At 60.5% G+C, this 51,848-nt stretch carries 42 protein-coding genes; 15 read left to right on the top strand and 27 right to left on the bottom strand.

Annotation, left to right across the window (positions count from 1 at the left end; translation table 11 throughout):
• The first annotated feature begins 402 nt into the window (after positions 1 to 402).
• From HMPREF2928_RS06540 to HMPREF2928_RS06520, 5 genes are all read left to right on the top strand, one after another.
• The gene (locus tag HMPREF2928_RS06540) at positions 403 to 678 is read left to right on the top strand and encodes a hypothetical protein (RefSeq protein ID WP_005509088.1); all 276 of its coding nucleotides are present in this window, start codon (positions 403 to 405) and stop codon (positions 676 to 678) included.
• A 168-nt stretch (positions 679 to 846) separates the two neighbouring features.
• Positions 847 to 1,698 (top strand): DNA repair protein RecO, encoded by an 852-nt coding sequence (recO, locus tag HMPREF2928_RS06535; protein ID WP_070687820.1) that lies wholly within the window; start codon positions 847 to 849, stop codon positions 1,696 to 1,698.
• Between the two features lie 175 nt (positions 1,699 to 1,873).
• A complete protein-coding gene (locus HMPREF2928_RS06530; RefSeq protein WP_049341241.1) occupies positions 1,874 to 2,665 on the top strand; it encodes an isoprenyl transferase in 792 nt (263 codons plus the stop codon).
• Between the two features lie 69 nt (positions 2,666 to 2,734).
• Positions 2,735 to 3,823, top strand: a complete 1,089-nt coding sequence (locus HMPREF2928_RS06525; RefSeq protein ID WP_049341239.1) for a quinone-dependent dihydroorotate dehydrogenase — start codon at positions 2,735 to 2,737, stop codon at positions 3,821 to 3,823.
• 275 nt (positions 3,824 to 4,098) lie between these two features.
• Entirely contained in the window at positions 4,099 to 4,755 is a 657-nt protein-coding gene (locus HMPREF2928_RS06520; RefSeq protein ID WP_070687817.1) for a DUF6318 family protein, read from the top strand.
• Between the two features lie 110 nt (positions 4,756 to 4,865).
• Here the strand turns inward: HMPREF2928_RS06520 and HMPREF2928_RS06515 are convergent, their stop codons facing one another.
• On the bottom strand, positions 4,866 to 5,495 hold the full coding sequence (locus tag HMPREF2928_RS06515; RefSeq protein WP_070687815.1) for a DUF3043 domain-containing protein: 630 nt from the start codon (positions 5,493 to 5,495) through the stop codon (positions 4,866 to 4,868).
• Positions 5,496 to 5,610: 115 nt separating this feature from the next.
• Here HMPREF2928_RS06515 and HMPREF2928_RS06510 point away from each other — a divergent pair, with 115 nt between their 5' ends.
• From HMPREF2928_RS06510 to HMPREF2928_RS06485, 6 genes are all read left to right on the top strand, one after another.
• The gene (locus HMPREF2928_RS06510) at positions 5,611 to 7,005 is read left to right on the top strand and encodes a M20/M25/M40 family metallo-hydrolase (protein WP_070687812.1); all 1,395 of its coding nucleotides are present in this window, start codon (positions 5,611 to 5,613) and stop codon (positions 7,003 to 7,005) included.
• A 234-nt stretch (positions 7,006 to 7,239) separates the two neighbouring features.
• On the top strand, positions 7,240 to 7,593 hold the full coding sequence (locus HMPREF2928_RS06505) for a HesB/IscA family protein (RefSeq protein ID WP_005506039.1): 354 nt from the start codon (positions 7,240 to 7,242) through the stop codon (positions 7,591 to 7,593).
• 110 nt (positions 7,594 to 7,703) lie between these two features.
• Complete coding sequence (trpD, locus tag HMPREF2928_RS06500) at positions 7,704 to 8,774, top strand: anthranilate phosphoribosyltransferase (protein WP_070687809.1); 1,071 nt, start codon at positions 7,704 to 7,706, stop codon at positions 8,772 to 8,774.
• A 542-nt stretch (positions 8,775 to 9,316) separates the two neighbouring features.
• On the top strand, positions 9,317 to 9,766 hold the full coding sequence (locus tag HMPREF2928_RS06495; protein WP_070616350.1) for an NfeD family protein: 450 nt from the start codon (positions 9,317 to 9,319) through the stop codon (positions 9,764 to 9,766).
• 94 nt (positions 9,767 to 9,860) lie between these two features.
• The gene (locus HMPREF2928_RS06490; protein ID WP_005506035.1) at positions 9,861 to 10,856 is read left to right on the top strand and encodes an SPFH domain-containing protein; all 996 of its coding nucleotides are present in this window, start codon (positions 9,861 to 9,863) and stop codon (positions 10,854 to 10,856) included.
• A gap of 189 nt (positions 10,857 to 11,045) precedes the next feature.
• Positions 11,046 to 11,384: an RNA polymerase-binding protein RbpA gene (locus HMPREF2928_RS06485; protein ID WP_005506034.1), complete on the top strand. Its 339-nt coding sequence runs from the start codon at positions 11,046 to 11,048 to the stop codon at positions 11,382 to 11,384.
• A 248-nt stretch (positions 11,385 to 11,632) separates the two neighbouring features.
• Here HMPREF2928_RS06485 and HMPREF2928_RS06480 read toward each other — a convergent pair whose 3' ends face one another.
• The 13 genes from HMPREF2928_RS06480 to HMPREF2928_RS06415 form a co-directional block, all read right to left on the bottom strand.
• Complete coding sequence (locus tag HMPREF2928_RS06480; RefSeq protein ID WP_070687804.1) at positions 11,633 to 12,367, bottom strand: polyprenol monophosphomannose synthase; 735 nt, start codon at positions 12,365 to 12,367, stop codon at positions 11,633 to 11,635.
• A 122-nt stretch (positions 12,368 to 12,489) separates the two neighbouring features.
• The gene (locus tag HMPREF2928_RS06475; RefSeq protein WP_070687802.1) at positions 12,490 to 13,668 is read right to left on the bottom strand and encodes an amidohydrolase; all 1,179 of its coding nucleotides are present in this window, start codon (positions 13,666 to 13,668) and stop codon (positions 12,490 to 12,492) included.
• Between the two features lie 244 nt (positions 13,669 to 13,912).
• Complete coding sequence (locus tag HMPREF2928_RS06470; RefSeq protein WP_070687800.1) at positions 13,913 to 16,966, bottom strand: DEAD/DEAH box helicase; 3,054 nt, start codon at positions 16,964 to 16,966, stop codon at positions 13,913 to 13,915.
• Positions 16,967 to 17,253: 287 nt separating this feature from the next.
• A complete protein-coding gene (gene tatC / locus HMPREF2928_RS06465; RefSeq protein WP_005508665.1) occupies positions 17,254 to 18,135 on the bottom strand; it encodes a twin-arginine translocase subunit TatC in 882 nt (293 codons plus the stop codon).
• Between the two features lie 133 nt (positions 18,136 to 18,268).
• Entirely contained in the window at positions 18,269 to 18,514 is a 246-nt protein-coding gene (gene tatA, locus HMPREF2928_RS06460; protein WP_005506024.1) for a Sec-independent protein translocase subunit TatA, read from the bottom strand.
• Between the two features lie 437 nt (positions 18,515 to 18,951).
• Positions 18,952 to 21,216 (bottom strand): helix-turn-helix transcriptional regulator, encoded by a 2,265-nt coding sequence (locus HMPREF2928_RS06450; protein ID WP_070687797.1) that lies wholly within the window; start codon positions 21,214 to 21,216, stop codon positions 18,952 to 18,954.
• Positions 21,217 to 21,386: 170 nt separating this feature from the next.
• Positions 21,387 to 21,782: an FKBP-type peptidyl-prolyl cis-trans isomerase gene (locus HMPREF2928_RS06445; RefSeq protein WP_005508667.1), complete on the bottom strand. Its 396-nt coding sequence runs from the start codon at positions 21,780 to 21,782 to the stop codon at positions 21,387 to 21,389.
• 95 nt (positions 21,783 to 21,877) lie between these two features.
• Positions 21,878 to 22,933 (bottom strand): FKBP-type peptidyl-prolyl cis-trans isomerase, encoded by a 1,056-nt coding sequence (locus tag HMPREF2928_RS06440; protein ID WP_070687794.1) that lies wholly within the window; start codon positions 22,931 to 22,933, stop codon positions 21,878 to 21,880.
• Positions 22,934 to 23,153: 220 nt separating this feature from the next.
• Complete coding sequence (pafA, locus tag HMPREF2928_RS06435; RefSeq protein ID WP_070687792.1) at positions 23,154 to 24,626, bottom strand: Pup--protein ligase; 1,473 nt, start codon at positions 24,624 to 24,626, stop codon at positions 23,154 to 23,156.
• Between the two features lie 29 nt (positions 24,627 to 24,655).
• Positions 24,656 to 24,850: a ubiquitin-like protein Pup gene (locus HMPREF2928_RS06430; RefSeq protein WP_005506016.1), complete on the bottom strand. Its 195-nt coding sequence runs from the start codon at positions 24,848 to 24,850 to the stop codon at positions 24,656 to 24,658.
• 190 nt (positions 24,851 to 25,040) lie between these two features.
• Positions 25,041 to 26,852 (bottom strand): depupylase/deamidase Dop, encoded by a 1,812-nt coding sequence (gene dop, locus HMPREF2928_RS06425; RefSeq protein WP_070687789.1) that lies wholly within the window; start codon positions 26,850 to 26,852, stop codon positions 25,041 to 25,043.
• Between the two features lie 113 nt (positions 26,853 to 26,965).
• Positions 26,966 to 28,792: a proteasome ATPase gene (gene arc / locus HMPREF2928_RS06420; RefSeq protein ID WP_070687787.1), complete on the bottom strand. Its 1,827-nt coding sequence runs from the start codon at positions 28,790 to 28,792 to the stop codon at positions 26,966 to 26,968.
• 144 nt (positions 28,793 to 28,936) lie between these two features.
• Positions 28,937 to 30,013, bottom strand: coding sequence for a tRNA (adenine-N1)-methyltransferase (locus tag HMPREF2928_RS06415; protein WP_049360461.1), 1,077 nt, complete (start codon positions 30,011 to 30,013; stop codon positions 28,937 to 28,939).
• Between the two features lie 275 nt (positions 30,014 to 30,288).
• On the opposite strand from HMPREF2928_RS06415, the gene HMPREF2928_RS09155 reads away from it, so the two are divergent.
• Together HMPREF2928_RS09155 and HMPREF2928_RS06410 are read left to right on the top strand one after the other, a co-directional pair.
• Positions 30,289 to 30,438: a hypothetical protein gene (locus HMPREF2928_RS09155; protein ID WP_168165535.1), complete on the top strand. Its 150-nt coding sequence runs from the start codon at positions 30,289 to 30,291 to the stop codon at positions 30,436 to 30,438.
• A gap of 196 nt (positions 30,439 to 30,634) precedes the next feature.
• Positions 30,635 to 33,655 (top strand): type ISP restriction/modification enzyme, encoded by a 3,021-nt coding sequence (locus HMPREF2928_RS06410; RefSeq protein ID WP_168165534.1) that lies wholly within the window; start codon positions 30,635 to 30,637, stop codon positions 33,653 to 33,655.
• A gap of 108 nt (positions 33,656 to 33,763) precedes the next feature.
• Here HMPREF2928_RS06410 and HMPREF2928_RS09295 read toward each other — a convergent pair whose 3' ends face one another.
• The 12 genes from HMPREF2928_RS09295 to dnaJ all read right to left on the bottom strand — a co-directional run bounded on the left by HMPREF2928_RS09295 (position 33,764) and on the right by dnaJ (position 47,953).
• On the bottom strand, positions 33,764 to 33,886 hold the full coding sequence (locus HMPREF2928_RS09295; protein WP_256370607.1) for a hypothetical protein: 123 nt from the start codon (positions 33,884 to 33,886) through the stop codon (positions 33,764 to 33,766).
• Position 33,887: 1 nt separating this feature from the next.
• Positions 33,888 to 35,204, bottom strand: coding sequence for a cysteine--1-D-myo-inosityl 2-amino-2-deoxy-alpha-D-glucopyranoside ligase (gene mshC / locus HMPREF2928_RS06405; protein WP_070687779.1), 1,317 nt, complete (start codon positions 35,202 to 35,204; stop codon positions 33,888 to 33,890).
• A gap of 158 nt (positions 35,205 to 35,362) precedes the next feature.
• Entirely contained in the window at positions 35,363 to 36,211 is an 849-nt protein-coding gene (locus HMPREF2928_RS06400; RefSeq protein ID WP_044145830.1) for an undecaprenyl-diphosphate phosphatase, read from the bottom strand.
• Positions 36,212 to 36,466: 255 nt separating this feature from the next.
• On the bottom strand, positions 36,467 to 37,369 hold the full coding sequence (locus HMPREF2928_RS06395) for a hypothetical protein (protein WP_070687776.1): 903 nt from the start codon (positions 37,367 to 37,369) through the stop codon (positions 36,467 to 36,469).
• Positions 37,370 to 37,552: 183 nt separating this feature from the next.
• Entirely contained in the window at positions 37,553 to 39,301 is a 1,749-nt protein-coding gene (gene leuA, locus HMPREF2928_RS06390) for a 2-isopropylmalate synthase (RefSeq protein WP_070687774.1), read from the bottom strand.
• Positions 39,302 to 39,702: 401 nt separating this feature from the next.
• Positions 39,703 to 41,142, bottom strand: a complete 1,440-nt coding sequence (locus HMPREF2928_RS06385) for an LCP family protein (RefSeq protein ID WP_070687769.1) — start codon at positions 41,140 to 41,142, stop codon at positions 39,703 to 39,705.
• A 226-nt stretch (positions 41,143 to 41,368) separates the two neighbouring features.
• Positions 41,369 to 42,526, bottom strand: coding sequence for a GTPase Era (locus tag HMPREF2928_RS06380; RefSeq protein ID WP_210399875.1), 1,158 nt, complete (start codon positions 42,524 to 42,526; stop codon positions 41,369 to 41,371).
• Between the two features lie 124 nt (positions 42,527 to 42,650).
• The gene (locus tag HMPREF2928_RS06375) at positions 42,651 to 44,117 is read right to left on the bottom strand and encodes a hemolysin family protein (RefSeq protein WP_070687768.1); all 1,467 of its coding nucleotides are present in this window, start codon (positions 44,115 to 44,117) and stop codon (positions 42,651 to 42,653) included.
• A 9-nt stretch (positions 44,118 to 44,126) separates the two neighbouring features.
• Positions 44,127 to 44,648, bottom strand: a complete 522-nt coding sequence (gene ybeY, locus HMPREF2928_RS06370; protein WP_005505992.1) for an rRNA maturation RNase YbeY — start codon at positions 44,646 to 44,648, stop codon at positions 44,127 to 44,129.
• 3 nt (positions 44,649 to 44,651) lie between these two features.
• Positions 44,652 to 45,791, bottom strand: coding sequence for a PhoH family protein (locus tag HMPREF2928_RS06365; RefSeq protein WP_070687767.1), 1,140 nt, complete (start codon positions 45,789 to 45,791; stop codon positions 44,652 to 44,654).
• Positions 45,792 to 45,874: 83 nt separating this feature from the next.
• A complete protein-coding gene (locus HMPREF2928_RS06360; protein WP_070687766.1) occupies positions 45,875 to 46,654 on the bottom strand; it encodes a 16S rRNA (uracil(1498)-N(3))-methyltransferase in 780 nt (259 codons plus the stop codon).
• Positions 46,655 to 46,816: 162 nt separating this feature from the next.
• Positions 46,817 to 47,953, bottom strand: coding sequence for a molecular chaperone DnaJ (gene dnaJ, locus HMPREF2928_RS06355; protein ID WP_005508690.1), 1,137 nt, complete (start codon positions 47,951 to 47,953; stop codon positions 46,817 to 46,819).
• A 266-nt stretch (positions 47,954 to 48,219) separates the two neighbouring features.
• Here dnaJ and HMPREF2928_RS06350 point away from each other — a divergent pair, with 266 nt between their 5' ends.
• Positions 48,220 to 49,089: a DUF3097 domain-containing protein gene (locus HMPREF2928_RS06350; protein ID WP_070687765.1), complete on the top strand. Its 870-nt coding sequence runs from the start codon at positions 48,220 to 48,222 to the stop codon at positions 49,087 to 49,089.
• A 262-nt stretch (positions 49,090 to 49,351) separates the two neighbouring features.
• Positions 49,352 to 49,771 carry a DUF4870 domain-containing protein gene (locus HMPREF2928_RS06345; protein WP_005505983.1) on the top strand — a complete coding sequence of 140 codons (420 nt, stop codon included), beginning with the start codon at positions 49,352 to 49,354 and terminating at the stop codon, positions 49,769 to 49,771.
• A gap of 656 nt (positions 49,772 to 50,427) precedes the next feature.
• Here HMPREF2928_RS06345 and hemW read toward each other — a convergent pair.
• On the bottom strand, positions 50,428 to 51,714 hold the full coding sequence (gene hemW, locus HMPREF2928_RS06340; protein ID WP_070687763.1) for a radical SAM family heme chaperone HemW: 1,287 nt from the start codon (positions 51,712 to 51,714) through the stop codon (positions 50,428 to 50,430).
• Positions 51,715 to 51,848: the final 134 nt, after the last annotated feature.

Here is a 51,848-nt window from a genome sequence, read left to right as displayed (position 1 = left end):
AATGCGTCCAAGTTTCGGGGCGCAGTTCACATTCTCTCGGGCTCAACCCGTAAGAAGCAAACATTCAGTAGGTGCAGCGTCAAGCTGAGCTAACCGACAGAAGAACCCGCCGCACCCGGCACCCGCCTCTTGAGGGGTAGGGGACCTGGGGACGGCGGGTTCGCTGTGTCTGTAAGGTTTTTATGCGGGGTTTGATGCGCCGCGTGCTGCTTGGCTTGACCAATCTGGCTTGCCGAGCCTGACTCGACCAACCTGGGCTTACCGCTCTGGCTTTGGTGTTCTCTTCACGCCACCGAATTTACCCGCTGATTTACCTGCCGCACCCGTTCATAGTTCCGCGTTTAAACCGCCGCATGACCGCCCGGCGCACACCATCGGCCTGTAGGTAGTAGAATAAATGGCATGAGCATTGATCCTCGCACCGAACTCACCCGCCTCCTTGACGCGCTGGAGGCGCACCTGACCGCCGTCGTCAACCGAACCGGCGAGCACGACTCTGCCGTCGATGAGGCATACGTAGAAATCGCCAACGCCTTCGAAGCCTACGAAGATGCCCTCTTCGAGGCGTACAACGAGGTCACTCCCTTGAGCGTCTACGGTGATGAAGACGAGGATGACCTTGAAGAAATCCTCGACGATGAAGACGACATCGACGACGATATTGAGTACGAGGACTAAATAGCGCCTCGCCCATACGTTACGGACCGACCCCTGACCGGTGCCCCTACGCGGGGTAATACGGCAGGGGTCGAACCGTACCCACAACACCCGCGTAGATCTTGCCCTCAGCATCTACTGAGCATCCACCACGCACCTACCGAGCATGTACCGAGAACGGAGACACCCGTGAGCGAACCCCGCACCTGGCGCGACGCCGCCCTCATCCTCCGCACCCAAAAACTCGGCGAAACCGACCGCATCATCATCATGCTCACCCGCGACGGCGGAATCACCCACGCCGTCGCCAAAGCCGTACGCAAACCCACCTCCAAATTCGGTGGACGACTCGAACCGTTCATGCACACCGACCTGTCCTTCAGCCGCGGCAGAACCAACCTGCACACCATCACCCAGGCGGCAACCCTGCACGCCTACACCGCACCGATCATGGCGAACTACGATGCGTACACGTGCGCCTCCACCATCGCAGAACTGGCAGAAGCACTCACCAAAGACACCGACAGCACCGCCGATACTTACACCCTCACCCATGGGGCGCTTGCCGCGCTCGCGCACGGGCAACATGTGCCGCAGAGGATTCTGACCCGCTACCTGGCGCGCAGCATGAACACCGCCGGCTGGCCGCTCATCGGGGAGAACTGCACCCGATGCGGAAACCCGCTGGTCAGCGCCGATAGCCGGGGCGATAACGGGGCAGACAGTAGCACCCCCGTCGCCACAGGCGGAAGCGGCAGGTACATTGCCTTCCACACCGCCCACACCTACGGGCACCACACGGTCCTCTGCCCCCAATGTGCACCCGCCACCGACACGCCCCTGACCGGCCTGCGTGCCGAAGAGCTCGGCTATGCGCTCGCTACCGCCTCGGCAGATCCGCGCGCCTGGGCAACTATTGACGCAGCGCCGGTGCCGGTCGCCTCCAAAATTCTGGGACTCTACCTGAAAACCACTCAGAACCTGCTCGAACACCCCCTGAAAACGGCGAGCGCCCTCGAAGCAGAAATTCCTGCCTCGTAAAAGATGCACGCCGATGCGTCAAACATGGGCCAACCAGGACGCAAAATAACCCCCGAAGCACCCGCCCATGCGCGCTGTGCCACGGTAAAATAGCTAACAGCACGCCAGGTTTATATCTGGCGCATATCTAGGCAAACGACCCCGGGGGAGAACCCGCCAGGGAAGAAAGGCACACATGGCACGCACCCAGCCCGTACCCCCGCCCGCACACCCCACCGGGGCAACCCCGCCGCCAATCCCGAAGAAGTTCATTCCGCAGCACGTCGCCGTCGTCATGGACGGTAACGGACGCTGGGCGAACGAACGCGGCCTGCCCCGCACCGAGGGCCACCGCGCCGGCGAGGCGGCACTGCTGGACGTTGTTGCGGGCGCTATCGAAATGGGCATCCCGTACGTGACCGCCTACGCGTTCTCCACCGAAAACTGGAAGCGCTCACCCAGCGAAGTCGCGTTCATCATGCGTTTCTCCACCGAGGTGCTGCAGCGTCAGCTGGCAACCCTCAAAACCTGGGGTGTGCGCATCCGCTGGGCTGGCCGCCGACCCAAGCTGTGGAAGAACGTCATCGAAGAGCTCGAACACTGCGAGCGCGAAACCATCGACAACACCGTCTGCACCCTCACCATGTGCGTGAACTACGGCGGCCGCGCAGAAATCGCTGACGCGGCGGCAGCTATCGCAGCGGACGCTGTGGCGGGCAAGATCAAGCCCGGCAACATTACCGAAAAGACCATCCAGAAGTACCTGGACGAGCCTGACCTGCCCGACGTTGACCTGTTCCTGCGTTCCTCCGGTGAGCAGCGCATCTCGAACTTTTTGCTGTGGCAGAGCGCCTACGCCGAGATGATTTTCATGAACGTGCTCTGGCCCGACGTTGACCGCCGTACCCTCTGGGAAGCTGTCGAAGAGTATGCGCGCCGCGACCGCCGCTACGGTGGCGCTGTCGACGCCGTCGCCAACGACAAGTAGCGGCCCGGCATACAGTCCCGGCTCATAGCCCCATAAACCACCCACACCCTCCAACACTAGGGAGAACAAATGCGCATCTACCCGACCTTCTTCAACATCTTCTTCAAGGGCATGGACCCCGAGAAGGCACACCACGTCGGCTTCTGGGGCGTTCAGACCCTGCGCAACGTCGGCATCACCCGCGCGCTGCGCAAGTACTTCCAGCCCGCCCCCGAACTGGCAACTACCGTCATGGGTATTACTTTCCCCTCGCCGTTCGGCCTGGCTGCAGGCTTCGACAAGGGCGGTAAGGGTATTGCCGCGCTGGCTGGTATCGGCTTCGGCCACGTCGAGATCGGCACCATCACCGGTCAGGCGCAGCCCGGCAACCCGCAGCCGCGTCTCTTCCGCCTCGTGGAAGATAAGGCGGTCATCAACCGCATGGGCTTCAACAATGACGGTGCCGCAGCGGCAGGCCCGCGCGTAGCCGCAGCCCGCGCAGACCTCGAAACCGAATACCGCGGCGCTGTACGCCCGGTTATCGGCGTGAACATCGGCAAGACCAAGGTCGTTGAGCTCGAGAACGCTATCGAGGATTACCTGATTTCTACCCGCACCCTGGCACCGCAGGCAGACTACCTGGTCGTCAACGTTTCCTCCCCGAACACTCCGGGTCTGCGCACCCTGCAGGCTATCGAGTCGCTGCGCCCGCTACTGGCTGCCGTGCGTGAAGAGGCAGACCGCGTATGCCCCAACCGCCACGTACCGCTGACCGTGAAGATCGCGCCGGATCTGGTCGATGAGGACGTGATCGAGGTGGCAGCCCTGGCTAAGGAGCTGAAGCTGGACGGCATCATCGCCACCAACACCACCATTGCCCGCGACGGCCTGGGCCTGACCAGCGACATGACCAAGGTCAAGGAAATCGGTGCCGGCGGCCTTTCCGGTGCGCCGCTGAAGCCGCGCTCCCTGGAGGTGCTACGCCTGCTCAAGCGCGAAATCGGTGACGACCTCGCCATCATCTCCGTTGGTGGCGTGACCACCGCTGAGGATGTGCAGGAGCGCCTGGACGCTGGTGCTGACCTGGTGCAGGGCTACACTGCGTTCCTGTATGAGGGTCCGCTCTGGGCGGCACACATTAACCGTGGCCTGGTGAAGCTGCGCCGCGCTCGCCGCTAAAGGCGTACAGGCGGGAGCGTTATGATTCCCGGCGGGCTGACTTGGCGTGTTGACTCTGCGTGCTGAAAGGGGGCACCGTTCTCTACCCGTTGGGGATGGAGGCGGTACCCCCTTTTGTGTGCCCTCTATTCCGCCGAAAAGCCACATGTGTTTCGAAAAGCCACTAAAGAAGTAGCTTTTCGAAACACATGTGGCTTCTGAGCGTATAAGTTCGCGCTCGCGCATAATGGAGATAAGCGGGAGATCATGAACTACGAACACGTGAAGGACCAACCATGAACCCCAACATGCTGAACCGCCGCTCAATACTGACCGGAGGCACACTCATCAGCCTCAGCACCCTACTCGCCGCCTGCGTGCCGCACGACATCACAACTGCAGGAGACGGATCCACCGCCTCCGGCACGCCTACCACCAACAGCAGCTCAAGCAACAGCACCGGCAACAACGCCAGTAACGGCGAATACCGCAAAGCAGACGCCAAAGGCCCCGCCCAGAACGTCCCCAAACCCAACGCCCCCGAAAACGGATACCGCGCAAAGACCCCCGACGGCATCCTCAAAACCATGGACGCCTGGAACCAGTGGATCAACTACGGCGTCCAAACCGGCGACTACAGCAAAGCCCGCGAATTCCTCTCCTCATCAAACGACGGAGAACTCAAAATTTATCGCGAAATAGAAGCGCTCTACCAGCGCGGCGGATGGGTCATCGACGGCATCGAACACTTCGAACCCGAAGGCATACCCTGGAGCGACGACCGCCAAACCTACTACCTGAAAACCAGCCACGAATGGGACAAACACACCGAAGTGGAACCCGACGGCCGCCAAGAAACCTGGAGCAGCGACAAGGAAGAAGAAATCTACACATTCGCCCTCGAACACCGCGACGGCAGGTGGCAGATCCTCTACTCCCGAATCGAAGCCTAACCGTACCGGCGTCTAGCCACGGTTATACGTCCTCGCGTAAGAACATAAAAATAGGGGAGAGGCCTGAACCTTCAGGACCTCTCCCCAAGCACCAATAAGGCGCCAACGACTTAGTGCGGGTACTCGCCGTACTTCACCATCGGAACCGGGCGGCGCATACGACGAATCATCATCACACGGTTAAACGCATACATGCCAGAACCGCGCTGAACCTCGCCGAACTTCGCAATCAGCTTCTTCTTCAGGCTGCGCCACAAAATGAAGTAGTCAACAACCCACAGAATCATCAGCGCATACATTGCGTACACGGAACCGTAATAAATCGGTGCACCAACGCTAGACGTACCCGACACACCCTGAGCAATCCAGCCACCAATAAGCAGAACCAGCAGCACAGCCAACATAATATCGCCAAGGTTACGGCGCGCATCCACATAATCACGGATATAACGGCGCTGCGAACCACGGTCCACGGCGGGCAGGTAACGCTGATCGCCACCCATCAACGCATCATTCTGACGCTCACGAGCCTTCGCCATCGCCTCACGTTCACGAGCCTTCGCCTCCTTACGGTCATTAACAACCAGAGGCTGACGACGAGCCGCCTGCTGCTCCTTACGCGAAGGAGTAGGACGGCCCTTCTTCGGGGTGAACTTCGGATTAACCGGAGCCTGAGGCTCCTCTACAACCTGCGGCTGAACAGCTTCCGCTTCAGCCTTCTCTTTCTTACGACCAAACACCCTCCCATCATACCCGAACGGCACACACCAAACCCGCCCCCACAAGCCCACACCAGCAACTGAAACAACTCCAACCACCCGGCGGCGGCGGGTAAGGTGGGGGTAAGGTAGAAACATGACTACTGAATTCACCCACCACAGCGCCCTCAGCGACGCCGTCACCAAAAACTTCGAAGCAACCCTGCAGACCCTCACCGAGCTCGTCGCCATCCCCTCCATCGCCTGGGAATCGCACGACCTCACTCAGGTAGACCGCAGCGCCGAGGCAGTCGCCGCGCTCGCAACCAAGGCAGGCTTCGACAACGTACGCATCGAACGCGCCACCTACACCACCGCAGACGGCACCGAAAAGCAGGGCATGCCCGCCGTCATCGCCTCCCGACCCGCCGCAGAAGGCTACCCGACCATCCTGCTCTACGCCCACCACGACGTACAGCCCGCCGGCAACCTCGACCTGTGGGACACCGAACCCTTCGTCGCAACCCGCAAGGGCGACCGCCTCTACGGCCGCGGCGCAGCAGACGACAAGGCAGGCATCCTCGTGCACCTCGCCGCGCTCGCAGCCCTCAACGAGACTCTCGGTGATGACTTCAAGCTCGGCGTGAAGCTCTTCATCGAAGGCGAAGAAGAAGCAGGCTCGCCCTCCTTCGTCTCCTTCCTCAACACCTACCGTGAGGAACTGTCCGCCGACTACATCGTGGTCGCAGACTCCGCCAACTGGCGCGCCGGCGTACCCGCACTGACCACCAGCCTGCGCGGCGTCGCATCCGGCGACATCGAAGTACGCGTCGGCAGCCACGCCATCCACTCCGGCATGTTCGGCGGCCCCATGCTCGATGCCCACACCCTCATGGCGCAGCTACTCGCCACCCTGCACGACGCAACCGGCGCCGTAGCCGTCGAAGGCCTGCACCGCGCCCCCGAACCCGAACTCGAATACGCCGAAGCAGACTTCCGCAACGACTCCGGCATCCTCGACACCGTACCCCTGGCAGGCACCGGTAGCGTTGCCTCCCGCCTGTGGACCCAGCCGGCTATCTCCGTCATCGGCATGGACATCCCCTCCATCGCAACCTCCTCCAACACCCTCGCCGTCGTATCCCGCGCACGCATCAGCACCCGCCTAGCACCCGGCGACAACCCCGAAAATGCACACCGCGCACTCGCCGAACACATCAAGGCACACGCACCCCACGGCGCCCAGGCGAACTATACCGCTGTCGACTCCGGCATGCCCTTCGCCACCGAAGTCGACGCAGACGGCGCACAGACCGCACTCGACGCAATGCGCGCCGCCTGGGACGTAGAACCCGTACAGACCGGCATGGGCGGCTCTATCCCGTTCATCTCCGACCTGAAGGACCTCTTCCCGCAGGCACAAATCCTCGTCACCGGCGTAGAAGACCCCGACACCCGCGCACACAGCGCCAACGAGTCCCTCTACATCCCGGACTTCAAGAACGCAATCCTTGCGGAGGCGCTACTGCTCAGCGCACTCGGCGCTCGCTAGAAACATCCACAAAAAGTGGGGGAGAAGGGTCACAAACCCCAACCCCCACTTTTTCGGTATCCTAGAAGCAGAATTACATGTCAAGCCCCCACACCAACACTCACGCCCCCGGCGAACTATGCACACCCTAGGTTGTACATCAAACACTCGGGCGCGTATCGTGAAGGCTAAAACGCCCACACGCACCCACACGCGGCGCACACGGGCAACCAACAAAACAAAAGGACAACACCAATGAGTGAAACCACCACCGAACTGCCGACCCACGGCGTCAACCTCACCGAAGTAGCACAGACCAAGGTCCGCACCCTCCTCGAACAGGAAGGCCGCACCGACCTGCGCCTGCGCATCGCCGTCCAGCCCGGCGGCTGCTCCGGCCTCATCTACCAGCTCTACTTCGACGAGCGCGTCCTCGACGGCGACGCAGTCCGCAACTTCGACGGCGTAGAAGTCATCGTCGACAAGATGAGCGCACCCTACCTCGACGGCTCCACCATCGACTTCGAAGACACCATCGAAAAGCAGGGCTTCTCCATCGACAACCCCAACGCAGCAGGCTCCTGCGCATGCGGTGACTCCTTCCACTAAACCGAAGGCACCCACCACACGCCACTAAAGCGCAACGCGCCTCACAAACCCCCGTCTCGCATACTGCACCCAACCATGCAGATACGCGGCGGGGGTTTTACACTTAACACATGACTACGCACGAAATCACCTGGAAATACATCCTCAACCAGCTCGTCAAACACCAAAACCTCACCGACACCGAAGTCGCCTGGGCAATGGACCACATCATGACCGGCCAAACCGAACAGCCGATCCTCGCATCCTTCCTCACCGCCCTCCACTCCAAAGGCGAAACCCCCGAAGAACTCGGCGCCCTCGCAGCCGGCATGATCGCCAAAGCCGAAACCGTCGACATCAACCCCCACGCCGTAGACATCGTCGGCACCGGCGGCGACCAGCAAAACACCGTCAACATCTCCACCATGGCAGCCCTCGTCATCGCAGGCACCGGCGCCACCGTCGTCAAACACGGCAACCGCGCCTCCACCTCCAAATCCGGCTCCGCAGACGTCCTTGAAGCCCTCGGAGTCCGCCTCGACATGCCCATTCCCGCAGTCGCCGAATGCGCTCGCGAGACCGGCATCACGTTCCTATTTGCGATGACTTTCCACCCGGCAATGCGCCACGTGGGCCCGACCCGCCGCCTGCTGGGCATTCCGACCGCGTTCAACTACCTGGGCCCCATGACGAACCCGGCTCGCGTGAAGTCCTCGGCTATCGGCGTTGCTAACCCGGTGATGGCTGAGAAGATGGCTCACGTCTTCGCGGAGCGCGGCGATCACGCCCTGATTTTCCGCGGTGATGACGGCCTGGATGAGCTGACCATCGCCACCACGAGCCGCCTGTGGGAGGCTGTCGACGGCGAACTGACCGAATACCGTTTTGACCCGACCGAGTATGGTCTGCAGAACGCACCGCTGGAGCAGCTGCGAGGCGGCGACGCCGAGTACAACGCGGGCGTTTTCCGTGCAATTTTGGCGGGGGAGGGCGAAGCCCCGAAGAGCCCGCTACGCGCAATTCACGACGCTGTGCTCATCAACGCAGCCGCAGGCCTGGTGGCATACCGCCCGACCAACGGGGAGAGCTTTGAGACCCGTTTCACTCAGGCTTTGGCCGATGCACGCGAATCCATTGCATCCGGTGCAGCGGAGCGTGTGCTCAACGCCTGGGTAGAGTTCAGCTCCAAGCACGCAGAATAAGAAGCCCAGAATAAAGAAGCGCAGTAGCTGATGATAGGCACCCGAGATGGGGCGCACCGAATGGTGTGAGCTCGTCTCGGGTGTTTGTCGTTTAACGGGATGCGTTGAGGAGCCCGAAGGTTCAGGGCATGTGAGCGTGCGGCTGAGTGCCGAGGAAGACGCGAGGCGCGTGGAGCTCAGAATAGCGGAGTTCAGAACCGCGGATGGAACAGCGCGGTCGCATTATGAGGAGCATGGTTTGACCCGTGCCAGCCTGAGCGTAGAAAGCACCGGTGAGCATCCGGTGGGGTAGTGAAAATAGGTCTACTTTACATAATGTATATTATCGGCTTTTTAGGGAGGTCTAGAATGAACCAAAGATTCCCCGTATCTAAATAAAGTCTTAACAGTTCATGTATTAACCTCACTCGGTCACCAGAACTGTCGCCAGCACTCAATCCACCTGAAATAATGGATATACCCCGCATCACGAAGGTGTCGTCGCCTCGTGTGCAGATCCAACATCAACCACGCCGGTTGATGTACACCAAAGGAGAAAACTCGTGGATTGGCTCTTTGAGACACCCTGGACACTCTGGGTTGCACTCGCCCTCGTTTTCGCCGTCATAGAAATGCTCAGCCTCGACCTGTTCTTTCTCATGCTGGCGATTAGCGCAGGCATCACCGCAGCAATATCGCCCTTCGTGGATAACATGCTGATTCGAACCGTTATTTTCGTGGTGATCTGCCTGATTCTGGTTCTTGGTCTGCGCCCGCCGCTGCTGAAAAAGCTCAATAAATCAGCCACCGGAGCTGTCACTAATGCTGAAGCACTCGTTGGCGCTGAGGTGCGCGTCACTCAAGATGTGACTAGTGAAACCGGTTTGGTTGTACTAGCTGGCGACACCTGGACGGCGCGCACCGCATCCGGAACGCTCGTAGCAGGATCACACGCGAGGGTACGAGCCATTGAGGGTGCTACCGCAATCGTAGAGCCTCTCCCCCATGACTAAGACCAACAAACTAAGACCCATCTGAATACCGGCTCCAAAAGCCACTTCAGATACCCCGAAAACACACCATATAACTCACCGATAAGGAGAAACAATGCCTATCAGCCTTATTCTGACGGTCCTACTCATCCTCTTCGTGCTGACGATGCTCGCAAAGACCGTGCGCGTCATCCCGCAGGGACGAGCCGGCATCGTCGAACGACTGGGTAAGTTCCACGCCGTCCTCAACCCCGGCCTGCACATCGTCATCCCCGTAGTTGACCGCGTGCTGCCCCTCATCGACCTGCGCGAACAGGTCGTTTCCTTCCCCTCACAGTCCGTGATTACCGAAGATAACCTCGTGGTCGGTATCGACACCGTCGTGTACTTCCAGGTCACCGACCCGCGCTCGGCAACCTACGAAATCACCAACTACATTCGCGCCGTAGACGAGCTGACCAGCGCAACCCTGCGTAACGTCGTTGGTGGCCTGAACCTGGAGCAGACCCTCACCTCCCGCGACCAGATCAACGCTGAACTGCGAGGCGTACTCGACTCCACCACCGGCCGCTGGGGCCTGCGCGTCTCCCGCGTGGACATCAAGGAAATCCAGCCCCCGGTATCCATTCAGGACTCCATGGAGAAGCAGATGCGTGCAGAGCGTGACCGCCGCGCCGCAATCCTCACCGCAGAAGGCCAGAAGCAGTCCGACATTCTGACCGCAGAAGGTGAATCCCGCGCCGCAATCCTGCGTGCAGAGGGTGAAAAGCAGGCGCAAATCCTTCGTGCAGAAGGTGACGCACAGTCCGCAATCCTGCGCGCAAACGGTGAAGCAGAAGCCGTGCAGAAGGTCTTCGCAGCAATCCACGAATCCAACCCCAGCCAGCAGCTGCTCACCTACCAGTACCTGCAGACCCTGCCCAAGCTCGCCGAAGGCGACGCCAACAAGCTCTGGTTCATCCCGACCGAACTCGGCGATGCACTGCGCGGCCTGGGCAACGCATTCGGCACCCTGCCCGCATCCGACCTGGCAGACGCACCGAAGAAGCCCGCAGCAGAGGCACCCAAGAGCGCACCGCAGGCACCCGGAAGCTACGGCATCAACGGCTAAACGCGAAATCTAACGCATAAAAAGGCGTGAATCACCAAAAATCACGCCGAATAAACACCACCACGTTGGGCGGGTGGAGACTATTACCGATATAATGGATGTTTTGTAAACGTTCGAGGGAATAGCTCTCCCCCGCCCAACGTTATGCCTAAAGCGCCGAAGAGCGCACCCGACGACACTGGAGGAAAAATGAGCGATCGTAGCCTGCGCGGTATGCGCCTGGGTTCCCAGTCGATGGAAACCGAATCGAACGTACAGCCCGCGCCCCGCCAGCGCGTCGAATACCGTACCGCTGACGGTGACCGCGTTTTCGTGACCTTCGCGGCAGAAGCAGAAATCCCCTCGGTATGGACCGCAAAGTCCGGCAAGGAAGCATACCTCGTCAACGGCGACTCCACCGCAGACGCCGAAGAAGAGAAGCCCGCACGTACCCACTGGGATATGCTCATGGAACGCCGCAGCATCGAAGAGCTGGAAAAGACTCTGGAAGACCGCCTGGAATACTACCGCAAGCACTACGCGCTCTAAAAGCACAGTAGGCATGCCGTAGAAACGCTGTAGAAGCCCGCGCTGTAAAGAAGGCCCGCTAAGCGCCACTCGTGCTCTTAGCGGACCTTTTCTTTGTTGTGGTGCTGGCTTCCGTCGGCACGTGAGCCAGGCGTGAGCTAAGAAAGAGCGCTACAGAAAGTGAAAGGACCGGGGGCGGATACATTATGTATCCGCCCCCGGTCCTTTCGTATAAATCTCAGGTGCGAGAAGCGTCTGAGCAAGAAGTCTTACTTGCCCAGAGCCTTCTTCAGCTTCTGAATACGGTTAGTCATGCCCCAGCGGGTCACCTTAGACATGGAGTCAAAGATAATGTTGCCGTCCATCTTCGAAGCGCCAATCTCACGCTCAACGAAGGTAATCGGAACCTCAACAATATTCAGGCCGGCCTGCTCAGAACGCCACGCCAAATCAACCTGGAACACGTAGCCCTTCGAGTCAATACCGTCCAGGTTCAGGCGCTGCAGAGCGTCACGACGGTATGCACGGAAACCAGCGGTAATGTCCTTGATGGAGGTGCCCAGAATCAGGCGGGTGTACAGGTTGGCGCCGCGAGAGAGAACCTGGCGGTGAGCCGGCCAGTTCTTAGTCTTGCCGCCGGGAACGTAACGCGAACCAATAGCCAGGTCAGCGCCCGCCTCCACAGCACGAACCAGAGAAGGAAGCTGCTCAGGCTGGTGCGAGCAGTCAGCATCCATCTCAATCAGAACGTCGTAGCCTGCCTCAAGGCCCCAATCGAAGCCAGCGAGGTATGCGCCGCCCAGGCCGTCTTTAACGGTGCGGTGCAGAACGTGAATCTGGGAATCCTTAGCCGACAGCTCATCAGCAATCTGGCCGGTGCCGTCGGGGCTGTTATCATCCACCACGAGAATGTCCACCTCGGGAGCTGCCTTACGAAGACGCTCTACCACGATGGGTAGGTTCTCCTTCTCGTTATACGTCGGGATGACAGTTAGAACGCGCATATTACTCCCTCACAGGTGTATATAAAACAGACCGGTAGATGTCCAGTATACCGGGTAAACATTCAAATCAATGAATTATTGAGGGGTTGAAACCCCTTAAAAAGCCTCTGACAAGCTAAAAATTAGTTACTTTCAGTGTAAATAGATTCCAGGATGGGCAGAGGCGAATCTTCATCCAGCACCGGAAGCAACGGAATGCGAGCGCGGGGGTCGGTGCTCCACGATGCTACGCGGGAGTCGGGTGCTTGGACCATGAGGGCTTCGACGCGCCATTGTGCTACGTATGCGGGGGTGTCGGGGGTGAGCTGGCCGGTGAAGGGGTTTTCTTCGTGTGCTAGGCGGTATACGCCGCGGGTGAGGGCGGCGAAGGCGCTGCGTGCGGAGATGCCGTGTTCGTCGTTGACGAGTTCGCGGATGAGGGGCCAGGCGCCGGGTGCGTAGAGTTGGGTGTCGGATCCGAGGGCGATGGAGGTGCCGGCTGCGTTTGCGCGGCGGGCTACGGATGCCACAGATTCGCGTGCTTCTCCCCCGGCGTGTGCGAGGAGTGTTTGGACGGTGTCGTTGGCGGTTTCGTCTTCTTCGGGTTCGCAGACGCTCAGGCCCAGGTTGATGCGTGCTTCTGCTAGTTGGATGAGGTGTTCGTCGGTGATGGGGTCTTGCGGGGTGCTGATTGCTGCGTCGAGGCGGATGGAGAGCCAGGGGCGGTTTTTGCGTGCGGTGAGTGCTGCGTCGGCGGCGTTGGCAAAGCTGGTGGATGCGTCGATGGAAAGTAGGAGTGCGGCGTCTTCGGCTACCTGTGCTGCTGCGGGTGCCTCGGTGGGTGCGACAAAGATGCCGACTAGCTGCAGGCCCTTGATGGCGCGGTCGCCTTCGGTGAGGGGGCGTAGTGCCTTGATGGCGCTGATGAGTTCGTCGGTTTCTACGCCGGTGACGTTGAGGATGAGGCGGATGTCGGGTACGCCGTGTTCGGTGCTGTAGTAGCTGAGTGCGGAGACGAGGTCGGGGACGTCTTCCATGCCGGCGAGTAGGGTGTGGGTGTGGTAGCCGGCTGCGCGGTATGCCTGCAGGTAGTCGAGGATTTCGGGTGCTTCTTTGCCTGCTACCGGTGCCAGTGCGCGTGCAAAGGCGGGGGTTAGTAGGGCGCCGTCGAGTTCGGTGATGGTGGCTGATTCGTCGGCAATTGAACGTGCCCCGGAGTCGGAACCAACCCAGCGGACGAAGCCGTCTTCGACGAGCATTGCGGTTGCGTACGGGTCGACCGGGCTGTACACGCTACCATCTACAAAAATACGGGTAGACATTAGATTCCTTTCACCTTTGAGGCGCGCCGAGGCGCACACGGGGCGGGCACTTCAATTGTGCTCGCGTAGCTTAGCTGAGCGTCTCATTTGAGTATAGAAGCACCCCCGCTGCCTGTGGTAGTTCGTTCGTCCTTAGATGAGGCGGAACTTAGATGGTACAGAACAATACACAGTCGCGGGGGTGGTGGCCCGAGCTGGTCGGGTGCGGTGTAGCACTATGTACGGTGTAGCACTACGGTGCGGGTTAGACGTCGAGTGCGACTACGCCGCGGCGTACCGCCTCGATTGCTTCTTCACAGCGGGCGCGGATGACCGGGTCCAGTGAACGGATGTGCGCGATCTGGTCCAGGGCGTCCAGTACCTGCTTTGCCCAGCGTACGAAGTCGCCGGCGGCAAGGCCGGTGTCCTCGATTGCCTTTGCGAGGTGTGCGCCGTTCGCCCAGGCGTACATGGGTTCGACCAGACCGAAGTCGCATGCGGGGGTCGGGTTGACCTTGAACTGTTCCTCGGCTGCGTTCAGGTCGGCGAGGCGCTGCGTAATCGTCGCGATGGGTGCGCGCAGGGAGGGGTGCGGGTAGTGCGCCAGGTATTCCACGGCGTCGCGCTTGCCCTGGTAGGTTAGTGCGGCGACGGTTGCCGCGATGGCGGCGGGTTCCAGGCCGTCGAGGAAGTGCGCGTCTAGGCACAGGGCGGTCAGTAGGTCGCGCTCGCCGTAGATGCGGCGCAGAGCCTGGCCGCCGGTGGTTAGCGACAGTTCGTTATCCTCGGTGCGTTCGACGTAGCCGTAGCTCTCCAGCAGACGCGCAATGCGGTTGAAGACCTGCGCGATAGTGTTGGTGCGGCGGGCAATCTGACGGCGCAACCCTTCAGTCTCAGAGTTGAGCTTCTGCCAGCGCTCAGCCCAACGCATGTGGTTCGCGCGGTCGGAGCAGCCGTGGCACGGATGGTTACGCAACTGAGCCTGCAGCGCCTCCAGCTGCGCGTCAATACTGTTCTGACGAGCAGGGATGTTCTGCTGTGCGAGCGCACGCGGGGCACGTCCGTCGTAGAGTGCCTGGCGCATGCGGCTTGCGGTGTCGCGGCGTTCCTTGGCGGTTTTGAGGCTTAGGCGCTTGGGGATTTTGATGCGTGAGACCGGTTCGACGGCGCCTTCGAAATCTCGGGTTGAGGCGGTGCGCTGGTGCGCGTCCTCGGTGACGATGCCGATGCGCGGGTCGGCGTGCGAATCGGAGCGGGTGATGACGACTGCGTAGCCGCGGGAGCGGCCGTGCGGAATGTAGATGATGTCGCCGGGCAGTAGCTGCTGGATGCTGTGGTGTGCCTGCGCGCGTGCGTGGCGTTCGTTGCTCTTGGATGCCTTCTTTTCCAGTTCGGTGATTTGGCGGCTGAGCTGGACGTATTCGGTGAAGTCGCCCAGGTGGCATGCCATTGCTTCGCGGTAGCCTTCTAGGGCGCTTTCGTTTTTGCGTACGCGGGAGGCGACGCCGACGACCGATTTGTCTGCCTGGAACTGTGCGAAGGAGGATTCCAGGATTTTGCGGGTGCGTTCGGCGCCGTAGGAGGCGATGAGGTTTGCCGCCATGTTGTAGGTGGGGCGGAATGAGGAGTTCAGCGGGTAGGTGCGGGTTGAGGCGAGGGTTGCCACGTGTTCTGGGGACATGCCGGGGCGCCACATGACGACGGCGTGGCCTTCGATGTCGATGCCGCGGCGGCCTGCGCGTCCGGTTAGCTGGGTGTACTCGCCGGGGGTGATGTCCACGTGGGATTCGCCGTTGTACTTGGTGAGCTTTTCCAGGATGACGGTGCGGGCGGGCATGTTGATGCCCAGTGCGAGGGTTTCGGTGGCGAAGACCAGCTTGATGAGGCCCTGGGCGAAGAGGGTTTCGACGACCTCCTTGAATAGGGGTAGTAGGCCGGCGTGGTGCGCGGCGATACCGCGAATCAGGCCGTCACGCCATTCGTAGTAGCCGAGGGTGTTCAGGTCGCGGGTGTCCAGGTGAGCGGTTGCTTCCGCAATGTAGGCGCGGATGGTCTGCTGCTGTTCGGGGGTGGTCAGCGTAATATCGGCGGATACGCAGTGGCTGACTGCGCTGTCGCAACCGGCACGGGAGAAGATAAAGCAGATTGCGGGCAGCAGGCCCTGTTTGTCGAGGGCGCGCACCATCTCCGGGCGGGTGATACGCTGCGGACGCAGAGGCTTCTGCTCACCGCGCGCATCAAACTCCCGGTCGTTGCTGAAACGGTCACGACGGTCCGAGCGGCCGCGCTCGCCGCTGCTGAACGTCTCATTCAGCCAGCCTTCACGGCGGTGACGGAAACGTTCACGCTTGCCGCCGTAACGGCCACGGCCCGGTGCGGAACGGAAGCCGGGGCGTAGCGCCTTCAGCTGCGGGTTCAGGCGCAGACCAGCAAGCAGAGGGTTAGCGCCCGCCTCCACGGTTGCGCCGCGCTGCTTAGCTTTCTGTGCCTTCTTCGCCTGCTTGCGGGAGAGTTTCTCCTCCGGCTCCTGGTTCTTGCCCTGGGTGTGGTTCTTACCCTGCGCGGAGTTGTCTTCGGGTACGAACAGGTCCACCACGCGGTGACCGACCATCATGTGCTGCCACAGGGGCACCGGACGGTGCTCAGAAACGATAATGTCCGTGCCGCCGCGCACCGTATCCAGCCACGCGCCGAACTCCTCAACGTTCGACACCGTAGCAGACAGGGAAATGACGTTCACGTGCTCGGGAAGGTGAATAATCGCCTCTTCCCACACCGCGCCACGGAAACGGTCCGCCAGGTAGTGCACCTCATCCATGACCACATAGCCCAGGCCGGTCAGCGTGGTCGAGTTGGCGTAGAGCATGTTGCGCAACACCTCGGTGGTCATCACGACCACGGGTGCTTCCGTGTTAATGCTCGTATCGCCGGTGAGCAGACCCACGTAATCCTCACCATACGCGCGCACAAAGTCGTGGTACTTCTGGTTGCTCAGCGCCTTAATGGGGGTCGTGTAGAACGCCTTCATGCCGCGGCGCAGCGCCAGGTAGATACCGAACTCACCCACAATGGTCTTACCGGCACCCGTAGGCGCGGCAACGAGGACGGAGCGGTCCGCCTCCACGGCGGCACACGCCTGACGCTGAAAATCATCCAGCGGAAAATCAAGGGACGCCTCAAAAGCCCCGAGGGCAGTCTTCGCGTATGCGGCGCGCTCTCGGGATGCGGCGTAGGCGGCAGCGTAGTCGGTGCCGGTCTGCTCGTTAGAAGCGTCAGAAGTGTGTGCGTCAGAAGTGTGCTGTGCGTGGTGCTTGCTCATAGTATGTCCAGTGTAACGGTTCACCCGCCGCGAGCCTTCCGAAAGCATCCTGCACGGGCACTAATCAGGTATGGGCGAACAGCGAGCGCACTCGGCACGGTATAAAGCTCCCTATGGAACTCGCTATGGAGGGGGCGTGCGAGCCGGCGTTGGAAGCTTTTCCCGGCATGCGAATCTGTGCACGCTAATCTGGACATGCGACTAATCCGGGTATGCGAAAGGGGCGGGGTACAGGTTCTCTGTACCCCGCCCCTTTCGGTTAGGTTGCTCAAAGCGAGCTATTCAATTTAGGAAGTCTTCTCGTCTTCGAAGTAACCCATCTTCGCCAGGTCTTCGGCGCTGGTTGCGGTGTTCAGGCTTGCTTCGTCTGCACCCTGCGCCAGCTTTGCGAGCTTGCGGTCGCGGCGCTTGTCGTTAATCATGCAGATGAGGATTGCTGCGAAGAAGAAAATCAGCAGCGGCGCCATGAGCACGAACATCATCATGATGTCGCTACCGGGTGCAGTCAGCGCTGCGATAACTGCAACGAGCACAACAACCCAGCGCCAAGACTTCAGGATGGTCTTACCGCGAATCAGGCCCAGCATGTTAATGCCGACCAGAATCACGGGGATGATGAAGGCGCAAGAGAACGTCACAACGAACTTCAGGATGAAGGAGATGTACACGCCCGCGTCAATGTAGTTACTTTCGTTGACGGGGGTGAACTTCAGCAGCGCGTAGACCACGCCGGGGAGGGTGAAGTACGAAATAGCGACACCGCAGGCAAACGCGAAAATAGATGCGGTGAGGAAGCCGAAGAGATACTTCTTCTCCTTGGTGTGCAGCGCCGGCAGCAGGAATCGCAGCGCCTGGTAGAGCCAGACGGGAGAGGCGATCACCAAGCCGATGTACATACCGACCTTCAGCAGCTGGTCGAAAGGAGATGCGACGCTACCGTAGTTCAGGTTTGCGTTGCGGCCGGTTTCTGCGTTGATCTGCTGCAGGGGCGCAGAGATCATTTCGATGAAAGGCTGGTAGAGGAAGACCGTACCGATGATGGCTGCGATGATGGTTGCGATAGCCGCTTTGATGAGGCGGTCGCGGAATTCGCGCAGGTGTTCCTTGAGTTCCATGCGTGCTTCAGGATTGATTTTGCGGTTGCGCACGTCCTGGTCAGGTGTTGCCACGTGGTGTCCTCTGGGTGTCGGTGCCGTGTGTGATTCGGCTGAGGGGGTCTGGTGGGGTGTTTATGGGGTGGTGCCGCAAAACCCGTGCCGGCCGGTGGGCTGGCACGGGTTTGGTGCGTCGGTGGCGGGACCGTTACTTGGTTTCGGTCTTGCCGTCCTTGCCGTTGTCTACGACCTCAGCGGTGACGACCTCTTCGCCGTCCTTCTCGCGGGGGTCCTTCTTGGAGTCGTTCTTCAGGCCCTCAACTTCGGTCTTGAAGATGCGCATGGACTGGCCGAGGCTGCGTGCCATGCCGGGCAGCTTGGGTGCGCCGAAGAGCAGGACGATGAGGAGGATAACGACGATGATGGTCGCGGGGTGGCTGAAAATCTGGCCCATGGTGGTGTGCCTTTCTGTTAGAGCAGGTCTCCGATGTTTTGAGGTTGGCCGAGTCGATCTCGTCGGGAGACCCGTCGCTTGATCCGCTCAGACCTGCGTGTCTGCTTACCTTGTTCGTAGTTATTGTATGCCTCGGTGATGGGTGTGAATACCCCGAGGGTGGTGTCTCGCGGGAGTTTTCGGCTTGCGTTCGCTTGCGCTGCGTCGAATTGTCCCTCGATTGACTCGACCCAGGTTACGGTTTCGTCAAGGAGTGTGAAACCGCGAGTGAGTGCTTTGTAGGTGAACCATGCCAAATAGAGGAGCGAGCAGATGATGAGCGCGCCCCATAGCAAAATCCAGAACCACCAAGACATGAGCACCATTATACAAGTTTTAGGTTAATGTTTTGGCCCCTTAGATGGGTTTTTAGGGCGTTTTTGCTAGTGGGTGAAGTTCTATTTTTCTGCGGGCACACCTGCAGGCGCACCCCTGCGGCTGCTGGCTTTGAGGGTCTGCAACTGGTCAAGCAGCGCCGCGCGTAGGTGCGCAGGACCGACCAGTTCGAGGGCACCTCGGTGCGCAATGACGGTGTCGAGAATGTTCTTATCGCCGGCACCGTGGGCGTTGTTGTAGTAGTGGATGCGCACGTACTGGGTGCGTGAAGCCTTCTTCACGTGGTGGGTGCTTCGGCGCATGTATATTGCGGTGAGAGTATCGAGCGGCTCACCGCTGGGAATATGCTCGGTCGGGTGAATACGCAACTCAGCGAACGGGTTGGTCTGAGTGTTGTGCTGCTGCGCGTGCCAATGCGGGACGGTGTCACCGGTGACCGGGTGGGTACGACCTGCGCCCGCCTCGTGAATGTGGTTGATGCGGGTGAGGCGGAAGTTACGCCAGAAGTTGGGTTCCTTCTCCCCCGCCTTGCTGTCGGCAGTCTCGCTGTTGGCAGTCTCGCCGGTGGCTGTGTGAGCAAAAGCCTCGGGTACATACTCGGGTACCTCTTCACCGCGTGCCGCATAGTAGCGTTCCTCAGCGGTACGGCACCACGCATGCAGGTACATGTGGTCGCGGTGCAACACCAACGCATACGGGTCCACCAGACGATCAGCGGCACGCTCAGAGGTACCGTAACCAATGGTCACGGCATTGCCGCTACTCAGGGCGGCAGTCGCCTCCTGCAGTAGGGGCTCCTCCGGGGCGAAGCACAGGTGCTGCGCATAGACGGGCGCGTTCGGGTAGGCGACGGCGAGCGCCGCACGGATACTGCCCAGACGCGCATCCGCCGGGTGCAGAATATCTGCGGCAGAGAGGGTAAAGACGAGAATGGCGAGCTCAGTGTCGGTAAGGCGCGCGTAGTTCAGCAACGTGCTCGGGGTGGCGCCCTCAAAATCCGGCAGCAGGTTAATGTAGGTGGGCTTGAGAGCGTCCGGGTCCTTGGGCTCAGATTCGAAGGGAACGGTGTCTACCTGCGCGAAAATCTCGGCAATAGTTTTGCCGAGGGCACGGTTCTTCTCGGTGTCTACGCTGTAGAGGGCGTTGAGCTGATTCAACGGCATGGGCGCCTCATCGTGGGCGCTCGCCCAGCGGTCGGCACGGTGCAGACCCAGGAGCAGGTCAACAAGGTCGTCGAGGGAGTTGTTGCGGTTGCGCTGGTTGATATCCGCCCAGGTGCCGGGGTCTTCAACTGCGCCGCTGTGCAGGTCGGTGAGGGTGCGCAACAGCTGCTGCTGGGCGGCGTAGCTGTCACGCTGGCGGGTAGAGGCAGCCTCCGATTCCTCGGGAGGCTCAATCACGCAGCTGTAGCTGGTCGCCGCCACGGCGCTATCAATCGTGCCGTACGAGGGCACGGTGAAGGGATCCGACAGCGTGGAATCGGCGCTGACCTCCACGACGGACAGGTACTCTTCGTAGCCCTTAATGTCTTCAAGCCAGTTCTTGGCGTTAAACGTCGCATTGATGGGGGTCGAATCAATACGCGAAAGCATCGTGAGCTTCTGAATACGGCTGGCACGGAACGTGTACTCCTTACGCTCCGAGCTCTCAGTGTAGTAGCCGACAAAATACCAGGTGCCGTAACGGTACCCAATACCGGCAACACTGACCTTCTCCTGCACGCGGGTCGCACCGGCAGCCGTCTGATAGGTGAACGTGACCGTCTTACGCTCCGCATAGGCGGTGAACAGCTCATTCAGGTGCGGGTTATCGCTAAAGTAAATACGCTGAAGAGGCTCGCGGTAGGTGTACAGGTTCTTCGCGCGCTGACGCTTGCCGGTCTTCGGCTCCAGAATCTTCGCGGCGGCGAGCGCCTCATCGGTGAGGTTCTCGCTGGTCAGCGCAATCTTACGCAGAATGCGGTAGGCGTCATCCTGCAGCTCGGTGCCTTCCCAGCCGCGCAGGATGGTGTTGATGAGGCGGAACTCCTCGGCGGTGGGGTTCCAGGCGGGCAGCTGCGCGGCGTTGCTGGGTTCGAGGCGGTAGCGCTCCCCCAGGTCCGTGGTCACGTGGGTGATGCGCGCGCCGGCATCACGCAGGGTCTGCTTGGCTCGTTCAAAGGCGCGTTCCTGGGCCTCGCTGAGGGAGCCGTTAGCGCGCGTGCTAATGCCGAGCAGGGTCAGTAGCTCGTTGCGGCTGATGCCCTGGGTTCGGGTTGCGGCATCGGGTGCCTCGGCGGCGGTGGCGAGGCGGTGAAGAGTCATGTAAAGCTGAGCTGCGGTGGACATAATTCCATCATACCGTGTGTGTTCCGCGGCACTTACTCAGCGTACGGGTACGCAAAAGCCCAGTACAAAAAAGCCCGGCGCCCCTCCCACAAACGGGAGAAAGCACCGGGCTGCGCGTCTCTGCGCGTCTTACGTGAGAAGCGCGAAAAACGCGAGAACCTGGCTAATCCTTAGCGGACGTCCAGCAGGTCCACCACGAAAATTAGGGACTCGCCGGGCTTAATGACCGAACCAGCGCCGCGGTCACCGTACGCCATGTCGGCGGGAATCTCCAGACGACGACGGCCGCCGACCTTCATGCCGAGCAGACCCTCATCCCAACCGCGGATAACCTGGCCAACGCCCACCTGGAACGGCAGCGGCTCGCCGCGGTTCCAGGACGCGTCAAACTCTTCACCGGTGGAGAATGCCACACCAACGTAGTGGGTGAGCACGCGGGAGCCGGGAACAACCTCAGCGCCAGCACCCTCGATCAGGTCGGTGATGACCAGCTCGGTGGGGGCGTCGCCCTCGGGGAAATCGATTTCGGGCTTTTCGCGGTCGAGGTTACGCTGACCGAAAGACATGGGTGTCTCCTTTGATTGGTTCGAAATACATCGAAATAGTGGGTGCGCCCGCCGCCTACGTCATATAAGCGGCGAGCGCGAAATAAAAATGTGGGCTACTGCGCGGTAGCCGAAGCGGTAGCCGCCGGGGTTGCGGTCGCAGAAGCGGTTGCCGAGGCGCTCGCCTCCGCAGCAGCTGCGCTAGAAGCCGCCTGGGCACGCTGCAGGGTCTGCGGGTTCTCCTCCGCACCCAGAATATCAACCACGAACACGAGGGAGCCGGAAGGCTTGGAACCGCCGGTGTCGTTACCGTACGCCAAATCCGCCGGGATGACTAGCTCAACGCGGGAGCCGACCTTCTTGCCCTTCAGACCCTGAGTCCAGCCCTTGATAACGCCCTGCAGGGAGAGGCCCATCGGGGTGGAAGCGTCATAGTTGCCGTCGAAGACCTTACCGTCGGAGTACTGCACGCCAATGTAACGCACGTACACGGTATCGGTTTCCTTGACCTCGGCGCCCTCGCCCTCAATGAGGTTCTTCGAGACGAGCTCAGTGTATTCCTGCTTGGTGTCGGGCAGCTTAATATCAGCCTTGCCGGTGGACTCATCCAGAGTGAAGGACGGCAGCGACGGGTCAGCCTCAACAGCCTTACCGGTTGCGTACTTGGGCAGCTTCGTCTTCACGGTGTACACCTCAACGTTAGTTGCGGCACCGGGCGAAGCGGTCGTAGTGGTCACGCCCGCGGTGCTACGCTGCTGCAGAACGTTGGTGGTGTACGAGAAAGAACCGCCAACCTTAATCTTCTTCAGGGTTTCGTACACCTGCGGTGCAGCCTGCTTCAGCTGATCGTTAATCGGCAGCAGAATCGGCTCGCTGGAGTAAGTGGAACCGTTAAGCTTGCCGTCGGTGCCGTTGAACACGGCAGCCTCAACGAGCACGTAGTCACCATCGTTGATGGAGTCGCCGTTACCTTCCTCAATCACGTATGCGGAGGGGCTAGAAGCGGCGAAGGGAGTCGCGAAGGACGCCTCAGGCGCAGCGGTCGCGTTCTTCAAGGTGTACTGCACCTTGGACAAATCGCCATTGCTGGACTGTGCGCCACATGCGGACAGTGCGAGCGCGAGAGCTGCCGCGCTGGCACCGAAAATAGTGAGCTTAGAGCGTTTGGTCATAGTGTTATCCTCTGGGGTTTTCTGTGAGAGTGGGGCGTGTGAGTGCCCGTGTGCCACAGAACAGTTTACAGGTATAGGTTTAGCTGTTTTATGCTACGGCACGTAGCTGTGTTCAGGCTGTGTCGCGGCGCGGGGTGCGCCGAGAAACTTTGGGGTGCGAACTTTGGGCGGGAACACGCTGTGCCGTAACGGTGGTGATCTGATGTTTTAGCAGGGTCGTTTAGCAGGGCGGCGGGAATGCCGCCTCCTGATGCTGACGCGCCTTAGACGCCAGCAGGCTCAGCACGTCCTCCAGCTCCTCGCTGCCGGTAGCAAACGGGTCCTTACACACCAGCGTGTGCTGCGGGTATGCGTTGAGCTTCAAGTGCACCCAATCCACGGTGAACTGCTCCCCCGCCGCAACCGCCGCATTAATGAAACGCGAACGCTGCAGAGCGCGAGTGTTCGGCGGCTGAGTCTTCGCCGCCTCCGCAGCACCCTCGGGCAGGATGCGCTTGACCGCACCGCGACGAACCAGCGCGTGGAAGACGCTACGCTCCGGGTCGATGTCGTGGTACGCCAAATCCAGCTGACGGATGCGGGCGCTCGCATAATCGGCAGGCTGACCAGCCGCGCGGGCGCGGGCAATATACGCATCCAGAAGCTTCTTCTTAATAGCCCAGTCAATCTCAGTGTCGATGCTGCTGTAGTCGCCGGACTCGATAGCGTCCAGGGTGCGTTGCCACAGGTCCAGGGCGTATTCCACGTGGTGGTGGTGCGCGCCGTACTGCTGCACGTACTGGCGTGCCGCATCCAGGTAGTGACGCTGAACGCTCAACGCCGTGTAGTGCTTACCGTCCGTGGTTTCGAAGGTTGCAGTGCCGGTCAAATCGTGGCTGATAGCGCGCAGAGCCGCCGGAACAGACACAATATCCAGGCTCGTGACCGGGAAGCGGTCCTCCAGCATGCGCAGCACCAGGTCGGTGCTGGCAATCTTCAGCAGGGTCGTCGGCTCCGCCATGTTCGAATCACCATTAATGACGTGCATGCGGCGGAACTTCGAAGCGTCCGCGTGCGGCTCGTCGCGGGTGTTAATGAGCGGGCGAGCGCGCGAGGTTGAGGTGGATGCCGCCTCCCAAATATGGTCGGCACGCTGCGAGAACGAATACGAGGGCACACCCGTGCAGGACGCCGGGTCGGTCGAACCGGGCACCGGGCCACCGTTCGGGTGGGTCTTACCGGCACCAACCAGAATCTGGCGGGTCACCAGGAACGGCACGAGCTGCTTAATCAGGTCGTTGAACTGCAATTTGCGGCTGATCAGGTAGTTCTCGTGGCTGCCGTAGGAGTTGCCCGCCGAATCCACGTTGTTCTTGAACAGGTACAGTTCACCGTCGAGGGGGCGGCCCTCCGCGCCTGCGAGCAGGCGCTTGCGGGCGGTACGCGCCAGATCAGCGAAAAGCAGCTCACCGGCGCGTTCCTGCGCGAGTAGTTCGTCAATGTTGCCGCATTCGGCGGAGGCGTACTCGGGGTGCGAACCCACGTCAAGGTAGAGCCTACCGCCGTTGGGCAGGAAGACGTTCGTTGAACGCCACTGATCCAGGACGGGCTTGAAAAGGGTGGCGGCGGACTCTTCGATGCTCAGCCGACCGAGCCCGTGCGGGACGTAGCTGAGCCCGAATTCGCTTTCAATGCCGAAAATACGGTGTTCCATGATGCTGACCCGGCGCGCAGGTGCGCCGGTTACTCGCCGCCCTTCTGGACGAAGCCGGTGACGAAGTCTTCAGCGTTCTCAGCGAGCAGGCCGTCAATTTCGTCGAGCAGGTCGTCGACCTCGCTCACGTCAGAGACAACGTGGGAGGCGGCGAGGGTCAGTTCCTGCTCCTGCTCGGCTGCGGTGGTTTCGGTCTGCTGTGCGCTGATGCGTTCGCGGCTCATGGTTCTCTCCTCAAGGGGTTTTCGGTTGTGGACAAATAAGTTTTTAGTGGGGTTGGGTGCGGGGTATAAGGGTTTTGGTACCCGGACCTTACTGCACCCCGCCTGTGGGTTATGTGGTTTTTACTCTTCTGAATGGGGGTATTCGCCCCGGGGAAGAATGTGAGTTTATGTGGGTTTAGGGGGTGTGCTGCTAGCGCAGGCGGTTCAGCAACGCATCCGAATGGTTTACCTCATCCAGCAGCGGCTCCACCTGGGCGGCACCGTAGCGGGTCGGCTCCATCATCGTAAAACGAGTCAGATCCTTCGAATACCTGCCGCGGCACGAGACCGTATCCCAGTTAATACCCAGAATCTCCTCCGGCCAACGCGCCATCAACGTGCCACGTAAAAACGCGCGCGTCTCACGCGGCGGCTCGGTCGTCGCACGCTCAATCTGCTCCGCAGAGAACAGCGTGCGCATACGGCCACGCGCCACCAGACGGTGATACAGGCTCTTCGACGGGTCAATATCAGCGTACTGCAAATCCAAAGCCTTCAACTTCGGATTCGCATAATCTACGCCCTGAGCGACATAACCGCGCACCAGCGCATACTTCGCCACCCAATCCAGACGATCCGCCAGCGAGAGCGGGTTGGTTTCCAGGGCATCCAGAACCTCACCCCACAGGTTGAGGATCTGCGCGGTCGCAGCATCCACACCCGCCGGGTTCGACTCCTCGTGCGCACGGGAGGCCTCATAGTAGGCGCGCTGAATCTGCAGGGCGCTCGCCGAACCGCTCGTGGACACCGGGTTCGGCAGGGTCGCCGAGGAAGGCGCCAGCAGCAGCTGAACCGACAGCGACAGGTCGTGGCTGACCGCGTGCATCGCCGCCACCGGATCAGACAGGCGCACCCCCGGCAGCACCGGGTGCTGCTCGCTGTGCGACTCAATCAGGTTCATCACCAGCGCCGCCGTACCAAACTTCAACAGGTTCGAATAGTGCGAGAGGTTCGCGTCCGCCGGAATCACGTGCAGGCGGCGGTACTTCGACTCATCCGCATGCGGCTCGTCGCGCGTATTCACAATCGGGCGGCGAATCGTAGTTTCCAAACCAATCGTGCGCTCAAAGAAATCAGCGCGCGAACTAATCTGAAAACCCGGAACCTCACCGTGCGTACCAATACCCACACGGCCCGCACCCGTAAAAATTGCGCGGGTCGCAAAGAACGGCAGGAGTGCATCCGCAACCTGCTCAAACGGAACGTCACGGCTAATCAGGTAGTTCTCGTGGGCGCCGTACGACTGGCCCTTCGAGTCGGTGTTGTTCTTGTACAGCTTCACCTGCGGCAAATCCTGCGCGTGGTTGCCCAGCTCAACCAGCGACTCGTACGCCAGCGCGTCACCGGCAGCGTCATAGAGCACCGCATCGGCGGGGGTCAGAACCTCCGGCGAGGAATACTCCGGATGCGCATGATCCACATACAGGCGCGCACCATTGGGCAGAATCGCGTTCATGGTCACGCGGTCCCAGTCCAGACGCTCCGGGAAACCACCGCGGCCGTGCACACCGGCGAGCGCATCCAGGGCGCTACGCGGCTCGGCGGGCTCACCCGGTGCCTGAACGCCCGCCTCGCGCATAATCTCCAGGGCGATATCTTCGCTGGTCAGCTCGGTGCGGGTGTGCGTCATCTGGCTCGAGTGGGCGGTGGAGGCGTCCTGAACCTGACCGAACGCATCACGCAACGGCGACTCGGACTCACCCAGCCACTGACCCTCGGGGGTTGCGGTCGAGTAGTTCTCTGCCTGGCGTGCCTGCTCGGCGGTCAGCTCATCCGCCAGGGCGCGGCGCTGCAGCTGCTCGCGGAATGCGGCGCCGCGGCGGAACGCCAACTTGGCGTAGGTGTTGACCACTAGTGCGGACAGCACGGTCGGGTTGGTGCCCGGCGCGGAGGGGGCGATGACGCCGTACTCGGTTTCGGCACCCATAATGCGGTGCACGCCGTAGCTGGGGGTGGAGTTCATGGGGTTCTCCTGAAAAGTTCTATACCATCTAAAGGCTTTGGACCTGCGGTAATGCTGGGTTGATGCGGGATAAGCGCTCGTTGGGCACCGCCCGGCTCATGGGGGCGCGCGGTTTAGCGCGGCGGCTCCACCGACACCAGGCGGCCACGCACACCGGCAACGGTGAGCGCATCCTCAATATCGGGCAGCGGCGGCAAGTCCACCTGATCCTCAAACTCGGCGCGCACCGCCTCCAGCAGATGGCGGGTACCAATACCCACACTCGAGGCGTCCGCACCGGCGGTCAGCGCCTGCAGCTGCTCCTTAATCGCGGCCTTCTTCGCGCGGTCCACAATATTGCGAATCACCGCACCCGAAGCGAAATCGCCACGGTACAGCGTGTGAGTGGACAGGTTCGCGCTCGCACCAGAACCAACGACCATGGAAGAATCCACGGTCGCCACAGCGTACGCCGTGGAGGGGGTGCGCGCGTACAGCTGACCTGCCGCCGCCGCAATCATCGCGGTCAGGGCGGCGCGGGTCGAACCGGCGGCTGCCACCTCCGTAGCGTCCAGGGGCAGGTCCTCGGTCAGGTACAGACCGAAAATCTCTGCCGCACCGGCGGCATCCGGGCGGTTAATGCGAATCTTCAGGTCGAGTCGGCCCGGGCGCATCACCGCGGCATCAATCAGGTCTTCACGGTTGGTCGCACCAATAACGATGACGTTCTGCAGCGACTCCACACCGTCAATTTCGGCCAGTAGCTGCGGCACGATGGTCGTCTCAATATCGGAAGAACGACCCGAACCGCGCATACGGAACAGCGACTCCATCTCGTCAAAGAACACGACAACCGGGTGGCCCGCCTCCGCCTTCTCACGGGCGGCAACAAAAATATCGCGAATCTGGCGCTCCGTCTCACCAACGAACTTATCGAGCAGCTCGGGGCCCTTAATGTTCAAGAAGTAGCCGCGAGTAGCCGAACCCGGGTTCAGCGCAGCCGCACGAGCCGCCAGGGAGTTCGCCACAGCCTTAGCAATCATGGTCTTACCGTTACCGGGAGGACCGTACAGCAGAATACCCTTGGGCGGCGCCAGGTGGTAGCGCTCAAAAATCTCGGGGTGCAGGTACGGCAGCTCCACCGCGTCGCGGATCTGCTCAATCTGCGCGCCCAGGCCACCAATCTGCTCGTAGGTGACGTCCGGAATCTCTTCCAGAACCAGCTCCTGCGAACGGGAGGCAGGAACCTGCGAGGTCAGCATACGGGTGCGCGTGTCGAGGGTGACCGCGTCACCGGTGCGCAGCTGCTCAATGTCGAGGGAACCAGCCACACGCGCCACCTGCTGAGCACCCGAGGACGTATCAACCAGCACGCGCTGCTCATCCAGCACCTCACGCACGGTCACCACGTCACCGAAGGGTTCGGTGTCCAGGGCGAGCACCGCCTCCGTCTTGTCGTTGAGCAGCACGGTCATGCCGGGGGTCAGCGTCGACAGGTCAATGAGCGGGGACACGGGAATACGCATCATGCGGCCGCTCACCTGAACATCCAGGTACGTATCAATCTCGGCGGGGGTCTTATCATCAGCGACCTGCTCGTAGGTCATGGTCTGACCCTCATGCACCGCCAGCACAATCGCCGAATTCAGCGGCGGCATAACATTCTGCGACAGGGACGCGCGCAGACGCTCCACCTGGTAGCGCATGCTGGTGATTGCCTCAACGAGCTTGCGGTTCTTCTCCCCCGCACCACGAATCTGTCGGCTCATATTGTCGCGGGTTGCCTCCGCCGCGGAGAGTCGACGCAGCACGGCATCATACTCCTGCGCGCTGACGGGCTGACTGCCGGGCAGGGAGGTCGACCCGAAAGCAGCCGAGTAGTGCGGTGCCGCGCTGGCTGCACTGTGGGCGGTGCCGTACTGGGGGGTTCCTGCCTGATCTGCAGATTCGTGGGTGGACACGGTAGCTCCTTTAGCTGTTCGTCCTAATCGGCGGCTACTCGGTGCGGGTACTGGGTGGGTATCGGGCACAGCGAGTAGCCTGGTGAGTGCACTGCGGGGGCTCCAGGCAACGCCCGTGCCCCCGCAGGTCAAAGGTGGTTCAAATTATTCGGCGGATTCAGTCGCCTCAGCTGCTGCGCTGTCGTTCTGCGCGGTACCGTTCTGTTCCAGCGCAATCTCGTTCGCGCGTGCGGCGTGAGCGGCAAGGTTCTTCGCATCGCGGGCTGCGCGGCGAATCTTCTTATCGGTCACCTCACGCTCACCCACGTTCATGGGAATCCACGCGTTCATATCCTCTTCAGAGAAGTCAGTCTTGGACGCGCGACGCTTCGGCGCCAAGCGTACCGCACCGTCAGCGAGGCGACGAGCCACGACCAGGAACGCGGTGTGCGCCACCATGCGGTGGTCGGGGCGGACCGCCAGGCCCTCCACGTGCCAGCCACGCACAATGGTTTCGTCGCATTCGGGCTCGGTGAAGCGGCCATCCAGGCGCATGCCCTCAACCAGGCGGGACATCTGGGTCACGGTCGCAACGTAGCAGATGAGCACGCCGCCGGGTGCGAGCGCCTCCGCTACAGCGTCCAGGCATTCCCAGGGTGCGAGCATGTCGAGTACGACGCGGTCGACGCTGCCGGGCTCTTCGACCTGCGGCAGGGTGTCCTGCAGGTCGCCGATGCTCAGCTTCCACGCCGGGTGCGGGCCACCGAACATGGTTTCAATGTTGCCGCGGGCGACGTCTGCGAACTCTTCACGACGTTCGAAGGAGTGCACGCAACCGTAGTCGCCGACTGCACGCAGCAGCGCGATGGACAGTGCGCCGGAGCCGACGCCGGCCTCGACGACGCGTGCGCCGGGGAAGATGTCTGCCTTGACGATGATCTGGGCGGCGTCCTTGGGGTAGACGACGGCTGCGCCGCGCGGCATGGAGAGCACGAAGTCCTTGTAGAGGGGGCGCAGCGCCTGGTAGAGAATGCCGTGAGTGTTGGGGATGACGGTGCCTTCGGGTGCGCCGATGAGGTCGTCGTGCTTGAGGAAGCCCTTGTGGGAGTGGTATTCGCCGCCTTCGGCGAGGGTGATGGTGGTGATGCGGCCGCGTTCGTCAGTGATTTGGACGCGCTCGCCGGGGCGGAAGGGGCCGCGGCGGTTGATTGCGCCGGTGGGGGTGGGGGTGCCGCTGCTCACGGGGTGATTCTCCTCGGGTTTGGATCAGTCTGTGCTGTTCGCGCTTTGCGGCGAACTCTGGACGGAAAAAGTCCTTTTCTATTTTAGCGGAGTCTGCAAATCGGCTGTGGCGCATTACCCCGCGGGCGTGATAATGCGGCAGCACGGATAGAGTGATGACCACTGAGCAGTTAGGGGTACTTATTTTTGGTTAGACTTGAGTGGAGTCCGTGGAAATCCTCTGCGGGCAGAAACACCTTAGTGCCCACGAATTATGGGGCAAAGGAAAGAGTATTGTGACTGATTTCAACTCACTGATTGCCGAGTTTGGCAGGCAGGTGCGGGAGAATCTGCGCGTTGGGGAAGGTGAACCGGAGGCTCAGCTGACGAACCCTGTCGCAGGACTTTGGCGCTTTGCATTCGATGAAGGTTGTGACCGTCCGTGAAACCTCGCTGAAAACAGCGGGGGGGGGTCTAGTTTCTGAGGGTCTGGTGCGCCCTGATTACGCCATCATGGTCGATGGTGTTTTAACCGGTTACGTGGAGCTCAAAGCTCCAGGTAAGAACATTGACCCCGCTTCTTTCACTAAGAAGAGCCACGAGTATAAACAGTGGCAACGTCTGCGGAACCTTCCAAACCTTTTGTACACCAATGGCACCGAGTGGCGTCTGTACCGTTATGGTGAGCCGGTGCTGACGAGCACCGGGTATGACGCGGTGCATATGCATGGTTCTTTCAGCGGCCGTGGCACGCTGAGCGCACCGGATGCTCTCGCGACGTTCTTCCTCAACTTTTTGCGTTGGGTCCCCGCTCCGATTAAGAGCGCTGGACAGTTGGTGGAAACTCTCGCTCCCCTTGCTGCTTTGCTCCGTGAAGAGATGCTTTTGGGCCTTGCTGCGCAGGAAAAGACCTATAAAGCGGATCAGGCGAAAGCTAAGAAGAAGGGCGAAGAGGATTTTGTGATTCCTCCCCCGCTGGTGGGTCTGCGTAAGGATTGGCGCGATACCCTCGCCCCGAGTACCAGTAATGAAGAGTTTGCCGATAGCTTTGCACAGACGGTTGTGTTTTCGCTGGTGGTTGCCCTCTCGGAGGGGCACGACCTAAGTCTTGAGACATTCTCGACTATGGCGGGTCGTTTGCGTTCTCAGCACGGTCTGCTGGGTAATGCGTTGGGTCTGCTCACCGAGCACCTGGATGAGAAAAGCTCTCTGTATAACGCATTGGCCGTGATTGTGCGTGTCATGGGCGCTGCATCCTGGGCTGATATTTCTTGCGGCAAGTCGGATGTTTATCTGCACCTCTACGAGCACTTCCTGAAGGTCTATAACCCGGCGCAGCGTAAGAAGACCGGTAGCTACTACACCCCAGTTGAAGTGGTGAACCAGATGGTGCGCCTGGTGGATGACGCTCTGCGCACCTACCTGGGCAAGGAGCACGGTCTGGCGAGTGAGGGTGTGTCCGTGATTGACCCGGCGATGGGTACTGGCACCTATCCGCTGTCGGTTATGCATAAAGTGGCAAGTGCGGAAAGCCTCTCTCCTGCTGCGCGCACTCGTGCTCTGAATCGTCTGGCAAAGAACCTGTACGGCTTTGAGCTGCAGTCGGGTCCTTTCTCTGTGGCTGAGCTGCGCCTGAACCAGACTCTTAAGGAGCTGGGTGCTGATATTCCTGATGACGGTCTGAATCTCTATGTAGCGGATACTCTGAGCGACCCCTACGCTAAGCAGAGGCCGGTGAACGGTAATACTCTGCGTCTGCTTTCTCAGCTGTCGAATAAGGCAACTAGGGTGAAGCGCGAAGTGCCTATTCAGGTGTGCATTGGCAACCCGCCCTATAAGGTTCGAGCGGATAAAATGGGCGGTTGGGTTAATTTTGGACCCCGTTCCAAAGATGATTCGTCCTCGATTATGGAAGATTTCCGGGCACCTTCACTGGGTAGAAAAAAGCATGTTTTGAACAACTTGTATGTCTACTTCTGGCGTTGGGCTTTCTGGAAGGTCTTTGAGGATTCTTTCCGTACTTTGGAGGGTCAGTCCGATAGTGCTCAGCGTGCGGGTGTAGTCTGCTTTATTACTGCATCTGGGTATCTGCGGGGACCAGGATTCAAGATTATGCGTGAGTATATTCGCCGTTCCTCGAGTCGTGGCTGGATTATTAACGTGAGCCCCGAGGGCAAGCGACCGCCGGCGAAGAACGCTGTCTTTGCTATTGAGACTCCGGTGTCTATTGCTCTGTTCTTGCGTGAAGAAAATACCGATGAGGAAACTCCTGCGGATATTCGCTACGTTGCCCTGCACGGTACCTTTACGGAGAAAATGCAGGCTCTTGCCACTCTCGATTTGGAGGGCGCAGAGTTTGAACCGGTGCGCTCCGGTTGGGAAGATAAATTTGTTCCCGAAGCGGAGGGTGACTGGGATAGTTATCCTGAGCTGGAGGATCTTTACGCTGAATTTTATCCTGGAGTCAAGCCCAATAGGACCTGGGTCTATGCTCCCTCAGAAAGTGTTCTTCAGGAACGCTGGGCTGAGCTGATTGAAGGTACCGATTTGAAGGTACGAGCGGAACGTTTCAAAGAAACGGACAGTATCGGAATTGCAAGGGGTAAAGACCCCCTCTCAGGTGTAGATACTTTTCAGGGTAGTAAGGAAAGCCTGAACGACCAAATTGCTCGTGAGCTTATCCCAGATGCGCCGAATATTGTGCCGGTAGGGTACCGCTCCTTTGACCGGCAGTATATTTTGGCTGATTCTCGTTTACTCCATCGTGCTTCTCCGGATTTGTGGGAACATCGAGTTCCCGAGCAGATTTTTATTGTGGAACAGAACGCACACTACCCTAAGGCGGGCCCCGGGCTATACTTTAGCTCCCTCATTCCTGATATGGATGCGTTTAAGGGTAGCGAAGGAGGCCGTGCTCACCCGGTACTGAATGTCAGCGGCACCCCTAACCTCACTGAACCTGCCGCGCAGATGCTACGTGAGCGCTTCGGTGATAATGCCCCCGGCGACCTCGTCTACTACCTGGCAGCACTCACCGGTCACCCCGGCTATGTGCGCACCTTTGACGAGCCGCTCCAGCAGGCGGGTATTCGCGTGCCCCTCACCGCCGACCCGGAGCTCTGGGAACGCGCTGTTCAGCTCGGCAAGCAGGTTGTATGGTTGCACACCTACGGTGAGCGCGGTGAACCGCTACCGGGTATGGAGCGCCTGCACCAGCTTCCCGAAGGTGCAGACTACACCCTGCCGTACTCCATCCAGGATATGGGTAAGACGATGCCGGAGAAGAAGCCTAGCTTCTCCCCCGACCCGGTAAACGGTAGCCTTTCTGAGGAGCAGGATATCCCGGTTACGGGTACGGTTTCCTTCGGTCAGGCACGTTGCGAGAACGTGGAGAAACACGTCTTCGACTACACCATCGGTGGCAATCAGGTACTGGGTCTGTGGGCTAAGTATCGCCTCAAGAAGCCGATTGTTCGTCGGAGCTCACCGCTAGATGAAATCGTTCAGCGCGAATGGCCGGACGCCTGGAGCGAAGAGTACGAGCGTCTGCTCTACACTCTCACGCACTTGGTGCATCTGGAACCCGCTCAGGAGAAGCTCCTTGATGAGGTTCTCACCGGTGAACAGATTTTCCGTGAGGAATTTGTAGACACCGAAGACTAGCCGCTCAATAGCTGCCAGTATCAGGTTCTACAACCGGTTAAACGCAAGGGGTGGGTGACCCTGGAGTTATTCCAGAGTCACCCACCCCTTTTGTTGTTCTCAGAAGCCCTACGCTTCCTTCTGTGCCTCGTACGCGCGCACCTCAGCTAACGTCTCTGCGGCGAGCGCATCGACTGTCTCACGGTCATACGGGCGAAAAGCGTACAGCTCCTCCACGACCGACGAAGCCATCTTAGAGGACCACGCCCAGGCGTGCCGCCAGGATGTCACGCACCAGCGCGCCACCGCCGACGGTAGTGTCCGCCAGAGCCTTCACAGCCCACGCATCCACAGCCGCCAACGCCGCCGGAGCGTTCAGGTCCTCACCGAGCGCCTCACGCACAGCGGCCAGCAGCTCAACAGCCGCCTCATCGGTGACACCTTCGGAACCCTCACGGCCCTCAGCCACCGACACCGCATGACGGTACGTATCCAGGCGAGCCTTCGCGTGCTCCAGCAGCTCATCAGTCCAGAACCAATCCGAACGGTAATGCTGACCCATAATCGCCAGACGCACCGCGTTCGCATCCTCACCAGCCGCACGCAGACGCGAAACCAGCACCAGGTTGCCGCGGGACTTGCTCATCTTGTGGCCGTCCAAACCGACCATGCCGGTGTGCGCGTAATGCTTAGCGTGCGGGCGTGCAGACACAGCCCACGAATGGCCCGCACCCAAATCGTGGTGCGGGAACGTCAAGTCGTTACCGCCAGCCTGAACGGTCAGCGAACCATCCACAAAACGGCGGGCAATCATCGTGCACTCGATGTGCCAGCCGGGGCGGCCCGCGCCCAGCTCGCCGGCATCCCAGCTCGGCTCGCCCTCACGCTCAACACGCCACAGCAGCGGATCCAGTGCGTCACGCTTACCGGCACGGTTCGGGTCGCCGCCGCGCTCAGCGAAAATCTCCAGCATCTCATCACGGCTCAAGTGGCAGACCTCGCCCGGTGCCCACGAGTAGCCCTCAGCGTTCGCGGGCAGCTCACGCACAGCCTTCAAATCCAGGTACACGTCACCGTCAGGATGCACCACACCCTGCTCGTCCGTGAAACCGGGCACGCGGTACGCCAGGCCGCGGCGCAGCAAATCCTCAATCAGCGGGAACAGCCACTCAATGGACTCCACCACACCCACATAGTGCGCCGGCGGAATCACGTTCAGCGCCTTCATGTCGGTGCGGAACAGCTCAGTCTGATCCTCAGCCAGCTCACGCCAATCAACATTCGTCGCGGTCGCACGCTCCAGTAGCGGGTCGTCCACATCGGTCACGTTCTGAACGTAGGTGACCGGCACGCCCGCATCCAGCCAGGCGCGGTGCAGCAAGTCAAAAGCAACATAGGTGGAGGCGTGACCCATATGCGTCGCGTCGTACGGGGTGATACCGCAAACGTACAGGCTCGCCGCCTTATCCTCCTGAACCTGAACAATCTCACCAGCCGCGGTATCAAAAATACGCGGCAGCGCAGCCTGACCGGGCAGAGTCACAGAGGCGGGGGCATCCCAAGCTCGCATGGGTTTCCTTTCCGTAAAAACGCCCACAACCGGTGGACGCGCCACACCCGCCGCCCAACCTCAAGGCATGCGGGTGCCAAAAAATCTACTCCAATAAGAATACCCGCCCGTGAGAAACTCACGGACGGGTATGTCATATCACGCTGAGGGCTAAAGCCTTAGAACGCCGAAGAAGTAGCGTTCAGAACGCCAGTGCCCAGACCAACGAAAATCAGGATACCGAGCGCAATGCGGTACCAGATGAAAATGCCGTACGACTTCGACGACACGTACTTCAGGAACCAGCCAATCATCAGGTAACCCACCACAAACGCAACCAGAGTAGCCACGATAGTCGAGGGAATACCGTAGTAGCCGGTCGCCTCCTCGCCGGTGACCACCTTGAAGGTCTTGTACAGGCCAGACATGAACACGGCGGGCATGGCCAGCAGGAACGAGTAACGTGCCGCAGCCTCACGGGTGTAACCCATGAACAGACCCGCAGTAATCGTACCGCCCGAACGGGAAACACCCGGGATCAGTGCCAGCGCCTGTGCGCAACCGTACAGCAGGCCGTGACGGAACGTCAGGTCCTTCAGCTCACGCTGCTCACGACCAAAACGGTCCGCAAGGCCCAGGAACACAGCAAACACAATCAGCATGGTCGCCACAATCCACAGGCTACGGAACTGCGTGTCAATGTAGTCTTCCAACAGCAGACCCAGAACACCGATAGGCAGAGAGCCAATAATAATCAGCCAACCCATGCGGGCATCCGGGTCATTGCGCGGTACACGACCGGTAAGAGCGCCAAACCACGCCTTCACAATGCGCACAATATCGCGCCAGAAAAAAATCAAGACCGCGGTCTCAGTACCCAGCTGGGTGATTGCGGTAAACGCGGCGCCCGGGTCAGCCTTCTCCGGCAGGATCTGGCCAACAATGTTCAGATGCGCCGATGACGAAATCGGCAGAAATTCGGTCAGGCCCTGAACAAAGCCCAAAATAATTGCTTGAATCCATTCCACGCATTCAAGGATACAGGAGGCGCACCCGCCCGGGGCGGTTCGCCGAAGGTGATGTGGAACCTCCGCAAACCGCCCCGTCCACACTGTGAAACACTCAGGGTGTCGTTTCAGGAGGTACACCGCGGTGCAACCGGGGCTTATCCATAGCTCATCCACGGTTCATCTACGGCTCAAAGAGACCGCGCAAACACCTCAAATACGCGCTCTCCGGCGCGTCAAAGGTACGTCAACAGCGCGCTCTCCGGCGCAAACGTACTAGCCGCACGACCAGTCAAAAACACCGGTCTCAAAATCAAAAACAGCGCTACCGCACCCAAAATTCAGCACATCAAACTCATCGAACTCAATATAACGAGCCGTCATGCCCTCCGGCAGGCTCTGCGCATAAAAATGAGTGCCACCCAGGTGAGTACCCACCGCAATTAGCGGCTTCGCCCACTCAAACCACGCCGAATCCTCAGCATCCCAATCGAAAGGACTCAGATAACCAGTCTGCGGGTCAACATTCTCAAACACATCACTGGGGACCTTACCGGCATTCGGATCATCCGTCGGAACCCACCCCACAAGAGCAGGCTTACGAGCCAGCGGCTGCTGACGATCCGCCAAAGCCCAGGCGCTGAAGCTCTCCTCCTCACCGCGATGCTCACCGGGCCGGCGCACATCCTGCGGCGGCTCCGTACGGGACGAGAACTCCTCCTCACTCAGGTACAGCACCGCAAACTCAGCATCCAAAATATCGCGCAACAACAACTGATACGGATGCACCCGCGCCTGCGCATACTGCACCTCAAACGGGTCATCACTAGCAGCATTAGCAACACCCTCAGTCGCCTCATCCTCAGCGAACTGGCCATCACCGGCGAAGAAAGAGAACGCCACAACGCCCGGATACTTCTGCGCATCCGGCAGGTACTCCCCCGGCAACCTCACCGTAAAAATATGCTGCATCGGCAAACCAGTAAACGTACTGCGCGGCCACTGATCCTGCTCAATACCGGGACCAGTCGAACCCACCCAGCCAGCCTCCCACACCTCGGTGGAACCTGCAGGCAGAGCAGTATCATCACCACCGCGCAGCTCATAATTCCAGGCACGGACAGAAGAATCGGTGCCCGCCGCATCAACGGGGCTAAACACCATCGCGTAGCTTTTCATGAGAGTTCCTCCCAGCAGATTATTCGCCCCACAGCACGCCGATGCACACAACACCTGCGCACATTAACGCATAAGGGCGGGATACATACTCCCAGTATGCATCCCGCCCCCACATCATGCACGGCTAACGGTCACCCGCCAGCAGTCACCCGCAACCCTGCACGAAATATGTACGGCTATCGCCTACGCCTGACGCTCATCACGCAGCGCACGGTTCACAGCCGAAATCATCGCCTTCAAAGCCGCACGAGTCGTCGAGTTATCCACACCGATACCCCACAGCACGCGAGAACCAACAGCAGCCTCAACATAGCAAGCCGCGTTAGCAGTCGACGAAGACGACATGGTGTGCTCCGAGTAATCCATCACGCGAATATCCACGCCCTCGCCCGACAGGATGTTCTGCAGAGCATCCACCGGACCGGTACCCGAAGCAGAACGGGTGTACGTGTGACCATCAATGTTCAGACCAACACGCAGAGTGGTCGCACCGGTATCAGCCGAATCAATGTTAATCGACTCAATACGGTACTTACCCCAACGCTTCTCCGTGTCGGTTGCGGGCAGGTACTCATCCGCGAAGATGTTCCACAGCTTCTCACTGGTCATCTCGCCGCCCTCAGCGTCTGTACGAGCCTGAACAATCTTCGAGAACTCAACCTGAGCACGACGCGGCAGATCCAGGCCGTGATCCTGCTTCAGCAGGTACGCCATGCCGCCCTTACCGGACTGCGAGTTCACACGAATAATCGCCTCGTAGGTACGACCCAGGTCGCGAGGATCAATCGGCAGGTACGGAACCTCCCAGTACACCTCATCCACGGTCTTACCCGCCTCAGCAGCGGTACGCTCCAGAGCCTCAAAGCCCTTCTTAATAGCGTCCTGGTGAGAACCAGAGAACGCGGTGAACACCAGATCGCCACCATACGGCGAACGCTCGTGCACCTTCAGCTGGTTGCAGTATTCAACAGTCTTACGGATACCGTCAATATCAGAGAAATCAATCTGCGGATCCACACCCTGGGTGTACATGTTCAGACCCAAAGTAACCAGGTCAACGTTACCGGTGCGCTCGCCATTACCGAAGAGGCAACCCTCAATACGGTCAGCGCCCGCCAAGTAACCCAGCTCAGCAGCAGCCACACCGGTACCGCGGTCATTGTGCGGGTGCAGCGACAGCACAATGTGCTCGCGGTGGTTCAAGTTGCGGTGCATCCACTCGACAGAGTCGGCGTACACGTTCGGGGTAGCCATCTCAACGGTAGCGGGCAGGTTCACAATCAGCTCGCGGCCGTTCTGACCGACCTCCAGCTCCTCAGCTACAGCGTTCACCACGCGAGCCGCGTACTCCAGCTCAGTGCCGGTGAAAGACTCGGGCGAGTACTCGTAGATGACCTTAGTGTCAGAGATCATCTGCTCTTCGTACTTGCGGCACAGGCGCGCACCCTGCAGGGCGATATCCAGCACGCCCTCCTGATCCTGGTTGAACACCACGCGACGCTGCAGAACGGAGGTCGAGTTGTAGAAGTGCACAATCGCCTGCGGTGCACCCTCAATCGCCTCAAAAGTGCGGGCAATCAGGTGCTCACGAGCCTGCACCAGAACCTGAATGGTCACGTCCGAAGGAATGTGGCCGTCCTCAACGAGAGTGCGCACAAAATCAAAGTCAGTCTGCGACGCCGAAGGGAAACCAACCTCAATTTCCTTGTAACCCATCTTCACCAGCAGCTTGAACATCGCAAGCTTACGGTCGGTGTCCATGGGATCAATCAGCGCCTGGTTGCCGTCACGCAGATCCACTGCGCACCAGCGCGGAGCCTTCTCAATGACCTTATCCGGCCAGGTGCGGTCCGGCAGGTCAACAACAATCTGCTCGTGGAAAGGGCGGTACTTGTGTACCGGCATGGGGCTGGGCTTCTGGTGGTTTTTCATGATGAATTTCCTGTTGGTTGGTCCGTCTCGCTCTACCCCAATTGTGGGGCTCGTACCGTGCCGGGTATCGGTCCCCGGCAGCCGTGGTCAAGGCGGTGCATCAGAAAGGATGCAAAGGTGAGATGCCGCGTCAAAAAGCCGGAACGGTTGCGGCAGATTCTAGCGTGCCCCGTTCCGGCGAATAAGCAGCAGGTTCACTGCCTGGCGGGTAACCCCGCGCATGCTCTCACCGTCAATAGTCATGCCTCCACGCTATCACAGGGGTCGGAGGCGGTGGCAGGGCACACGGGAAGCCGTCCATCATCTGGAAAGCGTTAACGGCAAAGGGGCGCAGCCACCATTTCTGGCGCTACGCCCCCTCACTCAAAATTCACGCATCTGCGTTATGCCCTAGCTAGAACCTAGTAGGCGAAAGCAGTCTGGCACTTGTTCTGATCAGCAGTCTGACCGGTCGCGTTACCCGCAATCGCAGCCTCCTGCTTCTCCATCGCCTCACCGGACGGGAAGTCAGTACCGATAGTCACCGACACGCCCTGAACCTCTTCGGTCGCCACCACGCGGGTCACGTTCAGCTTCGCGGCGATTTCCTTCGCCTCCGCCTCGTAACCCGTCGAGTAGAACACCGTGGTGAAGTTCGTCGGGTTAGCCGAAGTACCCGGAGTAACATTCGTGTAGCCCAGGCCCTCAATCACCGAAGCGATCGTAGTCGAGCGGCCATCCAGACCGGTCGCGTTGTACACGCTCACCGGGACCGTACGGTCCAGCTGAACCGGAGCGGCAGAAGTAGCCGGCGCCTCCGGAGCCTTCTCCTCCTTCAGCGACTTATCGTCACGCAGACGCTGGAACACGTTCGCAGCATCCGCAGAAACCTGCAGGCGGTTCGCATCCTGGCTCCACGGCTCAGTCGGCACCGTCGCAAACACAACATTCGACAGGTCCACGCCACCAAGAGTCGCACCAACACCCACCAGAGTGCTGATATTACCCAGATTCTTATCCACCGTCACGTTCTGAGTAATCGCCTCAGCAATGTTAATCAGACGGCCCGGATTCGACAGAGTACCCTCGCTCTTCACCTTACGCAGCAGCGAAGACAAGAAGCCCTGCTGAGCCTGAATACGACCAATATCGGAACCATCCGAGAAGCCGTGGCGGCTACGCAAGAACGCAAGAGCCTGCTCACCCTCAACCGAAGAAGTACCGGCAGGAAGCTTCAGGCCACTGTACTCGTCATCAATCGGAGCGTCCACACACACCTGAACGCCGCCAACAACCTTCGACAGCTCCTTCACAGCGTTAAAGTCCACCAACATGAAGTGGTCAATATTCACACCGGTCAGCTTGCTAATGGTCGCCACAGTACAACCGGCACCACCGCGAGACAGAGACTCGTTAATCTGAACGTTCTCCTCAGCCGGGTACACGGTGCCGCTCTCAGGATCAGTACACTGCGGCACATCAACCATCAGGTCACGCGGGAACGACAGCACGCTCACGTTCTTACGGTCCTTGCTGATCTGCAGCAGCATCATCACGTCCGCGCGAGCCTCAGAATTGCGGTCATCCTCATCACCGTACGCACCGTTATTGCCCTTACGGGTATCGGAGCCAATCACGAGAATGTCCAAGGCGCCGTTCTCCAGGCCGTCCTTGTAATTGCTGATGTTCAGCTCCTGAGTATGCAGATTATTGCGCATACGCAGAGCCAACACGCCACCAAAGCCAACAACAATGACGAGCATGCAAGCAGTAAGCAGAGCAATCCACTTATTGCGGTTTGAAGTCATCACCGTCGTGCGCATATGACGACCGGTGCTTCGTAAACGAGGTGCCTGGGGCATACCTTTTCTCTTTCTGCCGGTGAGCAAGTGCTTTCTCAGAGTAACACTCTTCCCTATGAGCGCCGAATGAGAGTGAAAAGTTTCACCCGGAGGCATGCACATATTTCTGCAAGCCACCGGGTGAAAACTAAGGATGCGCGACCGCCTCCGAAGGCAACCTCTCGGGGTTGCCTCTCAGGGCAACCTCGCAAGGTAAAGTCTCTGGGCGATGCGCTCAGGAAAGCTACTAGAATCCCAGGCGGTTCAACGCACGCGCGTCAGACTGCCATTCCTTCGCAACCTTCACATGAATATTCAAATAAACGCGGGTACCGAGCATCGCCTCAATCTGTTCACGAGCCTTCGTGCCAATCTTGCGCAGGTTCGAGCCGCCCTTACCGATAATGATGTACTTCTGCGACTCACGCTCCACAAACAGGTTCACGTGCACATCCAGCAGCGGGTTATCCGCCGGGCGGCCCTCACGGAACTGCATCTCCTCAACCGTCACAGCAATCGAGTGGGGCAGCTCCTCGCGGGCACCCTCCAGAGCTGCCTCACGCACCAGCTCCGCAATGAGGGTTGCCTCCGGCTCATCGGTCAGCTCACCGTCCGGGTACAGCGGCGGCGACAGCGGAGTGTACTGCGCCAGCAGGTCAGCAACCGCATCCACCTGGAAATGCTTCACAGCAGACACCGGGATAATCGCAGCCCAGCCGCCCTTACCGTCAACCGGCATCGGCTCAGCAACCTCACCGGCACGGCGCTTAGCCGCAGGACCCGAACCTTTCGCGAAAGGCACAGCATCATTCTTGCCGTCCTTACCCTTGGGGCCCTTACCCTTCTGCTTCGCACGATGCGCGGCACGCTTAGCACGAGCCGCACGCTCAGCGCTCATGACCTCCTCGCCGAGCGCCTCAACAGCCAGCAGCTGCTCACGCAGCTCCTCAGAGCTCACAGTGTCAGCCTTCGTCACAATAGCAACCACCGGCTTATTGCTCGACGCCACCAGCTGCGACGCAATGTAACGGTCACCCGGACCAATCTTCTCATTCGCCGGAATGCAGAAGCCCAGCACATCCACCTGCGAAAGAGTGCTCGCCACCAGGTCGTTCAGACGCTCACCCAGCAGAGTGCGGGGGCGGTGAATACCCGGGGTGTCCACCAGAATCAGCTGGTACTCGTCCTTGTGCACAATACCGCGGATCGTGTGGCGGGTCGTCTGCGGACGGTTCGAGGTGATAGCCACCTTCTGACCGACCATAGCGTTCGTCAAAGTAGACTTACCCGCATTCGGGCGGCCCACCAGCGACGCGAAGCCCGAACGGAAATCCGCCGGGTAGGTCGGCAGCGGGGTGCTCAAGTCCAGAGTGCTCAAATCGAGCGGGGTGTACTCCTGGTCCATTGTGTTTCTCCTTGTCAAACCCCGTGCGGGGTGTATGGGGTGCCAGCCTCATCTGCCTGCGCCTTCCGGGCGGGGCGGCCGACTCAAAGTGTGTATGGGATGATGCGGCGTCTATGTTCGATGTCTAGCGGTTGCCGTGCTGATCGGTTGCCGGTTCAGCCTCTGCAATATCTCCCGGAAGATCCGGATGCGCATGCGGCTCAGCCACAGCGGGCGGCTCGGTATCCACGGTGAGGATGTCAGCAACCTCCGCGGAATTAGGTTCCGAGGAAGATGCCGCGGAACCTTCAGCGTTCTGCTGCTCATCACGAGGCGGCTCATACCACGCCTGCAACATATCCACCTGGTGGCGGCGGCCCGACGAACCAATCGCACGAATATGAATGCCGTCAATCTCAATCTCAGAACCGACAATCGGCACCATGCCCAGATGCTTAGCGAGCAGACCGCCCACCGTATCAACATCTTCATCCTCGAGTTCACGACCGAAAATCTCGCCCAGCTCATCAATACCCAGGCGAGCCGACAGGCGGAACGTACCGTCGTCGTTCAGCGTGTACTCGGGGCGCTCGTGGTCGTACTCGTCAGAGATGTCGCCGACCAGTTCCTCGATCAGGTCCTCAAGGGTAATCAGACCGGCGGTGCCGCCGTACTCATCAACAATGATCGCCACGTGCGTGGACTCACGCTGCATCTCACGCAGCAGGTCCATGGCGCGCTTCGACTCGGGCTCAAAACGAGCCGGGCGCATCAGCTCAACCACGGTCGGCAGGGCGGTACCTTCCGGCGCCTCACCGTGCAGGATGAAGGCGCGCATCGCGTCCTTCAGGTAGAGCACGCCCAGAATCTCATCGCTCGAATCACCAATTACCGGCATACGCGAATAACCCGAACGCAGGAACAGGCTCAACGCCTCACGCAGAGGGGTGTCACGGCTGGCGGTGAGCATGTCGGTACGCGGAACCATGAGCGAACGGATGCGGGTATCGTCCATCTCAAAGACGGACTGCACCATCTGCGCCTCGTCGTCCTCAATAGTTTCAGCGTCGGAGGCGCGGTCCAGGAACTCGCGCAGCTCCTCCTCATCGAACACGCCCACCGGGGCCTCAGCCGAACGTTCCGGCGCCAGGCGCACACTGAGCTTATCGAGCAGACCGGTCGCCGGGCTCAGCAGAACCGACAGGTAGTGCACCGGGCGAGCCAGCACACGAATCGACGCGACCGGGCGGTTACGACCCAGAGCACGCGCCAGCACATGCAGAATCGGGTAGCCCACCAGCGCAACAATCACGAGGGTCAGCACGACGGCGAGCGCGTGCACCTCGACCAGGTTCAGCAGGCAGGTCATGGTGGCGAGCACCGCGGCAGCTGCCGCAATGAGGCGGGTCAGGCGCAGCGGGTGCGTGTATGCCTCGGAGTCACCGTCGAGGGTGCGCTGCAGGACACGGGCGCCGAGGGTGTCCGGGTGTGCCTCCACCGCTTCCTCAGCCTCGTTGTGCGGCAGGTAGGTGAATGCGGTTTCGGCGATTGCCGCGACCACGGTCAGACAGAGCGCGAGAACGGCGAGGAGGGCTGTGAGTAGAATATCCACGCCGCTCCCCTAGTGTCGGGTTTCGACCGGTGCCGGGCGGCCCAGGAACTCTTCGAGGATGGAGCGCTGAATGCCGAACATTTCAGCTTCCTCTTCGGCGGTGCCGTGGTCGTACCCGAGGCAGTGCAGAATGCCGTGGGTGGTGAGCAGGCACAGCTCATCGAGAGTGCTGTGACCCGCATCTGCGCCCTGACGTGCGGCGACGGGCGGGCAGAGGATGATGTCGCCGAGCATGCCGCTGGAGGGGTTTTCGGGGGTTCCCGGTTCCAGCTCGTCCATGGGGAAGCTCATCACGTCGGTTGCGCCGGGCAGGTCCATCCATTCGATGTGCACGCGTTCCATTTCGTCTTCGTTCACGATGGCGATGGACAGGTAGGTGTCATCGGCAAGGTGCATGCGTTTGAAGGCGTGCTCGACGAGGCGGGTGAGCACCTCGGTGTCTACCGCTTCGAAAGATTCGCGGATGAAGGCGTCGGTTGCCGGGTCGGCACCGGTTGCGGGTTCTTCACAGTCGAATTCGATCTCTGCCACCGTTTAGCGTCCTTCCGGGGTGGTCTGTGCGTTGTCGGGGTTCTGTGCGGGGGTCTGCTCAGCGTTCTTTTCGGAGCCTCCGTTGATGCCGGCGCGGTCCAGCAACTTCTCGGCTGCGGCCTCGATGGTGGCGCGCTTGACCTTGCGGTTGCGTTTGCGTTCCATTGCCTTCTGATCTTCGCCCCACTGGTCGTAGGCGGACACAATGTTCGACACCAGGGTGTGGCGAACCACGTCGGAGGATTCCAGGATGCTGAAGTGAATATCCTCCACGCCCTGCAGAATGTTGCGCACCTGCTTCAGACCGGAGGCCGCGCCACCGGGCAGGTCAATCTGGGTGATGTCACCGGTAATGACCATCTTCGAGCCGAAGCCCAGGCGGGTCAAGAACATCTTCATCTGCTCGGCGGTGGTGTTCTGCGCCTCGTCAAGGATGATGAATGCGTCGTTGAGGGTGCGGCCGCGCATGTACGCCAGCGGTGCGACCTCGATGGTGCCCGCCTCCATGAGCTTGGGGATGGTTTCAGGTTCGAGCATGTCGTGCAACGCGTCGTAGAGCGGGCGCAGATACGGGTCAATCTTCTCGTTGAGGGTGCCGGGCAGGAAGCCCAGACGCTCACCAGCCTCCACGGCGGGGCGGGTGAGGATAATGCGGTTCACTTCGTGGCTCTGCAGCGCCTGCACAGCCTTCGCCATGGCGAGGTAGGTCTTACCGGTACCCGCCGGGCCGATGCCGAAGATGACGGTGTTCGCGTCGATAGCGTCCACGTACTTCTTCTGGTTAATGGTCTTGGGGCGAATCGTGGTGCCGCGGGTAGAGAGGATGCTGGTAGACAGCGAGTGCGCCGGGTTGCTCAGTTCGTCACCGAGCATGCCCATGAGGCGGTGAATGACCTGCACGGTAATCTGCGTGTCGTGGCTGGAGAGCACGCGCAGTTCATTCAGCAGCTTTGCGGCGGTGTTGACGGCCTCGGAGGGGCCAGTGATGAGCACGTCCAGGTCCTTGGGGCGCAGGCTAATCTGCTCGAAGTAGTCCTCGATAATTGCCAGGTGCGCGTCCTGCGGGCCGAGCACGGCGATCATTTCTGCGGCGCTCTTGAAGGATACGGTGCGCGCGGTCGAGAGAGGTCGGGAGGTAGTCATATGGGCTCCTTGGCTAGTGATGTATTTACAAGTATAGATGCGCGTGATGCACCACGCCCCGGTGGATTCCTGTCAGCGGCGCTCTACCAGCGGCCCAGCACCACGTTCAGGGTGCACATGGCAGCAGAACCGGCGGTGGAGGAACGCAGCACCTCGTCACCGAGTAGTGCCAGCTGCGCGCCGGCGTCGGTGAAGAGCTGCACTTCGCGGTCGCTGATGCCGCCTTCGGGGCCGACGAGCAGGTAGATCTCTTCGGGCAGGTTCTCCGCCTCCACAAGCGTGCGTGCCAGGGCGCTGAGGCGTTCGGTCGCCTGCTCATGCAGGATGAACACGGCGGCGGACTGCTCAGAACCCTCCCCAGCAACTTCTTCAATGAGTTCCACCAGGTCGGCGGTGCTGTACAGGTCGTACACTTCGGGAATGAGCGCGCGGCGCGACTGCTTCGCCGCGGCGGTGACGGTATTCTGCCACTTGGTGTGTGCCTTGGAGGCGCGCTCCCCCTTCCAGCGCACGATGGAGCGGTCCGCGCTCCACGGAAGCACACCGTACACGCCCAGCTCGGTGGCGGTTTCGATGGCGAGCAGGTCGCGGCCGTCCTTCGCGAGCGCCTGCACCAGGTAGATGGAGGGCACGCTGCGTTCCTCGCGTAGCTCCTGCACCTGCACGGTCACGCCGTCCGCGTTGATGGAGGCGACCGTACCGAGTGCGCGGCGGCCGGTGCCGTCACCCAGGTCGATGCGTTCGCCGAGCTCAAGGCGCTTGACGAGGGCGTGCTTGCCTTCGGAGCCTCCGAGCGCGCAGGTGGCGCCGGGGGTGAGTGCGTCGTATTCTTCCGTGCTGATGTAGAAGATGGGGGCGCTCATGGTTCTCCTTGAGGTGCGGTTTGAAAGCGTGGGTAGTGTGCGGGTGGCATGTGAAATAGGTGTGCAGTTTAGCGCGGGCGCGTACAGCGCAGTGCTGACAGGAATGCGGCGGGTTCGGGTTGAGTACCGCACCCGCCGCATCCTCAGCTTGGTGTAGGGATCCTACTTGAACTGGTCCTTCAGGCGGGAGAAGAGACCGCCGCGGTGCTTGACCTGCGAACCTTCGGTGAGGGATTCACCGCGCAGGGCGGCGAACTGGCGCAGCAGTTCACGCTGTTCTTCGGTCATGTCGGTGGGGGTGACCACCTGGATACGCACCAGCAGGTCGCCGCGACGCTCGGTGCCGAGCACGGTTGCGCCCAGGCCGTTGAGGGTGATCACGTCACCGCTCTGAGTGCCTGCGGGGATAGCAACTTCCTGGTCGCCGTCGAAGGTCTTCAGCGGAATGGTGGTGCCCAGCGCCGCCGCAACCATGGGGATGTTCACGGTGGTGACCAGGTTGTCGCCCTCGCGGCTGAAGTACTTGTCACGCTTGACGTTCAGGTCAACGTACAGGTCGCCGTTGGGGCCACCGTACAGGCCTGCCTCGCCCTTGCCGCGCAGGCGGATACGCGCCTGGTCGTGCACACCGGCGGGAACGTTGAAGGTCAGCGGCACGTCTTCACGTACTCGGCCCTGACCGTGACATTCAGGGCAGGGGGTCTTGATGACGGTGCCGTAGCCGTGGCAGTCGGGGCATTCGACCTGCTGCATGACGGTACCGAGGATGGACTGCACGCGGCGCTGCATGAAACCGTGACCGGAGCAGGTGGTGCAGGTTTCGGGCTGGGTGCCCTCTGCGGTGCCTTCGCCGTTACAGGACTTGCAGGTCACGGCGGAGCGACGCTCAATGGTCTTCTCAACACCGAACACGGCGTCCTGCAGGCTGATGGAGACGGTAATCAGGTCGTCCTGGCCTTGACGCATGCGGGATGCGGGGCCGCGGGCACCTGCCGCGCCGCCGGTGAACATGTTCAGCAGGTCCTCGAAACCGCCGAAGCCGCTGAATCCGCCGCCCGGGTAGCCGCCGCCTCCGGGGTAGCCTGCGCGGCCCTGTTCGTCGCCGGTGGTGTCATAGTTGCGGCGCTTTTCGGGGTCGGAGAGCACCTCGTAGGCGAGGGTGACGCGCTTGAATTCTTCGGCTGCGTCCTCGGAGGGGTTCACGTCCGGGTGCAGCTGGCGTGCCTTCTTTCGGTACGCCTTCTTGATCTCTTCGGGGCTGGCGTCGTTCGATACGCCGAGAGTATCGTAGTGGCTCATGCGTTTCCTTCCTCTCGAGACGATGGCGGTGCTCGATGAGTGCACCGCCAACAATGGTCGTATCAATTCTAGGGGATACTACCCCCGACCCGATACAATGGCTAGGCTGAATGGGGGTCGCTCCCGCTATCCGCTTAATCTGCGGTGCGCCCCGAACCCCGTTTTAGTTCCCCCGCCGGTTCTGTCTGATTGTTCTGTCTCACGGTTCCGGCGCGGTCACCGCCCCTACTGGCTCTGCTACCCCTACCGCCCCAAAGGAGAATACGTTGAGTACCCACCACTCCCCCTACGGCTGGGGTGCCCAGGATCTAAACGCCGCCCGCATGAGCCGCCAGGCGCCGGCCCCGCGTAAGGTGCCGCTGCGCCGCGGCCTGCTGATTGAGGATATTAACGGCTGGGTGGGTGAGGTCGTGAAGGCTGAACGCATCGGCGGTGCCCTGTTCTTCGGACTCGAAGACGCGAAGGGTCGCGTAAAGAATTTCCCGCTGGGTCCGGGCTACCTGATTGAGGGTGAGCCCGTTGAGATTGTCGCCCCGGTGGCGGCGAAGGAGCCGAAGCGCACGATTTCTCGTTCCGGTTCTATCGCGGTGAAGAACGCCCCGGCTCGGGTGGCGCGCGCCTCCCGCATCTGGGTTGAGGGTCTGCACGACGCCGAGCTCGTGGAGAAGGTCTGGGGCCACGATCTGCGCGTTGAGGGCATTGTTGTGGAGCCGCTGCACGGCGTGGATGATCTTGCCGGCGCTATTCGTGAGTTCGCGCCGGGCCCGGGCCGCCGCCTGGGTATTCTGGTCGACCACCTGATTGAGGGCACGAAAGAGCAGCGCATTGTTGCGGATGCGATGGCTGTGCCGGGTGCCGCCGGGCACGTGAAGATCGTGGGTCACCCGTTCATCGATATTTGGCAGGCGGTCAAGCCCTCGGTTCTGGGCCTGAAGGCCTGGCCGCAGGTGCCGCGCGGTGAGGACTTCAAGAAGGGCACGCTACGTCGTCTGGGTCAGCCGCACGAAACGCAGGCGGATGTGGCGCAGGCATGGAAGCACATTCTCTCCCGCGTTGACTCCTACGCTGACCTGGATCCAACGCTGCTCGGTCCGGTCGAATCGCTCATCGATTTTCTCACCGAACCGGGTGCCTAACCGCACCCGAAACCCGCTATTGCGCCCCCGTCTGCGAGCGCAGGTGTGAATTTGCTCAGAACCTTTCCCTCGAGGGCATTATCCTGTGGGTTTTACCCGCTAAAGCGGTACAATAGTTGAGCATGTGGCATTGACCCTGTGGGTTTATGTTGCACCATCACTACACTCCGGTCACCACCGCTCAAACGATTTGCCTCTTCGGAGGGTATTTCCACCGGCTTAGGTGATCACCACAAGAAACTTCTATCGAACCAGGATTTTCGTGACTAACGATGTTCGCCCGGCAACCGGGCCTCAGAAAACCCGTAAGATTAGCGTGATTCAGGACCGCAACCGTGCGACTCTCGCGCATTTCGGCGGTATTCTCGGCATCATCCCCTCCGCTGCGGTTTTCTACGTCAGCCGCAATAACGCGCCCTTCGCTGAGCAGGAGGCTCGCGAGGCAATGAACTTCACCCTCCTGCCCTCCATTGCTCTGGTGGCGCTGTGGGTCGTGTCGTTCCTGCCCGGCATGGGCAACATTGCCATGGTTCTAGGTGCGCTCGTGTGGCTGTTCATGGCTATTGCGTCGCTGCGTGCCGGTATTGAGGTGAATCGCGGTGAGCCGTACAGCTACCGTATGAACCCGCGCCTGCTGGACCGCTTCTACTCCACCGAGAACGCAGAATCCGCAGAATCCTAAGAACTGCCGGTCCTAAACCGCGCTGTCTCAGAACCGCGCTGATAACTTTTACGATGAACGCCCCGCACGTTGTGTGCGGGGCGTTCTACGTTTAAGTGGGGCTTCTTTGCCTAGTGCGCGTGAATTGCCGCAAACTCTACCGAATGGTGCTATAGATAATCATTGTTAAACGATCGTGGGCCCCTGTTACCAGGAGCCCACAACCGTATTCACTCAACTTCAGCAAAGACGAGAACACGCTGTTAGACATATACCGTCCTGCCATGACCTATTATGGCACAGCGTAACCTTCAACCACAACTTGAAATTGGGTGTTTTGGAGAATTTTTTCTCAGGAAAGCAATCGAAAAATACGCACCCTAAAAGCGGTATGAAGGAGTGGAAAATTCTTTCGGCTAGTCCAGCACAAATGCGAACAATTAGCACGCCGGTGTAAGGTGTGAGGCTCCCCCAAAGTCCCTCCAAACAGCCCCGAAAAATTTTTTAAAAGTTTTTTGAGACCCGCAAAAATGCCCCCAAATCACCGAAATATTACGGCAATACCGGGGCGCACGCCATTCGCAGGCAGCGTTAGAGAAAAGCATCTAGTGGAGCTGCGACAAACCAGAACCGGAACGCCGCCCCGATTGAAAAGCCCCTTGTCAGACCAATGCTTCTTAGTGCCCTTCGTGCTCTTCAGGGACCTCCGGGAGCAGCTCGCGGGTGACCGCATCGCCCAGTAGGCGGCCCTTGAGGGTTAGTCGCACGTGAGCTTCAGGGTCAGGTTCAGCTTGAGAATTCAAAGCATCAGGCTCAATCAAAGCTTGAGAAACCAGCCAGCGCAGGGAGGCGCCCAGCTGCGCCTCATCGTGCACGGCGAGCAGCTCGCGCATCGCCAAGCCCTCACGCACACGGATCATGAGCATAATCATCTCGAAGGCGCGGGTTGAGGCGTCCAGCACCTCGCGTGCCGCCGCCGGGGACTCTCCCGCACGCACCTTCTGCGCGTACGGCACCGGGTGCTTCACGTTCCACCAGCGAGTGCCGTTCACGTGCGAGTGCGCGCCGGGACCGATGCCCCACCAGTCCTGGTTGCGCCAGTAGGCGAGGTTGTGGTCGCTGCGGGTATCCTCACTGCGCGAGTAGTTGGACACCTCGTACCAGGTGTAGCCGGCTTCGGTGAGCAGCTCTTCGGCGAGCAGGTACATGTCCGCCATGAGGTCCTCATCGGGCATGGTGTACTCGCCGCGGCGAATCTGCGCGGCAAGCTTCGTGCCGTCCTCCACGATGAGCGAGTACGCGGAAATGTGGTCGGGCTCGTAAGAGATCGCGGCGCGAACGCTCTGTTCCCACTGCTGCAGGCTCTCCCCCGGCGAACCGTAGATGAGGTCCACGGACACCTGCAGGCCGACCTCCTTAGCCCAGGCGACGACCTTCGGTACGTTCGACGGCGTGTGGGTGCGGTCGAGCACCTTCAGCACCTCGGGCACGACGGACTGCATGCCGAAGGAGACGCGGGTGAAGCCGCCGTCCTTGAGGGTCTGCAGGTCCTCAAGGGTGACGGAGTCGGGGTTGGCTTCGGTGGTGACTTCTGCACCCTCGACGAGGCCGAATACGTCGATGGCTGCCTGCAGGATGCGTACGAGGTCGCGGGCGGGCAGTTTGGTGGGGGTGCCGCCGCCGAAGAAGACGGTGTGCATGGGGCGTTTTGCGACGCCGGATGCCTCGAGGGTGCGGGCGGCGAAGAGGATTTCTGCGATGGCGTCGTCGGCGTAGGTGCCGAGGCCGATGCCGTCGCCGAAGTCTTCGGTGGCGTAGGTGTTGAAGTCGCAGTAGCCGCAGCGTACGGAGCAGAAGGGGATGTGTACGTAGAGGCTGAAGTCGCGGGTTTCGCATCCTGCCGCGCTGATGGCGGGGATGCGCCCGTCGCGGGGTGCGGGGGCGCCGGTGGGCTGGGCGGGCATTCTGCCTCCTGGAACTAGGTGTGGCGGTTGGGGGAATCAAATATGGGCACCGCGCATGCGGCTACGCGGTTAGCATCAACGGGCGGTATATCAACAGACAGCGTGCAGAGAACCCGGCGGTACACGAGGCACCA

This window comes from Rothia sp. HMSC072B04, assembly GCF_001813725.1.
GTDB classification, from domain to species: domain Bacteria; phylum Actinomycetota; class Actinomycetes; order Actinomycetales; family Micrococcaceae; genus Rothia; species Rothia mucilaginosa.
Note: the sequence above shows the minus strand (reverse complement) of the source record. Positions and strands in the feature narration are given on the sequence as shown.

Bases quoted from the DNA above. Each gene is read 5' to 3' on its own strand.
- HMPREF2928_RS06540 (WP_005509088.1), top strand. From the start codon at position 403: ATGAGCATTGATCCTCGCACCGAACTCACCCGCCTCCTTGACGCGCTG.
- HMPREF2928_RS06530 (WP_049341241.1), top strand. From the start codon at position 1,874: ATGGCACGCACCCAGCCCGTACCCCCGCCCGCACACCCCACCGGGGCA.
- HMPREF2928_RS06525 (WP_049341239.1), top strand. From the start codon at position 2,735: ATGCGCATCTACCCGACCTTCTTCAACATCTTCTTCAAGGGCATGGAC.
- HMPREF2928_RS06520 (WP_070687817.1), top strand. From the start codon at position 4,099: ATGAACCCCAACATGCTGAACCGCCGCTCAATACTGACCGGAGGCACA.
- HMPREF2928_RS06510 (WP_070687812.1), top strand. From the start codon at position 5,611: ATGACTACTGAATTCACCCACCACAGCGCCCTCAGCGACGCCGTCACC.
- HMPREF2928_RS06505 (WP_005506039.1), top strand. From the start codon at position 7,240: ATGAGTGAAACCACCACCGAACTGCCGACCCACGGCGTCAACCTCACC.
- trpD (WP_070687809.1), top strand. From the start codon at position 7,704: ATGACTACGCACGAAATCACCTGGAAATACATCCTCAACCAGCTCGTC.
- HMPREF2928_RS06490 (WP_005506035.1), top strand. From the start codon at position 9,861: ATGCCTATCAGCCTTATTCTGACGGTCCTACTCATCCTCTTCGTGCTG.
- HMPREF2928_RS06485 (WP_005506034.1), top strand. From the start codon at position 11,046: ATGAGCGATCGTAGCCTGCGCGGTATGCGCCTGGGTTCCCAGTCGATG.
- HMPREF2928_RS06480 (WP_070687804.1), bottom strand. From the start codon at position 12,367: ATGCGCGTTCTAACTGTCATCCCGACGTATAACGAGAAGGAGAACCTA.
- HMPREF2928_RS06475 (WP_070687802.1), bottom strand. From the start codon at position 13,668: ATGTCTACCCGTATTTTTGTAGATGGTAGCGTGTACAGCCCGGTCGAC.
- HMPREF2928_RS06470 (WP_070687800.1), bottom strand. From the start codon at position 16,966: ATGAGCAAGCACCACGCACAGCACACTTCTGACGCACACACTTCTGAC.
- tatA (WP_005506024.1), bottom strand. From the start codon at position 18,514: ATGGGCCAGATTTTCAGCCACCCCGCGACCATCATCGTCGTTATCCTC.
- HMPREF2928_RS06450 (WP_070687797.1), bottom strand. From the start codon at position 21,216: ATGTCCACCGCAGCTCAGCTTTACATGACTCTTCACCGCCTCGCCACC.
- HMPREF2928_RS06445 (WP_005508667.1), bottom strand. From the start codon at position 21,782: ATGTCTTTCGGTCAGCGTAACCTCGACCGCGAAAAGCCCGAAATCGAT.
- HMPREF2928_RS06440 (WP_070687794.1), bottom strand. From the start codon at position 22,933: ATGACCAAACGCTCTAAGCTCACTATTTTCGGTGCCAGCGCGGCAGCT.
- pafA (WP_070687792.1), bottom strand. From the start codon at position 24,626: ATGGAACACCGTATTTTCGGCATTGAAAGCGAATTCGGGCTCAGCTAC.
- HMPREF2928_RS06430 (WP_005506016.1), bottom strand. From the start codon at position 24,850: ATGAGCCGCGAACGCATCAGCGCACAGCAGACCGAAACCACCGCAGCC.
- dop (WP_070687789.1), bottom strand. From the start codon at position 26,852: ATGAACTCCACCCCCAGCTACGGCGTGCACCGCATTATGGGTGCCGAA.
- HMPREF2928_RS09295 (WP_256370607.1), bottom strand. From the start codon at position 33,886: ATGGCTTCGTCGGTCGTGGAGGAGCTGTACGCTTTTCGCCCGTATGAC.
- mshC (WP_070687779.1), bottom strand. From the start codon at position 35,204: ATGCGAGCTTGGGATGCCCCCGCCTCTGTGACTCTGCCCGGTCAGGCT.
- HMPREF2928_RS06395 (WP_070687776.1), bottom strand. From the start codon at position 37,369: ATGAAAAGCTACGCGATGGTGTTTAGCCCCGTTGATGCGGCGGGCACC.
- leuA (WP_070687774.1), bottom strand. From the start codon at position 39,301: ATGAAAAACCACCAGAAGCCCAGCCCCATGCCGGTACACAAGTACCGC.
- HMPREF2928_RS06385 (WP_070687769.1), bottom strand. From the start codon at position 41,142: ATGCCCCAGGCACCTCGTTTACGAAGCACCGGTCGTCATATGCGCACG.
- HMPREF2928_RS06380 (WP_210399875.1), bottom strand. From the start codon at position 42,526: ATGGACCAGGAGTACACCCCGCTCGATTTGAGCACTCTGGACTTGAGC.
- HMPREF2928_RS06365 (WP_070687767.1), bottom strand. From the start codon at position 45,791: ATGACTACCTCCCGACCTCTCTCGACCGCGCGCACCGTATCCTTCAAG.
- HMPREF2928_RS06360 (WP_070687766.1), bottom strand. From the start codon at position 46,654: ATGAGCGCCCCCATCTTCTACATCAGCACGGAAGAATACGACGCACTC.
- dnaJ (WP_005508690.1), bottom strand. From the start codon at position 47,953: ATGAGCCACTACGATACTCTCGGCGTATCGAACGACGCCAGCCCCGAA.
- hemW (WP_070687763.1), bottom strand. From the start codon at position 51,714: ATGCCCGCCCAGCCCACCGGCGCCCCCGCACCCCGCGACGGGCGCATC.